The organism is Streptomyces sp. NPDC043908, from assembly GCF_056435525.1.
In genome coordinates this window covers 186,420-228,599 of sequence record NZ_JBWKEI010000014.1, presented here as the reverse complement: position 1 = coordinate 228,599, position 42,180 = coordinate 186,420, and the positions used below count along the sequence as shown (strand labels likewise).

The window sequence follows — 42,180 nt, the reverse complement described above, 5'->3', positions numbered from 1 at the left end:
CCCCCCCCCCCCCCCCCCCCCCCCCCCCCCCCCCCCCCCCCCCCCCCCCCCCCCCCCCCCCCCCCCCCCCCCCCCCCCCCCCCCCCCCCCCCCCGCCCGCCTCATCCATGACCTTTGACGCGGCCCCAATGGCTGGTCTGTGCTGCACCTACGGCCACAGAGCGCCAAGGGTCGGCGAGGCCGCTCTGCGGCGGCGCGTGGTGCGTGGTGCGTGGTGCGTGGCTCAGCTTGTGTGGGGGCGGTGAGTTACCGCTTCGGCGAGGCGGTGGAGGAGGGGGCGGGTGTGTGACAGGTGCCGTCCCGGACCATCTTCAGGTGTTCGGCGACGACCGGCCGTGCCGCCTGGGCCGCCGCACGGATCTGCGTGTCCTTGCCCGTCTTGATTTCCTTGTCGATGAGCGCGAGGGCCTGCTGATGGCTGGTGTTCTGGTCCTTGAGCCATGCGGTGTCGTAGCCGGGCGTGCCGTTCTTCGACTTCAATGCGCTCAGTTGCTTCTGCTGGGCCGCTGTGGGGGCCGTGGGCAGCGACAGTCCCTTGGTCTTGGCGAGGGCCGCTCCCTTGCTATCGAGCGTGGTGTGGTCCCGCACGAGGACCGCGGCGACCTGTTTCACACAGGTGCTGGTCGCGTGTGTACGGGCATCCTTGCCCGCCGCTATCTCGGCGAGGTTGGCCTGGTGGATCGCTTGCAGGAAGGCCGTGTCGGGGGATGCCGCGTCGGTGGATGCCGCCGGGGACGGGCTGACCGCGCCGAACGCGGTCGTCGTACCGACCAGGACCAGCGTCGCGGACGCGGTAATCGCTGAGTACATGTGGGCGAGGCGCATGGAACCTCCACGTATACGTGGACCGAGGGAGGGCCCGACGGGTGCTGAACGCTCGGAGTCTGTCCGGGCCTGGGCACCTCCCCGATCAGGCTAAACCGACCGTCACTCAAGCGCGCGTCAATGTCACTGTGAGTGAGGGGTTGGGGGTGGGTGGTCCTTCTGTACAGCCTGAGCAGGGGTCGCTCCGCGTCAGTCACCTGGCCCCCCAAGAGGCTGCTTCAAGTAGCCGGTGCCGGGCACAAGCAGTTCTATGACGTTCCTGCTGCTTACCCTGTTGCCCCTGGGTCTCGCCCTGGTGCTCCTCGGCACCAGCACATCGCGTCACCGTGGCCGTCATCGACATCGTTACTGGTAGGACGCGATGCAGCGCCTGTGCGAAGCGCTGCTTTCTGGGACCCCGCCGGGCAGTGGGCCGGACCAGTCCTCCGCGCGCTTGGGCGTGTCAGCCGCCGCTCTCGCCAGCGCTCCTCCCCGCTGTCGGACCCACCTGAGAAGATCGTGCCATGCTGCAAGCCTGTCTGAACGGCGCCAGGACTCGTGCCGAGTGCGCTCACCTCCCCGTGACTCCGCAGGACTTGGCGGCGGCAGCCCGCGAGGCGGTCGCCGCCGGGGCTCAGGACCTCCACGTCCATCCCAAGAACCGGGACGCCGAGGACACGTTGGAGCCGGCCGTCGTGGCGGCGGTTCTCACCGCCATACGGTCCGCGGTCCCCGGCATCCCCGTCGGCGTCACCACCGGCGCCTGGGCCGCGCCGTACGCCGAGACGCGCGCTGCTCACGTCCGGGCCTGGACGGTGTTGCCCGATCACGCCTCGGTGAACTGGCATGAGGACGGTGCCGCCGAAGTCGCCGCCGCCCTGCTGGAGCGGGGTGTCGGCATCGAAGCCGGCATCTACTCCGGGACTGCCGCACTACAGAGGTTCCGCACCTGGCCACAGGCCCACCAAGTCCTGCGCGTCCTCGCTGAGATCACTGACACCAGCCCGCAGACCGCGGTTCGCGCCGCAGTCGGTCTCCTGGACGAACTCCGCCCGGTCACGACTTCGCCCATCCTTCTGCACGGTGAGGACGAGGCCGCCTGGCCCGTCCTCCGCCTGGCCGTCTCCCGGCGGCTGGACATACGGATCGGCCTGGAAGACGTGCTCCAACTGCCGGACGGCACGCCGACCCAGACCAACGCCGACCTCGTCCAGGCCGCACAGCAGATCATCCATCAGGCAACCGAAGCGCCCTGATTCCCCACACGAGCCCGTCCTCGTGCCGACGCAGTCCCTCTGAAGTTGGCGTGCCCTCACACGGAAGGCAGGTGGACCACCGCCGAGTACGTCGGCGGTGGTCCACCCTCGCAGAAGGGTCAACGTGCCGGGGAACGCTCGGCCCCGTCCTCCTCTCCGGAGAGGTCCGCGCCACTCGGCCGGCCCGGGCATGTCCGGGCCGGGCACTCGCGGCAGGCCGCCCGGTGGCTCGCGCTGCGGCGCGGGCGGCGCCGGGCCCAGTGGCGCATCATGGGGCGTTCCACACCGATGTACAGCAGCCAGGCGAGCAGCAGGGCCACACCGAACAACGGTGTCAGAACGACTACTTGGTCGACCAGAGCCATACCGCTGAAGTGCGGGATGCCGAGCAGTTTGGTGCCGTAGTCGATGACCGGCTTGTGCACGAGATACAGGGCGAAGGAGATCTCACCGAGCCGCACGAAGTAGGGGTGGCGCAGTGGTGAAGGGCGTCCCTCGACGTCCGCGACCGCGCCCGCGCAGATCAGCATGCCGATCGGGATGACCGTGGCGGCGGCGAAGGAGTACAGGCCGGATCCCATGGACAGCCAGTAGCCGAGCACGAACAGGACCGTGGCGGGCGTCATGCCGAGCTGGAACCACTTTCCCGCGGCGACGATGCGGGCCAGGACCATGCCCAGGGCGAACTCGAAGGCCCGTGCGAGCGGGAAGAAGCCCACGAACCAGGCGTCGTTGTCGAGATAGGGAAGCAGCGGGGACATCGGCTTGCCGTTGGGGACGAAGTGCTGGGCGATCACCGGCAAGGTGAAGATCACCGCGATCAGGGCCGCGGCCGCCCACCACAGGTATCTCGGGGGTACGCGGCGGAGCTGTGTCAGCAGCAGGGGGAAGGCGAGGTAGAAGAACACCTCGCAGGAGAGGGTCCAGCTCACGGGGCTGATGGCCGTCGTGAGGTTGAACCCGGGGATCCACGACTGGGTGAGCGTCGCCGTGGGGAGGATCTGGGCGCTGACGATCGCCTTGCCCGTCAGCAGCATGAGACCCGCGTGGGCCGCCGCGACGAGGAGGTGGTTGGGGAAGATCTTCGCCGCTCGCGCGCGCCAGATGGCCCGCGCGGGACTGTCGGGCCTGGCCGACCAGGTGAGCACGAAGCCGCTGAGGACGAAGAAGAACGAGACGCCGACCTGGCCGAGGTTGCGCCAGAAATCCGGGTTTCCCCGGATGTAGAGGGAGAAGTGGCACAGCACGACAGCCGCGGCGGCCACGAACCGCATCCCGGTGAGCGTGGGGAGTCTGTGCGCCGGGCCTTCATGCGCCGCGGTGGCTGTGCTGTGCGGAGAGAGTTCCTGGGGTGTGGGCATGACGGGCTTCCTCTGTCTCGAAGGTTGGTTGCTGGTTGGTTGGCTGTTTGCCAGTTGCTCGCTTGCTTGCTTGGTTGGTTGGTTGGTTGGTGTGTTGGCTTCGGGGGCCCGGTGGTGCCCCCACCGGTCCTGTGTCATGCGTCATGCGTGCGTACGCGGTACGGGCCCGGGAGTCATAGGGGAATCGGCGGAATCCACGTCCGTCTGCTGGGGCGGGGCGCGGTGGCCCACCGCCTGTTCTGCGCGGTGATGGCTTCCTGGACCGTGGCGGCGAGTCCGGCAGGTGTGGGGGCGGGGCCGTCGTCGCCGAGGTGCCGCCGCAGGGTCCGGCGTAGCTCCGCCGCCGCGTCGTGCGTCTCGCCCACCGGGCGGGTCGGCAGGCGCAGTTCGGTGCCGACGGCCGCGGCCAGCCCGGGGGTGTCGTCACACACCACGTACTGCACGGACGCGAGGCCCAGGCCGTGGGAGCGCAGCCCGCTCAGCAGGCGGGACCAGGTGGCGGAGGGGTCGGCGCCCGCCACTTCGAACCCGAGGACCTCGCGGTGTCCGCGTGCGGCCACCCTGGTCGCGGTGAGGATCTGTACGGCCTGGTAGCCGGGGCCCTCTTGAACGACGGCGGGCAGCGTGTCCAGCCGCAGCACCGCCGTACGGCGTGGGTGGCGGGGGCGTCGGCTGCGTACGGGGGCGAGTGTCGCGGCGGCGACGGCGGCGAGGAAGAGGACGCCGGAGGTCAGGAGCGTCGTGGTGTGCAGGGCGGCCGCGTAGTCCACGGGGTGGCTCGGGTCGCCGGGGCTTCCGGGCCCTGCCGATCTCCCGGTGGCCGACGCCGCCTGACGGCTGATCAGTGCGCCGACGGCGGCGCCGCCGAGGATGCCGCCGACCTGGCGGCTGGTGTTGAGCACGCCGGACGCCGGGCCCGCGTGCCGGCTGTCGACCGCGTCCATGGCGATCTTGGTCAGGGGGGCCAGGGCGGCGCCGATGCCCAGGTCGGCCAGGAGCATCGCCGGGAGCAGCGCCCAGGGGTCCATCCCCGGGCGGGCCTGCGAACCCAGGAGGGCGAGCCCGTACGCGTAGGTCAGCAGGCCGCCGATGACCAGGGGTTTGCCGCCGATGCGGTCGGCGAGGCGGCCGGAGACGTGTGCGGCCGCGGCGGCGGCGAGAGGGGTGGGCGCGGTGAGGAAGGCGGAGTGCAGCGCCGTGAGGTGCAGTTGCTGTTGGAGGAGGAGGGCGATCGGGGTGGCGCTGCCGATGACCGCGAAGTGCACGGCGGCGCCGATGCCGTTGGCCACGGCGAAGTCGCGGCGGGTGAACAGCGTGCGGGGCAGTAGCGGGGAGCGGGGGTTGCAGCGTTGCTGGACGAGGAACAGGACCAGGAACACGACTCCCGCGCACAGGGCCTGGGCGCGCAACGGGCGTCCGCTGCCCAGGAGTGCGTAGGTGAGGGTGGTGAGGCCGATCGTCACCAGTGCCAGACCGAGCGGGTCCGTGCCGCGGCGGCCCTCGGGGGCCGGTGCGGGGAGCAGGGCGGCGGACAGCAGGAGCACCGCGGCGCCGACGGGTACGTTGATCATGAAGATCCACTGCCAGCCGACGCGGGTCACCAGGAGCCCGCCGAGGAGGGGGCCCGCGACGATCGAGAGTCCCATGACGCTGGTGAGCGCGCCGAACGCGGCCCCACGTCGGCCGGCGGGGAACATCGCGGCGATGAAGGCGCCGATCTGCGGTGTCACCAGGGCGGCCCCGAGTCCTTGGAGGGCACGCCAGGCCAGGAGTTGGCCGACGCTCGCGGCGCAGCCGCACAGGGCGGAGGCGACGGTGAACAGGGCGAGTCCGGTGAGGAGGGTCCGCCGGGGGCCGTAGCGTGTGCCGAGGCGTCCGGCCGGGATCATGAAGACCGCGTAACTGATCAGATAGGCGTTGACGACCCAGAGGACCTGGTCCAGGTCGGCGTCCATCGCGCGCATCATCGCCGGGATGGCCACGTGCACGATCGTCGTGTCCAGCACGATCAGGAAGAAGCCGGTGCACAGGACGCTCAGCGCGACCCAGGGCGTCCGGCCGTGGTCCTGGTCCATCACGACTCCTCGGGGAGAGCGTCACAGGGCGGTGAAGCCGCCGTCGACGACGAGTTCGGTACCGGTGATGTAGGAGGCGGTGTCACCGGTCAGGAACCGCACCGCGGCCGCCACCTCGTCCGGGTGCGCCAGACGGCGCAGGGGGGTGTGGTCGGTGACGTCGTCGAGGAACGCGCGGGGGACGGACGCCGTCATGGCGGTGGCGACCATGCCGGGGGAGACGGTGTTGACCCGGATGCCGGAGGGCGCCAGCTCGGCCGCGGCGGCCCGCGTCATGGCCCGCACGGCGCCCTTGGCGGCGTGATACGCGAAGGCGGCGCCCGAGCCGACCATGCCGTAGATGGAGCTCACGTTGACGATGGAGCCGCCGCCGGCCGACCGCAGACAGGGGGCGGCGGCCCGCATCCCCAGCCAGGTGCCGCGCTGGCAGGTGTCCACCACGCGGTCCCATTCCTCGGGGGTGCAGCTCTCCAAGCCGTGGATGCCGAGCGTTCCGGCGTTGTTGACGAGGACGTCGAGGTGGCCGAAGCGGCGGCGGGCGAACCGGGTCACCCGCTGCCAGGAGTCGGCGTCGGTGACGTCGAGGGGGTGGCCGACCGCGTTGCCGGGGGAGGGACCGCTGTTGAGCGCGTTCGCCGCCGCCCGGCAGGCATCCCCGTCGAGGTCCGTGACCACGACGCCCATACCCTCGTCGAGCAGGGCGCGCGTCACGGCCGCTCCGATGCCCCCGAGGGCGCCGGTGACCAGCGCCACCCGCTCGTACGGGCGGGGCGCGCGCATCACCGTTCCCCGCCGCTCGGGAACCAGGCGAGGGCCGCCGCGTAGCCGCGGGCGTGGGTCAGCGAGACGCGGGGCGTCGCCAGTCCCCGCTCGCCCATCCAGTCGGCGAGTCTGCCGCGGATCCGCAGGACCGGAGCCTCGTCCGCGCGGCGCGCGATCTCCATGTCCTGCCAGGGCGGCGTCCCCGGCCAGCCCACGAGCTGAGCGACCGCTTCCTTGGCCGCCTTGCGGGCGGACAGGTGCTCCTCGGCGCGGGCCAGGGAGTGCGCGTAGACGCGTTCGGTGCCGGTGAGCCAGTCGGTCCAGCGGGGATCGTCCCGCTCCGGGCAGTGCCGCGGGGAGCTGATGCGGACGACGGGGCCTGTGGTGGTGGGGCGGTTCATGCCGTCGCCTCCTCGGACGGGGCCGGCTGGTGCCAGGGGGCCAGGACCAGGGAGACATAGGTGCCTCCCCAGTTGGCGGCGGTGACGACACAGGCCCTGCCCGCGGCGTCGGGGGTGGAGTCGAGATAGGGGCGCAGGCCGTCGAGGGGCTCGACGGGGCCGGGGACGCGGGGGCTCCAGCCGGTGCGCACGGTCTCCGTGGCGCAGACGGCCGACATCAGCGCCGAGGTGCTGGGCACATGGCCCGTGTACGGGCTGAGGTTGCTGAGCCGGACCGTGCCGGGCTGCCACACCTGGGCGATCGCGGCGGCTTCGGCGCGGTCGATCGCGGCGGTGCCGCGGGCGTCGCCGAAGACGGTGCCGACGTCCGAGGCGGGTATGCCGCTGTCGGCCAGGGCCCGCCGGAAGCTCTCCGCCCAGGCCTCGCCCGAGGGGTCGTTGCCCGCGACGCGATGGCCGTCGCTGGTGATGGCGTGACCCTTCACCTCGGCGAGGACGGTGGCTCCCCGTGCCAGTGCGTGTTCCAGGGACTCGACGACCAGGGCCGTGCTGCCGGCTCCGAGCACGGCGCCGGTGGGGGTGGCGCTGTAGGGGCGGGGGCTGTCCTGCGCGAGGAGGCCGACCCGGTCGAAGCCGAAGTGCAGCAGCGGGGTCAGCTCGTCGGCGCTGACGGCGAGCATCACGTCGGCTTCGCCCCGGCGGATGAGGTCGGCCGCGTATCCCAGGCCGCTGAGCCCGGAGGCGCAGCCGGTGGCGAGGGTGGAGAGCGGGCCGCGGATCTGGAGGGCGAGGCAGGCGTGTCCGGCGGCGGCGTTCATCACCGAGTTGGGGAAGAGGCGGGGGTTGACGCGGTGCGGTCCCTGGGTGCCGATGGTCTCGCTGAGCTGCTCCACGGTCTCCACCGGCCCGCTGAAGGTGCCGAACACCATGCCGATGCGGTTCGCCTCCGCCTTGGTGACCCGCAGTCCGGCGTCGTCGAGTGCCAGTCGGCTGGCGGCGAGGGTGAGCAGGCCGATCTGGTCCAGTCGGCGGGCGTAGGCCCGGTCCACGTGGCGGCGGCACTCGGCGGTGTCGACCTCGGCGGCGAGACGGGTGCGGGAGCGGCTCAGATCGCTGAGCCGGGCCGGTCCCACCGCGGTGCGGCCGTCCCGCAGGGCGTCGAGCAGGACCTGGCGGCCGCTGCCGAGCGCGGTGACGGGACCCGCGCCGGTGATGACGACGCGGTGGGCGGCGGGAGTACGCGGTGTGGCGGGCCGGCTGCCCAGGACCAGGGAGCAGTTGTTGCCGCCGAACGCGAAGGAGTTGGAGACCACCACGTTCAGTTCCCGCGGCCGCGACCGGTTGGGCACGATGTCGCGCGGCAGGTCGCGGCTCTCGTCGACGTTGACGGTGGGCGGCAGCACACCGTCGCGCAACGCCATCACACAGGTGGCCGCCTCCATGGCCCCGGCGGCGCCGAGCATATGGCCCACCTGCGACTTGGTGCTGCTCATGGGGGCAGCGGTACGGCCCTGGAAGAGGGCGTCCACGGCCTTGGTCTCGGCGCTGTCGTTGGTGGGTGTACCGGTGCCGTGCCCGTTGACGTAGTCGATGTGCTCGGGGCCGAGCGAGGCCTGGGCCAGGCCCGCGCGCATGGCGCGGTTGGCGCCGTCGCCCGCCGGGTCGGGCGCGGTGGCGTGGTAGGCGTCGCTGGTCAGTGCGTAGCCCAGGACGTAGCTGAGGATGTCCGCGCCCCGACGGCGGGCGTGCGACTGCGATTCCAGGACCAGGAAGGCCGCGCCCTCGCCGAGGTTGAGGCCGGTGCTGCGGGAGTAGGGCGCGCACGGCTCGGAGTCGAGGGCGTTGAGGCTGTCGAAGCCGGCGAGGGAGAGGATGTCGAGCACGTCCACCCCGCCCGCGATCATCACGTCGGCCCGGCCTTCGCGGATCGCGTCGGCGGCGAACCCGATGGAGTTGGAACCGGCGGCGCAGGCGTTGGAGATCACCACCTTGGGGCCCTTGAACCGGAACGCGATGCTGAGCGCGTCCGCCGAGGTGTACAGGGGGTAGTTGAAGAGCAGGTCGGCGTGGGTCGCCCCGGGGCCGCCGCGCAGCAGCTCCCAGTGGAACTGCTCGCCGCGGTCGAGGCCGCCCACGGAGGTTCCCACCGCGATGCCCATGCGGTACGGGTCCTGGCTGTCCTCGGGCAGTCCCGCGCCGGCGACCGCCTCCTGGGCGGCGGTCAGGGCCAGCGAGGTGGCCCGGTCGACGCGGCCGCGCAGCCGCGGGTGGGTGGACGGGACGGCGGGGGCTTCGCCGGCGTACTGGCAGCTGAGCGTCGAGACGTCGAGGCGCTGGGTCCTGGCGATGCCGCTCTCGCCCGCGCGGATGCCGCGCCAGACGTGCTGTGCGCCGTTGCCGAGCGCACAGCTCAGGCCTATTCCGGTGATGGCCACGCCTTCGAGGCGGTGGTCGCTGTGGCTCATGACTTCTCCTTGCGTGCCGCAAGTGGGGTGGGGAGGGCTCGGCGTGCTGGTGGCGGGGCGCCGGGGGGAGGGCGGGGCGGGCGGGTGCCCGCCCCGCGTACCGCGTCAGTCGAGCGAGACGTCGAGGCTGGTGGCGGTGAGGAAGGGAGCGGAGATGGTGCGCAGGGCGACGCCCGCGTCGGCGAGGGCGAACTCCTGGCCCGAGGCGGCCACCGCCGCATCCACCTGGGCGGTGCCGATCACCCGGTTGAGGCGGGGCGACCAGACCGCGTGGGTGACGACACCGACCGTGGCGTCGCTCACGGTGAGGGCGGCGCCGTGCGCCGGACGGTCCGTCATCTCCTCGGCCCCGACCCAGCACACCGGCCGGCGCGCCGGGTCCGCGGCGCCCTCGGGCTCCTTGCCGGGCTCGATCATCCACTGCAGGCCGAGGTCGTACGCGGTGGCGGAGCCGTCGGCGGCCTCGTGCTCCACGCTGGCGAAACGGACCTCCATACGGCACACGTCGACGGCGTCCTTGCCGCATTCCACGGCGCCGAGCGCGGTGAACTCGCTCCGCAGCGCTTCCCCGGTACCGGCCGGGGCGAAGAACTTGTAGCCGTACTCGCCGGTCACCCCGGTGCGGGAGATGGTCAGTGAGCGGCCGTCGTGGTCGGCGGTGACGAAGCTGCGGTAGCCCATGGAGGCGATGGGGAAGGGGAGGTACTTCTGCGCGATGCGGAAGGACGACGGACCTTCGAGGGCCAGGACGTCGTACTCCTCGCGCACGTCCTGGACGGTGGTGTCGTCGGCGAGGGCGCCGCGGGTCAGGAGGTGCTCGGTGGCCTCGACCGCCTGCGCCGGCCAGATCTCCACCAGGTAGTGGCCGGCGTGGCAGTGGATGAGCACCTCGGACAGCAGGGTGCCGTCCGCGCGCAGCAGCAGGGCGGTCATGCTCTGGCCTTCGAGCAGGAACTCGACACCGCGGGTGGCCACATGGCCGAGGAAGCCGGTGGCGCCGGGGCCGGAGACCCGTACCAAACCGATGTCGCTGTAGTCGAGCAGTCCGCACGACTCCCGCAGTACGGCGTACTCGTCGTGGGTGGTGGTGTATGCGGTCTTCATGGAAGCTCCTGGGAGGTGAGGTCGGGGGAGAGGGATTCAGGCGTCGCGTTCGGTGACGGCGAGGCGGACGGTGAGCACCGTGTCGCTGCCGACGGACGCCTGGCCGGTGACCGAGATGAGCCCGCCGACGCGGGGGCCGCTCTGGAGGCGGAAGACGACCTGGTCGCCGGGGACGACCGGCTTGAGGAACTTCGCCTGGCGGATCTCGGCGAGGTAGCCGACGCGGTCGGCGACGTCGCCGACGATCTCGCCGGTGGCGCGCAGGGCTCCGGCGGTGCCGTAGACGACGGCGGCGAGCTGCGCCACGCACTCCACGAGGAGGACGCCGGGGTAGATCATGCGCCCGGGGAAGTGCCCGGCCAGGACGGCGTCGGAGGAGGTGATGTTCTTGATGGCCTGGGCGCTCGTTCCCGGTTCCAGGGCCGTGACGCGGTCGAGCAGGAAGAACGGGTGGCGGTGGGGGAGGAGCCGGGCGATGTCGTCGGCGCTCAGGACGGCGTCGGGCGCCGCGGTGGGGTGGCCGCTCATGACCGCTCTGCCTGGATGTGGTCGAGCAGGCGGTTGAGGGAGAGCAGGCTGTGGGTGTCGTCGTCGGTGATGGTGACGCCGAAGGTGTCCTCGACGGCCATCGCGAGTTCGAGGGTGTCGATGGAGTCGAGCTCCAGCCCGCGGCCGAACAGCGGCTGGTCGTCGCCGATGGCGGCCGGGTCGACGTCGAGCGCCAGCCGGTCCACCAGAAGTGTCTTGACCTCCAGGGCCAGTTCGTGCCGGCGTGCGGCGTGGATGGTGGCTTCTTCCAGGGACATGACCATGAGGTGTCTCCGATGGTGGTGTGAGGGGTGCGGGTGATGTGTGGGGGTGGTTGTGTGTGGATCGTCGGCGGGCGGCCGCCGTGCTCAGCTGATGAGTCCGCCGTCGACGACGAGTGAGGTGCCGGTGATGTACGAGGCGGTGTCGCCGAGCAGGAACCGCACGGCGGAGCCCACCTCCTCGGGTCGGCCGATGCGGCCCAGCGGGATCCCGTCGAGGCTCTGGGTGAGCCGGTCGGGCGGCATCTGCCGGGTCATCGCGGTGTCCACGAACCCGGGGACCACGGCGTTGACCCGTACGCCGTAGGAGCCCAGCTCCTTGGCCATCGACTTGACCATGGCGAGGACTCCCGCCTTCGAGGCCGCGTAATTCGCCTGACCGGCGGGCGGGTTGAAGGCGCTGGTGGAGCAGACGGTGACGATGGATCCGCTGCGGCGGCTCGCCATCATCCGCCCGGCCGCCCGGCAGCACAGGAACGCGCCGGTGAGGTTGGTGTCGATGACCTGCCGCCACTTGGACTCGCCCATCATCACCGCGTAGCCGTCCTGGGTGATCCCGGCGTTGTTGACCAGGGCGTCCAGACGGCCGTGCCGGCGGCGGATGTCGCGGTACATGCGGTCCACGTCGTCCGGCCGGGAGACGTCGGCCCGGACGAGTTCCGCGTCGGGCCGCACCTCCTGGACGGTGCGCAGGGCGGTCTGGGCCTGTTCGGGGTTGCCGCGGTGGTTGAGGAGGACGGTGGCGCCGGCCCGGGCCAGGTCGGTCGCGACGGCGAGGCCGATTCCCTTGGTGGCCCCGGTGACGAGCGCGATGCGTCCTTCGAGTTCGGTCACGAGTGGTCCTTCGGTGTCGCGGTGGTCAGGAGGGTGTCGGCGCCGCGTTGCGGCGTGCCGCCGGGTGGGGTGCACAGGGCGTCCTGGACGCTCAGGTGGGCGGCCTCGCGGGCGATCTCGCGTCCCAGCCCGGCGAGCACCCGGCCGGGTCCGGCCTCCACGAAGAGGTCGACTCCCCGGCACCGCAGGGTGGTGACGGTGCGGCGCCACTGCACGGGGCGCAGCATCTGCCAGGGCAGTTCGTCGTGGTACTCCTCGATGTCCTCGACCACGCGGCCGGTGGTGCTGGAGACCAGGGGGGTACGGGGCGGGTGGAGCCGGGCCCGGGCCAGCTCCGCGGCGAAGGGCGGCAGGGCCGGTGCCATCAGGGGGGAGTGGTAGGCCCCGCCCACCGGGAGCTGGCGGGCCCGCAGCGCGCCCAGGGCCTGCGCCCGTTCGACGACACGCCGTACCGCCGGTGTGCTGCCGGAGACGACGGCCTGGCGGGGGGAGTTGACGTTGGCGACCGTCACCAGGTCCGTGGCGTCGCACTCCTCGCGGCACATCCCGCGGACCAGGTCCAGGGGAAGTCCCACGAGCGCGGCCATGGACCCCGGGGACAGGCGGGCCGCGTCGCGCATGGCCCGGCCCCGGCAGGAGACGAGCCGCAGCGCGGTGTCCAGGTCCAGGCACCCGGCGGCGTACAGGGCGGTGAACTCACCGAGGCTGTGCCCGGCGACGTAGGAGGGCTGCCAGCCCTGGGCGCGCAGCCGGGCCAGTGCGGCGGCCGACCAGACGAAGACCAGGACCTGGGCGATCTCGGGGTCGGTGAGGGTGCGGGCATCGGCCGTGGACATCAGCTCCGCGACCGGCAGGCCCGTCACCTCCTCGGCGCGGGCGACGATCCGCCCGTCCCGGTCCCCGAACCGGTCGACCTCCCGGCCCATGCCGGGGAACTGGCTGCCCTGCCCGGGGAAGACGAAGGCCGTGGGGGCGCCGCTCATGGGGTGGCGCCTTCGGGCTGGGCCAGGGTGGCGCTTTCGGGCTCGGCCAGACTGGCGCCTTCCAGCTCGTCCGCTGTGGTGCCCGCGGGCTCTTGCGAGGTGGTGCCCGCGGGCTTCTGCGGTGTGGTGCCCGCAGGCTCCTGCGGTGTGCGGGCGGCGGCCCACGCGGCGGCCATGTCGTCGCCGAGGTCGTGTGCGCCGCCCACCATCTCCACCCCGCGGTCGGCGGCCCAATGGCCCAGTTCGCCGTGGAGGCGCACCGGCCAGGTGGTCTCGCCGGGGGCGACCTCGACCTCGATGTCCTTGAAGGCCGCGTCCATCGGCAGTCCTCCGACGGCCTTGACGACGCCTTCCTTGACGCCGAACGCCTTGCCGAGGAGCCGTTGGTGCGGTGTGTCCGCGTCGGCGTGGTCCTCGGCGGTCCGGCGTTCGGCCAGGGTGAAGACGCGTTGCAGAAGCTCCCCCTTGGTCCGGGCGACCGCCAGGTCCCATCGGCACAGGTCGACCAGGTCGATGCCCGCCGCATGGACGTCCTGGGGCATCGTGGCGCGAAGAATTTCTGACATTTCCATCGACGACTCCTGTCGCTGCGCGATGGTCGGGGGAATGGAAGAACGGGAGGGGCGGGGAGGGGAAAAGTAGGAATTCGCAATCGAATTCAGGTTCCGGTGCTTGCCGGTGGCCCGTCCTGAGATTGAAGTTAGATTCCGTCCCGCATGCGTGTCAACCGATCTGTCGCGGTTGTCCCGCCTTCTTTCCGGACGCGAAAGGGCTCTTTTCCGGACCGGTAAGGAATGACAGAACTCTGTAAGATTTGGCAGCTCAACGTCATGGTGGAGGGCGCTGAGTAATGCTTTTCGAGTCCTGTTGACGAGCCTGTCGGGTTATGCCTAGCCTGCTGATGTCGATGCGGATCATTTCCGCATCTCGGCGCTCGTCGAGGAATTCGGTATTCCTCCGGGCCTGCCTTTTCTGAACCCCTGTGAAAGAAGAGAGGCGTCATGCCGCGCTGGGTTGAAACGGTTTCCGCCATCGAGGGCTGGAACCACATCGATACAACCGCCCGCGTCCGCTGGGGCGAATGCGATGTGCAGGGCCACGCCTACTACGCCAGCTACGTCCCCTGGTTCGACCTGGGACGTGAGGCGTTCGCCCTGGCCGTGGGCGTCGACTTCTGGAACTACACCATCACCACGACGAACTTCCGGGCGCGCTTCCACGAGCCCGCCAAGTACCTGGACGACCTGACCATCCGGACCTGGGCCGTGACCCCGAGGCGCCACCTCGAGTGCCACTACGAGATCTACCGCACGAACGGCGGACGCCTCCTGGCCGAAGCCCACTCGGTGCACTCGCTCGTCGACCCCGCCACCGGCCGGCTGATGCGCGCCACCGACGAACTCCACGACAAGTTCGAGGAGTTCATGGAGCGCCGCCGCGCCGAGGCGGCCGCGGCCCGCGCCTGACCGCCACGACCGGCGGGCAGCCCTGTCGCCCGCCCCATCCCCTCACCGCCGAACGCCCCAGGAGGCAAGGCAATGACTTCCCCCGCCCTTGAGCAGCTGCGTGCCGCACTGCGAGGACAGCTGATCACTCCGGCGGACCCGGAGTACGACACCGTGCGCCGTGTCTTCAACGCGATGATCGACCGCCGCCCGGCGTTGATCGTGCGCTGCCTCGGCACCGCCGACGTCCTCGCGGCCCTGGCGTACGCCCGCGAGGCGGGCCTTCCCGTGGCGGTGCGCGGCGGCGGGCACAGCATCGCCGGCCACGGCACCTGCGACGGCGGGCTCCTCGTCGACCTGTCGCTCATGCGCGCGGTACACGTCGACCCCGCGCGCCGCACCGTGCGCGCCCAGGGCGGAGCGACGCTCGGCGACGTGGACCGCGAGTCCCAGGTCCACGGCCTCGCCGTACCCAGCGGCCAGGTCTCCGAGACCGGCATCGCGGGCCTCACCCTCAGCGGCGGTATGGGCATGCTCCAGAGGAAGTACGGCCTGACCTGCGACAACCTGCTCTCCGTGGATATGGTCACGGTGAACGGGGAGCTCGTGACCGCCAGCGCCGACCAGAACACCGAGCTGTTCTGGGCCGTACGCGGCGGCGGAGGCAACTTCGGCGTCGTGACCTCCTTCGAGTACCGCGCCCATCCCGTGGGGCCGATGATGCTGGCGGGCATCGTCGCCTACCCGGTCGAAGAGGCCGCCGCGGTCCTGGAGTTCCTGCACGACGAGATCGCCGCCACCCCCGACGAACTCAGCACCGACGTCGTCTTCCTGCGGGTGCCGCGGCTGGAGTTCTTCCCCGAGGAGCACCAGGGCCGGCCCGTCGTCGCCTTCTTCCTGCGCTACGCCGGTGACGTGGAGGACGGCTGGGAAGTGGTGCGGCGCTTCCGCGAGTTCGGCGAACCGCTCATCGACGCCATCGCCCCCATGCCACTCGTCCACGTCCAGTCGATGCTGGACCCCGCCAACCCGCGCGACCACCAGCAGTACTGGACCAGCGAGTTCCTGCCGCGGTTCGGTCCCGCCGAGCGGGAGACGGTCGCGCGCATCGGTGCCGACCTCCCCTCGCCCGAGACCGTCCTCCAGGTCATCCCCTTCGACGCGGAGCCGACCCGGATCCCCGCCGACGCCACCGCCTTCGCCCACCGGGAGGAGAGCTGGCTGATCCACATCGTCGGCCAGTGGGCGGATCCGGCCGACAACGACCGGTGCCGGGGCTGGGTGCGCGAGGCGGGCGCCGACCTGCGCGCCTTCGGAACCGGCGCCGCCTACCTCAACCTGCTCAGCGAGGACGACGCCGACATGCGGGTCAGCGCGTTCTGGAACGACACCCGGCTGCGCCGCCTCGCCAAGGTCAAGGCCCAGTACGACCCGGACAACCTGCTCCGCTTCAACCACAACATCCCGCCCGCCCCGGCCGGGGAGGAGCGGTGAAGGGCCGCACGGCCGGCCGCCGTATCCGGGTCGCCGTCGTCGGCGCCGGGTTCGGGGGACTGGGCGTGGCCATGGCCCTCAAGCGGGCCGGACATGACGACTTCGTCGTCCTCGACAAGGCCGACGACATCGGCGGTGTCTGGCGGGACAACACCTATCCCGGTGCGGCCTGCGACATCCCCGCCTCCCTCTACTCGTACTCCTTCGGCCCCCGCTACCCCTGGTCGCGGCGGTACGCCCCGCAGGCCGAGATCCTCGACTACCTCCGCTCGTGCGTGGCCGCCCACGGCCTGGACCCCCATCTGCGGCTGGGGCAGGACGTCACCGACGCGGTCTTCGACGAGGACCGGCTGCTGTGGCGGCTGAGCACGGCGGCCGGAGAGACGATCGAGGCGGAGGTGTTCGTCGCCGCCTGCGGCCAGCTCAACCGACCGGTCGTACCCCGCATCCCCGGTGCGGAGCGCTTCCGCGGCCGCGCCTTCCACTCGGCGCGCTGGGACCACGGCCACTGCCTGCACGGCCGCAGGGTCGCCGTCATCGGCACCGGCGCCAGTGCCCTGCAGATCGTGCCCGCCATCGCCGACCAGGTGGAGCACCTCACCGTCTTCCAGCGCTCGGCGCCCTATGTCGTCCCCAAGTGGGACCGCGCCCTGCCCGCCTCGCACCGCCTGCCCCGCCCGGTGCGGGACGTACGGCACAAGGCCGCGCGGCTGGGCTGGTGGCTCTTCAACGAGTCCCTGGTCAGCGGGCTCACCCGGCGCTCGCCCACCGCGGGGCTGACCCGGCGCGGCAGCCGGGCCCAGCTGACCCAGCAGCTCACCGACCCGGCGCTGCGGGCCCGTCTCACCCCCACCACCGAGGTCGGATGCAAACGCGTCGGTATCTCCAGCACCTACTACCCGGCGTTGCAGCGGCCCGACGTCACCCTGGTGACCGAGCCCATCACGGAGATCACACCAACCGCGATCCGTACCTCCGACGGCGCCCGGCACGAGGTCGACACCATCGTGTACGCGACCGGGTTCGCCGCGACCGACTTCCTGGGACCGCTGCGGGTGAGCGGACGGCGCGGCGCGCTGCTGTCGCACCAGTGGAGCGAGGGCGCCCGCGCCCACCTCGGCATGACGGTGCCGGGATTCCCCAACCTGTTCCTCGTCTACGGCCCACACACCAACATCGGCGCGGGATCGGCCGTCTACATGATCGAGAGCCAGATCCGCTACATCAAGGCAGCCGTCCGCGAACTGGCCCGAGGCACCCGGTCGTTCCTCGAAGTGCGCCCCGAGGTGGCCGAGGCCTTCGACGCCGAGATGACCCGCCGCACCCGGCGCTCCGTCTGGGCGACCTGCACCAGCTGGTACCGGCACTCCTCCGGCCGGGTGACCAACAACTGGCCCGGCCAGACGGTGGAGTACCGCCGCAGGACCGCGCGCCTCAACCTGGCCGACTTCCGCCCGGCCCTGCCACGCCCGCGCAGGCCGTGACCTCGCGCCCGCCTCCCCCCACCGCAAGGAACGCCATGACCCCGCACCAGGAAGAACCGCCCCCCTCGCCCTCGCAGGCGGACTCGGAAGCCCTCCTGAACACGCTGCGCGAGCAGGGCTTCCCGCCACTGGAAAGCGCCGACGTCCCCGAACTGAGGCTGCTGATCGGCCGGTTGCGGCAGGTTCAGGGCGACCCGGAACCGGTGGCCCGCGTCCTCGCCACGTTCGTCCCGGGCCCGGCCGGCATGCTGCCGGTACGGGTGTACCAGCCCGAGCCGCGCCCCGGGCCCCGCCCCCTCCTGGTGTTCTTCCACGGCGGCGGCTGGGCCGCGGGCGACCTCGACCTGGTCGACCGGCCGCTGCGCCGCCTCGCCAACGCGACCGGTGCCGTCGTGGCCAGTGCCGGTTACCGGCTCGCCCCCGAGACCCAGTTCCCCGGGCCCGCGCAGGACGCCTACGCGGCCCTGTGCGCGCTCGCCGCCCGCGCGGCCGAGCTCGGCGCCGACCCCGGCCACCTCGTCGTGGCGGGCGAGAGCGCCGGGGCGAACCTGGCCGCCGCGGCATGCCTGAGGTCCCGCGAGGAAGGCGGACCGCGCCCCGCGCTGCAGATCCTCATCTGCCCGCCGCTCGCACCCGCGCGGCACACCCACTTCGCGTCCTACCGGGACAAGGCCGACGGCTATCTCAACACCCGCGCCGCGATGTAGCGGTTCTGGGACCTGTACGTGCCCGACGCGGACGCGGCCCGCAGCCCGCTGGCCGCCCCGCTCCTCGCCGACGACTTCTACGGGCTGCCCCCCGCGCTCGTCCTCACCGCCGAGCACGACCCCCTGCGCGACGAGGCGGAGGAGTACGCACGGCGGCTGGAACGTGACCAGGTGCCCGCGACGGTGAGCCGGATACCGGGAGCCCTGCACATCGTCTTCCTGCTCCCGCACCGCACCGCCTTCCGGGTCGCGCTGAGTGACATCGAGCGTGCCGTACGCGGCCACCCGCCCACCGCGCCGCGGACCCGGCCGGGCCCGCGGGGGCACGGCACGCCGTCATGACCACCCCCACCCCGCCCTCAGGAAGGGGCACCGACATGCACCACCGTCACCTCTACATCGACGGCGCCTGGACCACCTCCACCTCGCGCACCGACATCGACGTGATCGAGCCGGCCACCGAGAAGGTCATCGGCTCCGCGCCCGGCGGCACCCCCGAAGACGTCGACACCGCGGTGTACGCGGCACGACGGGCCTTCACCGGCTGGGCCAGCACCCCCGCCCGGCACCGCGCCGCGTATCTGCGCACGGTGGCCGACGGCATCGAGCGCCGCGGACCGGAACTCGCCGAGCTGATCACCCGCGAGGTGGGAACACCGATCGGCTTCGCCCGCATGGCCCAGGTCGGCCTCGCGGCCCTGGCCTTCCGCACCGCGGCCGAGGTGGGCGAGTCCTACCCGTACGAACAGCACCAGGCACCCTCGCTCCTGATCCGCGAACCGTTCGGCGTCGTGGGCGCCATCACCCCGTGGAACTACCCGCTGTACCAGGTCGCCGCGAAGGCCGCCTACGCGCTGGCGGCGGGCAACACGGTGGTGCTCAAACCCAGTGAACTGGCGCCCCTGAGTGTCTTCGCCCTCACCGGGATCATCGATGAGGCCGGTCTCCCCGCCGGGGTCTTCAACCTGGTGAGCGGTGTCGGAGCGGTGGTGGGCCAGGCGCTCGCCGCGCACCCGGACGTCGACTTCCTCTCCTTCACCGGATCCACGGAAGTGGGCAAGACGGTCAGCCGGGCCGCCGCCGGTACGGTCAAGCGGGTCGGTCTCGAACTCGGCGGCAAGAGCCCCACGGTGCTGCTCCCGGACGCCGAGGTCAGCGAGGTCGTGCCCCGGGCCGTCGCCGCCGCCTTCCTCAACAACGGACAGACCTGCTGCGCCCTGACCCGCCTGGTGGTGCCCCGCGCCCGCAAGGAGGAGGTCGAACGGGCCGCCGCCCGGGCAGCCGGGGCCATGCGCGTGGGCGACCCGCTGCTGCCCGCCACCCAACTGGGCCCGCTGGTCTCCGCAGGACAGCGCGACCGGGTGCGCCGCCACATCCAACGCGCCCAGGGCCAGGGCGCCACCCTGATCACCGGCGGGGCGGAACCCCTCCAATACCTACCGCACGGGTACTACGTACGCCCCACGGTCCTGTCCGACGTCACCACCGCGATGGACGCGCAGCACGAGGAGATCTTCGGCCCGGTGCTGGTGATCGAGTGCTACGACGACGAGGACGAGGCCGTCACCCTGGCCAACGCCACGCCCTACGGGCTCGCCGCCGCCGTGTGGTCGGCCGACCCGGACCGCGCCCTGGCTGTGGCCCGGCGCATCCAGGCCGGACAGGTCGAGATCAACGGCGGCGGCTTCAACCCCCGTGCCCCGTTCGGCGGTTACAAGCAGTCCGGGAACGGCCGTGAACACGGCGTCTTCGGGCTGGAGGAGTTCCTCGAAGTCAAGTCCGTCCAGCTCTGAACCCCCTCTCCCCACCCTCGCCCCCGTAGAGACAGGAAACCGCTCCCATGCTCCGTACCATGTTCACCTCCAAGATCCACCGTGCCACCGTCACCCAGGCGGACCTCCACTACGTGGGCTCCCTCACCCTGTGCGCCGACCTCATGGACGCCGCGGGCCTGCTGCCGGGCGAGAAGGTCGACATCGTCGACATCAACAACGGCAACCGGCTCTCCACCTACCTCATCGAAGGCCCCCGGGGCTCCGGCGTCGTCGGCATCAACGGGGCCGCGGCCCGGCTCATCAGCCCCGGCGACCTCGTGATCATCATCGCGTACGGGATGGTCGAGGCCTCGGAGGCCGCCAAGGTCGAACCCAAGGTCGTCTTCGTCGACGCGGACAACAAGGTGGTCTCCCTCGGATCCGACCCCGCCGAGGCGACACCCGACGGGACCACCTTCCGCGGCGACCACGTCTTCGTCGACTAGACCACCCCTCCCGCAACCGCCACCGGGGCGGGGCGGCGACCTGACGCCGCCGCCTTCCGCCCCGGTGGCGCTGCACGACCACCCGGAGACAACAGATGTGCGGAATCACTGGATGGGTCTCGTACGACGCCGACCTCACCGGACAGCGAGACACACTGGAGCGGATGACGGCCACCATGACCGGCCGCGGGCCGGACGCGGGTGGCACCTGGATCGACCACCACGCGGCCCTGGGGCACCGCAGGCTGTCCATCATCGACCTGGCCGGCGGCGCCCAGCCGATGACCGCCGCCACCGCCGACGGCACGGTGGCACTGACCTACAGCGGCGAGGTCTACAACTTCCGCGAGCTGCGCGCCGAACTGCGCGCCCGCGGCCACCGGTTCACCACCGCGAGCGACACCGAGGTGGTGCTGCGCGGCTACCTGGAGTGGGGCGACACCCTCGTCGACCGCCTCAACGGGATGTACGCCTTCGGCCTGTGGGACGGCCGCACCGAACGGCTGCTCCTGGTCCGCGACCGGCTAGGAGTCAAACCCCTCTACTACCACCCCACGCCCGACGGTGTGCTCTTCGGCTCCGAACCCAAGGCGATCCTCGCTCACCCCGGCGTCCGGCCCTCCGTGGACCTCGACGGGCTGCGGGAGATCATGCTCGGCGTCAAGACACCCGGCGCCGCCGTCTGGAGGGGCATGCGGGAGCTTCCACCGGCCCACATGGCCGTGCTCGACCGCTTCGGGCTGCGCGAACGCTCCTACTGGCAGCTGCGGGCCACCGAACACACCGATGGACGGACGGCCACCGCGGGCCACCTGGCCGCCCTGCTCGAAGGTTCCGTACGCGAGCAACTGGTCGCGGACGTCCCGCTGTGCACCCTGCTCTCCGGCGGCCTCGACTCCAGCGCCATCACGGGGCTCGCCGCCCGGGAACTCGCCTACGGAGGTGAGGCGCTGCGCTCCTTCTCCGTGGACTTCGTCGGCCACCAGGAGCACTTCGTCCCCGACGGACACAACGTCAGCCCCGACACCGCCTACGCCCGGGCCGTCGCCGACCACGTGGGCGCCCGGCACACCAACCTGGTCCTGGACCCGGCGGCCCTCGCCGACGAGGAGGTGCGGCGCGCCTGCGTGGCCGCGCGGGACCTGCCCGTCGGGCGCGGCGACATGGACCACTCGCTGCTGCTGCTCTTCCGCGCGGTGCGGGCACACTCGACCGTCGCGCTGTCCGGGGAGGGCGCCGACGAGATGTTCGGCGGCTACTGGTGGTTCCACGACCCCGCGATCAGCGCGAGCACGGGCTTCCCGTGGCTGACCGCCGCCACGGGCGCCGTCCGCCAGGAGCGCGGGTTCCTGTCGCCCGACCTGCGAAAGTCGCTGGAGATGCCGGAGTTCGCCGAACAGCGCTACCACGAGGCCGTGAGCGCGACCCCCTTCCTCGACGGCGAGGGCGCGGACCGGCGCCGGAGCCGCGAGCTGCTGTACCTGCACCTCACGCGGAGCCTCGGCGGGATGCTCGACCGCAAGGACCGCTTGAGCATGGCCGCCGGCCTCGAGGTCAGGGTGCCGTTCTGCGACCACCGCATCGTCGAGTACGCGTACAACATCCCCTGGCCCTTGCACGTCTTCGACGGGCGGGAGAAGAGCATCCTGCGCGAGGCCACCCGTCCCGTCGTGCCGGAGGTCGTCCAGCGCCGCACCAAGAGCCCGTATCCCATGACACAGGACGTCCGCTACGTCGAGGCGTTGCAGTGGCAGGCGCGGAAGGTCCTGGGAGAGCGGGACGCGGCGGTCTTCGCCCTGGTGGACCGCCGGGCCGCGACCCGCGCCGCCGACACCCCTCCCGGCGCCTCCGCGAACGCACCCGGGCAGCGCCTCCTGCTGGAGAAGCTCCTCGACCTGCACGTCTGGCTCGACCTGTACCAGCCCGACCTGGTGATCTGACGAGGTTGGCCCCGTAGGGGGCGCACATGAGGAAGGCCCCGGTCACCGGACCGGGGCCTTCCTCACATCCTGGCGGGTCTACTCGTAGAGGGCTTCGTACAGCTCGCGGAAGCGGGCGTGCACGACGGGGCGCGCGACCTTCAGGGAGACCGTCAGCTCTCCGGACGCGATGCTGAGGTCACGGTCGAGTATGTGGAACGCCTTGGCGCGGAAGTACTCCTGCACGGTGGCGTTGGCGTGGTCCAGCGCCCTGTGCAGTTCCTCGGTCAGGTCGGGGTGGGCGGCCAGGGCACGCGGATCGGTGGGCAGGTCCCGTTCGGCGGCCCACTGGGCGGCGCGCTCCGCGTCCAGCGTGAGCAGGGCGACCAGGTGCGGTTTGGCCTCTCCGTACAAAACGGCCTGCGAGATCAGGGGGTGGGCCCGCAGCTCCCGCTCCAGGGGGTGGGGGGTGACGGCCATGCCGTTGGAGAGCTGGATGAGTTCCTTCTTGCGGCCGGTCAGGCGCAGACAGCCGTCCCGGTCCAGTTCGCCCAGGTCGCCGGTGTGCAGCCAGCCGTCGTGGACCGCCCCGAACTCGCCCTCGTCATAGCCCCAGTACCCGTGGAAGACGTTCTCGCCGCGGATGAGGATCTCTCCGTCGTCGCTGATGGCTATCTCGACTCCGGGCAGGGGTTTGCCGACGGTGCCCAGACGGTTGTCGTCAGGGGTGTTGGTGGTCGCCGCGGCCGCCGTCTCGGTCATGCCGTAGCACTCGACCAGGGGCAGTCCGCAGCCGACGAAGAAGGACAGGATGTCCACGGAGACGGGTGCTCCCGACACCGTCGCGCGACGCAGATTGCCGCCGAAGTGCTCGCGCACGTCGGCGAAGAGTGTCCTGTCGGTGTGGTCGAACCACTCCTGGAGTTCGGGCGGTACGGGTTCGCCCGCCGCCCGCATCCGGCGCACCCGCAGACCGGCGCGGGCGGCGTCGACGAGCTCGGCGCGTTCGGCGGGGGAGCGGGGGGCCAGGACCGAGCGGTAGATCATCTCCAGTGCCAGGGGGACGAGGGGGACGACCGCGGGCGCGGCCGCCCGCAGTTCGGCGGGCATGGTGTCGGGTGGGCCGCCGCTGAAACTGGTGAAGGTGTATCCGGCCCACCAGCTGAGCAGTTGCATCAGGAGGGCGATGGTGTGGGGGCCGGTGACGACGAAGACGGTGCCGTTCGAGGTGTCCGCCTGGTCCGGTCGGCGCCGGGGAGGCGCGGGATGGGCCCGGAGGACCGCCACGTAGTTGCCGTGGGAGAGGGCGCACCCCTTCTTCGGGCCGGTGGTTCCCGAGGTGTAGATGATGACCAGCAGGTCGTCGGGGGTCACCGCGGCCCGCCGTCGGGCGAGCGCGGCGGCGGGTACCGCGTGGGAGCCGGCGCGGCGCAGGCCGGCGAGCGTGGTCGGCGGGTGGGTGGTGCCGGGCTCCCCGTCGGTCCGGGGCTCCTCGTCGATCACGATGATGTGGCGCAGACCCGGCAGTTCGGGCAGAGCGACGCGGAGTTTGGCGAGTTGTTCGCCGTCTTCGCAGATCACCGCCTTGGCGTCGCAGTCATTGACGACGTGGACGATCTCCTCCGGGACCGTGGTGGGCAGCAGGGACACCAGGACCAGTCCGCAGGAGGCGGCGGCCAGCAGCGTCAGGGTCCACTCGGGCCGCAACTTGCTCTGGATGGCCACCCGGTCACCGGGGGCGAGGCCGAGGGCCAGCAGCCCGCGGGCGATCTCGTCGCTCGCGTCGTGGGCCTGCGCGAAGGTGAGTTCGCGCGGTGTTCCCTCGGCGGTGCGCCAGCGCAGGGCCGGAGCCTGCGGCCACCGTTCGGCGCCGTGGCGCGCGAGGTCGGCGAGGGTGAGGGGCGTGCTGGGTGTTTCCATCGGACTCACTCGCCTCCCGGCACGCGGCGCTGGGCGGGCTGCGGGTCCGGCTGGGAGTCGAGCATGTAGCCCCTGCCCCACACCGTCTTGATCACCAGGCCGAGCGGTGCGATGCGGCGGCGCAGGCGCAGGACGCGTACGTCCAGGGCGTTGCGGCGGGGCATCTCGCCCTCGGGCCACATCACCCGCGTCAGTTCCTCGCGGCTGACGGTGCCGCGGTAGGAGGCCAGCAGCACCCTGGCCAGATCGGCTTCGCCCTGCCCGAGCGGCACGGACTGCTCGGCGAAGTGCAGGATCCCGTGGTGGTCCAGCACCGGGTCGCGGGGCGCCGCCCGCACTTGGAGCGCGGCCTGCCGGGCCTGGACGTCCTGGGGGTCCGCGGGGGTGCGGATCCAGTCCTCCAGCTGGTCGACACAGTGCGGGGGCGGCGCGGTCGGCGCGACGAGCAGCAGGCGGGGGACGCCTTGCGCGCGGCACTGGTCGAGTTGGTGCGACTGCTCGGGCCAGCGCAGGATGCGGACCGCGCCGGACGGTGTGCGCGGCGCCGTCGCGGGGGAGGAGTGGTGGCGCGTGGGCAGCGGGCGGTGGGGGCGGGGAGGGCCGGGGAGGGTGAGCGGAAAAGTCACGGTTGCCTTCCTTGGAACGGAGACGCGATCGGCTGGACCGTCAAGGGTGGGAGGGGCTGCCCGGAGCGGGCCGTGAGGGGAAGGAGTGTCGCGGCACAGGATTCAGCCAAGCCGCTCGTGGCAGGGGATTCCAGAGGGCGGGGTGTGCCCTCGGTGTGCCTGCGGGGCAACGGCCGCGGCGGGTACGGCGTCGTGGAGGAACGTGTGGCGGATGAGCACGTCCAGATCGGCGGTGGTGAACGCGGCCTCCGGTGAGGGGTGTTGTGAGGGGTGTTCCGCTCGCCCCTGAAGGATGCGGGCCGCGCTGCGCGTGATGTGGACGACGGCGGGCAGCGGGGAGTCGGCTCGCGCGGGGGAGGACGGTTCGGCGCGGTCGAGCAGCCGCAGTGCGTTGGCCGGGGTTCCCTGCGTGGCCTGCTGGGCGGCGAGCAGCACCAGCGCCCAGAGTCCCGGCTCGCGGTCGTGGTCGTGGGCCAGGACACCGGCCCTCAGGGCCGCGACGTAGGCCGTCTGCGCGCGTGCCTGATCCCCGAGTTCGTAGGCGAGCAGGCCGCTGAGACATGCGGCGCGGGCGGTGGCCGCCATCAGGCGCGCGCCCAACTCCGGCTCGTAGCCCGCCGTGTGGAGCAGCTCGGTGACCACGCGCAGCTCGGCGTCCGCCAGCACCCGGCCGGTCGCCGGTGTCTCGGTGCGGCACAGCTGCCTGAGCTGGTCGTGGCGGGCCTCCAGAGCGGTGATGGTGGTGTCGGCCGGCCGTCGGCCCGGGCGTTCCGGCGGTGCGGGAGGTGTACGGGACGTCTCCTGCCAGTGGGTGAGAAGTCGCTCCACGGAGTCCGCGCAGACGGTGAAGCGGCCGTCGTCGGGCGCGGGTGTCTGCGGGGTGCGGGAGAGGGCGCGCAGGGAGCGCAGGGCCTCCTCGGCGGTCCAGGGTGCGCAGAGCGGCACGGGGGAGCCCCCGGCGAGGTGCAGCCAGTGCGGCCAGCCCAGGCGCAGTACGTCCGAGCGGGGCACACCGTGGAGGCGGGCGATCGTGAACTGTGCGGTCAGTTCGGGGGTGACCTTTCCCGACTCCCAGCGGGCGATCTTCTCGCGGCGGGCTGCCATGGTGCCGTAGCCGAGTTCGGCGTGCTTGCGGGCGACGAGCTGGGCGTATCCGGCGTGGGAGAGGCCTTCCCTGCTGCGCAGCGCGGACAGGGGGTGGGCGAGGGGGCTCTGGTGTGTGGGGCACATGGCAGGCGCATCCCAGGGGGAGGGGGGAGGGGGGAGGGGGGAGGGCTGCCGGGGGGGAAGGTGTTCGTCCCGGCCGGTCGGCAACTCGTGTCTACGAGATCAGCAACTCGTGTACACGAGACTGGCAGTGGCCCGGTGGCCATGTCCCTACGGTCACCACCACAGACTCGTACGGGGCCGGCACCGCTGCGGTGCTTCGGTACCGAAGGCCGACCATCCGACGGACGCACGGTGAGCGCGGCCGGACCTGCGCACCGGCCGCCTCGGCCATCTGCGGGGGACGGGCTTTGCCCGTCAGGAAAAGGTGCCCGTCAGAAAAGGTGCCTGGGCCCGATCAGGGGCCCAGGCACCGTGACAGCTCAGCGGCTGCCGGCCCCGACCAACTGCTGGGCGTCCGGCGACTCGGGGGCGCCGCCCGTCAGGAGCAGCGGGCCGAGCCCCTGCCGCTTCACCCCGAGCTTGCGATAGGCGCTGGAGAGGTGGAATTCCACGTTGCGGACGGTCACGCACAGATCCTGGGCGATCTGCCGGTTGGTGGCCCCGCCCGCCGCGGCGAGCGCGATCTGATGCTCCTGCGGAGTGAGGCCGAGGGGAGCGCTGCCCCGCCTGCCCCTGCGCCGTCCTCCGCCCACCTGGGCGAGCAACTGCTCCCCGCGCCGCACCAGGGGCTCGGCGCCGCACGCGGAGGCCAGGGCGATCGCCTCCTCCACCGTGGCGCGGGCCTCGTCGCCCCCGCTCTCGGCCTGGAGCCCCGCGAGGTCGAGGAGCGCCCCGGCGTGGCCCAGGCGGTGCGGGGAGGCGGCCAGACGCGTGATCGCCGTCGTCAGCAGCTCGCGTCCCTCGTCGCCGCCCAGGGCCATCGCCAGCGCGTGCTGGGCGACACCGACGACGCGGTCGGTGCCCCAGGTGAGGGCCAGCGCCAGATCCTGTTCGGCCAGCTCTCGGGCCCGTTCGCGCTGCCCGAGTTCCGTGTGGGCGGCGGCGGCGAGTGAGCGCCACGGCAGGATCGCGGGATTGCGCATCTGCCACGCGCCCGCCCGCCGGCCGCACTCCTCCAGAGCGTCCACGGCGCCCCGCGCGTCCCCTTCGGCCAGGAGCAGCCGGCCGCGCGTGCAGAGCAGCGCCGTGTACTCCAGCATCTCCGGCACGTCGTCCGCGCCGCGCAGGTGGTGGGCCAGGAGTGCGCGCGCCCGGTCCGGCCGCCCGAGGGACACGAGTACGTCGGCGAACCAGATGGCGCAGGTCATGGCGCAGTGGTCGCCGCGTATGTCGAGTCCGTAGTCCCCGAACGACGCCAGTGCCGCGGCGAAACGGCGGGCGGCCTCGTGGAGGTCCCCCTCGTGCACGGCCTTGAGGCCGTGGGCCATCGCCATGATGGCCATGGCCCGGGGCCATCCGCTGCCCTCGGCGATCCGGTCGCCGACCGCGAACACCTCGTCGATGGCGGCCGAGGCGTCGGTACGGGCCAGGGCGAACAGCGTGTAGTAGGAGGGCGGCCGGAAGAAGTTGTGGTCGGCGCTGAGGATCGCCTCGCGGGTGCAGCGCACCACTTTCTCGCGCTCCACCCCGCGCCAGGCCGCCATGGTGGCCACCGTCCCCTGCTGGGCGCGGCGCAGCGCGAGGTCCCCGAGGACGGGCCGCTCCATGCGTTCCATGCGGGCCAGCGCGGTGGGCACGGTGGGCAGCCGCAGGAACTCCGGCATCATCGCCGTCGCCTCCAGCCGCCAGGCCAGGTCGGGGTCCTCGTCGCCGAGGTCGGCGATGGCCGTGTCGGCGATCCGGGACGCCTCCTCGTGGGCCGACACCATGCACAGCGCCGGTACGAGCTTGAGCGCCGCCTGCGCGGCCTGCCGGGCGTCGGTGGCGGTGTCCAGCGCCATGCGCAGGTGGCGGATGCCGTCGTGGGGTGCGTACGACAGCTCGGCGCTGCCCAGGTCGCACAGCATGGCGCTGCGCTCATACGGCGCCGAGGGCTGCTTGAGCGCATGGCGCAGATACGTGGCCGCGATGTCCGGGGCGCCGCGCCCCGCCGCGAGCCTGGCCGCGCCGCGCAGCTCCTCGCACGCCCAGGGCGCGGTGGAGGACCCGGAGCGCAGCAGGTGCGCGGCGACCTGCTCGGACGGGGCGTGGGCGGCGTGCAGCAGGTGCGCGGCCCGCCCGTGCGCGGTCAGCCGCGCGCCGACCGGAATGCTGTCCAGGACGGTGGTGCGGACGAAGGAGTGGGTGAAGCGAAGCGGGTGGGAGTTGGCCACCACGGACATCGCCGCGAGGGTGTCCAGGGCCCGCGCGGCCCGAGCCGGCTCCAGGCCCGCGAGATCGGCGGCGATGTCGAACTCGGCGCCGTCACCGAGGACGGCCACGGCGTGGGCCAGGGCCTCGGTGTCGGGACAGGCCCGAAAGCGGGCGCGCAGGCGGGCCGCCACGGCCGGGGAGCCGAGCCTGCGCACCTCGACCGCGCCGAGCGCGTCCAGGGGAGTGCCCGAGTGCTTCAGTACGCGCAGCAGCTCGGTCAGCAGGAAGGGGTTACCCCGGGTCACCTCGGTACAGGCCGCGACGACCTCCGTGTCCTCCCGCCCGGTCGACCGGTGCACGACCTCGGCCACCGCCTCGCCGCTCAGGGGAGCGAGCCGGACTTCGCGGGCCTGGCCGGTCAGGGCGAGAAGAGGCTCCTCCGCGTAGGGCCGCTCGCCGTCCGTGGTGGAGAGCAGCACGGTGACGGGGTGGCCGGTGAGGCGGTGGGCGGCGTAGGCGAGGAAGCGCATCGACGGGGCGTCGGCGGCGTGGGCGTCGTCCACGGCGAGGAGCAGGGCCGAGCGTTCCGCGAGCTTGGCGATGAGTTTGAACAGTGCGTGATGGGTGGTGTACGTACTGGTGCGGCGGATGTCGGGGGAGGCCTCGTCGAGCACGAGCCGCGCCGGGGGGCCCGCCAGCTCCAGCAGGGCCACGCGGGTGGGCTCGTCGGTCCTGGCGAGGAGGTCGGCGAACAGCCGGCGGACCACCCCGAAGGAGAAGTCCCGCTCCAGCGGAGCGCCGCACGCGCTGCCGACCAGGACCGGGACGCCGAAACGCGTACCCGTGAGGGCCTGGATGAGCGACGTCTTGCCGATGCCCGACTCGCCGGTGAGGTGGACCAGGGAGGGGTGGCCGGCCGCGGACGCGACGACGCCGTCGCGCAGGACGCGCAGTTCCGCCTCGCGTCCCGCGAGCGGGGACGCTCCGTACCGGGGCTCCGGCGCCGTACGACTGCCTGTGTGCGACATACGAGAGATACCTTTCCTCGCCGTCCGGCCGGCGTGCCGCGTGGGGGCGGTGCCGGTCCGGCGGTGGGTCCTCGGCCGGCGGACGTCGCCCGTCTACGTCAGAAGGCGATGGCCGGGAGGTGCCAGGCTGCTCGATACGCTCAGGGGTGAGGCGGGTGGAGGCGCCTGGAGGGGGGTGGACCCACGGTGACGGCCTTACGGCGACGCGTACGGCACGGGGACCACACGAACCACCATGACCCACGGGTACCGGCCGGGGGATCCGCCCGGCGTCGCCTTCGGCCCCCGCCACCCGGCGGGGGTAAGGACCCGCTCCTCACACGGCGGCCCGCCAGGTTGCGGCCTAGAGTCGGATCCGTGGCAGCGGAACGGGAAGACCGGGCGATCCGCGTGGTCGTCGTCGACGACGAGCAGCTGGTCCGTTCAGGCCTGCGGATGATCCTGGCCGCGGCGCCGGACATCGACGTGGTCGCGGACTGCTGCGGCGGCGAGGCCGTGGACACCGTCCTCGCGCAGCGGCCCGACGTGGTGATGCTGGACATCCGGATGCCCGACGTCGACGGGCTGACCGTGTTGAGCCGGCTCACCGCCGTCCTGGGGGAGCGGCTGCCGGCCGTCACCATGCTGACCACGTTCGACACGGACGAGTACCTCGCCACGGCCCTGTGCGCCGGAGCGTCCGGCTTCCTGCTCAAGGACACCGAGCCCGAACAGCTCGTACGGGCCGTCCGCGTCCTGGCCGCCGGCGGCAGCACGCTCGATCCCACGGTGGCCCGCACGGTCATCGGGGGATACGTGCAGGGCACCGGGGACGCCGGACAGGCGAGGCGGGCGGTGGAAGGGCTCACCGACCGTGAACGCGAGGTGCTCGCCCTGCTCGGACGGGGACTCTCGAACGCGGAGATCGCCTCCGGTCTGCACCTGGCGCACGGCACCGTCAAGGACCATGTCAGTGCGCTGCTGGGGAAACTGGGCGGCCTCAACCGGGTGCAGGCGGCCGTCGTCGCGGAGCGGGCGGGACTGGTGGGAGGCCGCGCGGACGAGCCCCGGCGCCCCGTATGACGCTCACTCCCGCACAGTGGCGTCTGCTGTACATCCTGGGGCCGGTGGTGCTGGCCGTCGGCGACACCTTCATCACGGAAGCCAAGCTGAGCACGCTGGAGCAGGCGTTGTCCCTGGGCGCGGGTCTTGCGCTGTTCGCCCGGCTGCGGATGCCGGTCACCACGCTGTTCCTCACCCTGCCGGGCCAGTTCGCGGGCAGCGCCTGGCTGGCAGCCCTGATCGCCCTGTACACCGTCAGCCGCCTCAGGCCGAGCCGCCTGCTCCTGACGACCTGCGCCGTGCTCGTCACCGCCGCCGAGATCCTGCCCAACCCACTGGAGGCCAAGGCGCTGGCGGAGAGGCTGACCAGCATGTTCTGGCTGGAGCAGAAGCTGGGGGCACCCATCGCCGCAGTCGCGCTGGGGCGCGCGGTCGCCCTGCGCTGCGAGCTCACGGCGCGGCTGAAGGAACTTACCGAGGGGCGCAGCAGGGAGGACCGTCTGCTGGCGGAGCAGGTACTGGCCACGGAGCGCACGCAGCTCGCCCGGGAGATGCACGACGTCGTCGCCCACCAGGTGAGCCTCATCAGTCTGCAGGCCGGGGCGCTGCGCATGAGTACGCCGGACTTCGCGTCGCGGGATGCCGCCGACACCATCCGGACGCTTGCCGTCAGGACCCTGGAGGAACTGCGGCACATGGTCGGCGTACTGCGGGCCGCGGGAGCGGGCTCCGCGCAGCGCAGACCCCAGCCGCGCCTCTCGGACCTTCCGCGGCTCCTCGCCGAGAGCGCCGTGGATGTCGACGCGGACATCGGCTACGAGGAGTGCGCGTCGTGCCCGGAAGGCGTGGAGCGAGCCGCCTTCCGGATCGTGCAGGAGGCGTTGACCAACGTCCGCAAGCACGCCCCGGGGGCCAAGGCCCGGGTCCGGGTGCGGTGCGCGAGTCATGAGCTGAGGGTGGAGGTCCGCAACACCGCCGCCGTGGCCGGCACCGCCCCGCTGGACCTGCCCAGCGGCGGGCACGGCCTCATCGGCCTGAGCGAGCGGGTGCATCTGCTGGGGGGCTTCTTCAGCGCGGGGCCGGACAACACCGGTGGGTACGTGGTCAGCGCCACGATCCCGATCCCCATCCCCTCGGGATAGCTCCAGCACGGTCGGCCCAAGCCGGTCCTTGCCGCGTGCACAGCCGTCAGGTCAGGTTCAGCCCGCCGTCGAGCACGATGACCTCGCCGGTGAGATACGTACTGGCGATCACCGAAGCCACCAGGTCGGCCACGTCGGCGGGCTGGGCCGGACGGCGCATGGGCGCGCGCTCCCGCCACAGCTCGTGTGCCTGCGCCCAGTCCTTCGTCATCGGCGTGTCCACCAGCCCGGGTGCGACCGCGTTGACCCGCACCTCGGGCCCGAGCGCGGACGCGAGCAGCCGGGTCACGTGGTTGAGCGCCGCCTTGCTCGCCGCGTACGGCACGGACGAGCCCTTGGGGCGCACCCCGGCGTGGCTGGTGATGTTCACGATGCTGCCGCCCGCCGGGGATCGGCGCAGCGCCGGAAGCGCCGCCGTGCACAGCACCCAGGGCGCGATGAGGTTGACCTCCAGGAGCTGCCGCCAGTCGGCGGGTGTCGCCGCGGCGAGGTCGTCGTGCGGGATCGGCCAGCTGATGCCCGCGTTGTTCACCAGCACGTCCAGCCGCCCGCACCGCTCAAGCACCGTCTCGACCAGCCCCCGGGCTTCCTCCTCCACGGCCAGGTCCGCCCGCACGTAGTCCCCGCCGAGTTCCGCGGCCAGTGCCTCGCCGGCCTCCGCACTGCGCCGCGAGTGCACGACGACCCGCATCCCGTCCGCCGCCAGCCTCCGCGCGACGGCCTCCCCGATCCCCGAGGTGGACCCGGTGACCAGGGCGACAGGGCGATCCGCTTGTTGCATGCTCATACCCACGGATCCTGTCACGGGTGCCGTTGTGCCTGGTCCACCGCGGGTCACCGGCTCTCGTCCGCCTGCTGACCCTGTGCGAGGGCGGCCGTCCTCATCGGGTGGTGGAGGTGGCTTCGAGGAGGGTGTCGGCCGCCGCGGTGCGGGCGTAGAGGACGGAGCGGCCGGCCCGGTGGGCGCTGACCAGGCCCGCGTTACGGAGTGCGCTCAGGTTTTGGGAGACGCCGGCCGGGGACAGGCCGGTGCGGTGGGCCAGTTGGGTGGTGGAGGCCGGGGTGTCCAGTTCGGTCAGCAGCCGGGTCCGTGAGCGGCCGAGTACGCCCGCGAGGGCGTCGGTGTCGGTGTCGGTGGTGGGGCCGGGGGCCCAGAGCGTGCCGGTGCCGCGTGCCGGATAGGCGAGTTGGGGTGGTTCGGGCGGTGAGACCCGGGTGGGCAGCCGCTGTCCGGCGAAGGCGGAGGGTATGAGCAGGAGACCCGGGCCCGCCGCGCTGCGGGACAGGGGCCGGCTGCGGCGGGTCAGGTGCAGCGCGTTGCCGTCCCATGTCACCGCGGTGTGCAGGTCGTTGAGGACGTGGCCCGCGCCGTGCTCGGCGATCTGGCGGGCCCGGTGGAAGACGTCGGTGTCCAGGACCGCCCGGACGCGTGCCCAGTAGGGGGCGATGGCGAGCTCCCAGTAGGTGTGGATCTCCTGGGCGAGCCGGGGCAGCCGGGTGCCCGGGTCGTGGTGCAGCGACCGCAGCCGGGGGCCGAGGGGGCCCTGGTGGTAGTGCAGGTGGTCGAGGTCGCGGCGGATCCGATCGGCGGGGGTGTCCTGCATGGCGGCCAGCTCCGTAACAAGGCCCGGGGCGGCTCCGGCGGGGGCGGGGTTGAGGAAGTGCGGAAAGAAGCCGGTCGGCGGGATCAGGTCCGCGAGCCAGCCCCTGTCCAGCCCGGCGGCCGCCAGCCGCGGCCGGACCTGCTCGATCCACGGGCGGTGCACGGGGGATGCGCAAGCGTGCTGGGACAGCAGTCGGAAGCTGGTCACCACCTGCCACATCGGCGAGACCGAGAACCGTACCTGCGCCAAGTCACCCGTCGAGAACGCCAGTTCCGCCACGATTACCACACCCTCTGGTGGATTCACCTATAGGTGAATCAATGGCGGTCACTCTATCCGGGGAAGATCCTTCCGGAATGACTTCGGACACGATCACCGCGGCGGCATCGGGCCACTGGACACTCGGCGACCTCACGGTCCACCGCATCGGCTTCGGCACGATGCGGCTCCCCCAGTACGGCGAGGCGCTGATACCCGATGCCATCCCCCGCGACCGCGAACAGGCAGTCCGGGTGCTGCGGCGTGCGGTCGAACTCGGCGTGAACCACATCGACACCGCCGCGTTCTACTTCTCACCGCGCCTCTCGGCCAACGAACTGATCAACCACGCGTTGTCCCCCTACCCCGACGACCTCGTCATCGTCACCAAGGTCGGCCCGGGCCGGGACGCCTCGGGCAACTGGCTGCCCCACGCCACTCCCCAGCAGCTGCGCGGCCAGGTCGAGGAGAACCTGCGCCAGCTCGGCCGCGACCACCTGGACGTGGTGAACCTGCGCATCGTGGGCACCGACTCGATCGCCGAGCGGTTCGGCGCCCTAACCGACCTGCGCGACGCCGGGCTCATCCGCCATCTGGGCCTGTCCAACATCCGCCCCCACCACCTGGCCGAGGCGCAGGCCGTCTCCCCGGTGGCCTGCGTCCAGAACATGCACGGCATCGGGGCGTCACCCGAGCAGGATCAGCTCCTGCGTACATGCGGCGAACAGGGCGTCGCCTTCGTACCGTTCTATTCGATCGCCGGAGCCGGACGCACGGCCGGAGCGACCACCGGGGACAGCAGTACCCTGCACGCCATCGCCCGCGCCCACGGAGTGAGCGCGGCGCAGATCCGGCTCGCGTGGACACTGCACCAGGGCCCCCACGTCCTGGCCATCCCCGGCACCGGCGACCTCGACCACCTCACGCAGAACGTCGCCGCCGGGACCCTGCGTCTGTCCGAGAGCGAGCTCACCGCTCTGGACGCCTTGGCGCGGCCGTCGCACCCCGCCGGACTCTCCCCGGCCTGACCGGGCGACCCCGCCCCGCCTCACCGGTTGAGGAACTCGGCGCACCGGTAGGGTCCCAACGTGGCGCCCTCGTCCGGTCGCACCGTGACCTGCACGTCGTCGGCCCTGACGCTCGGGTCGAGTACGGACTGGGCGTGGGGCAGTGTGCACACCAGCTGGCCTGTTCCCTGGTCGCGCCCGGACATCGCCCAGGGACCGTCGAGGACTACCGTGACGCGGGCGGCCGTTCCGGTCACCGAGTAACCGCCGAGGCGGACGAGTGAGGTGAGCCCGTCGCGCTGTTCGGCGGGCGGTGGACCCGCGGCCAGCAGTTTCACCACCGTATCGAGGTCCTTGACCTCCCGGTCGCGCCCGTCCGCTCCGATCGCCGTCCCGAGGGTGACGGTGACCGGCGGGGCGCCGTGCCGCAGCGCGTTGCCCACCAGGTTCGCGACGATCACGTCGATACGGCGCCGGTCGACGACCGCCCGAATGCCCTCGGGCAGGCGCGCCTCCACCGCCCGGGTCCAGCCGCGCAGGGTGAGGGAGGCGCGGACGGTGTCGGCGAGGTCGGTCTCGGCGGCGTTGCGCCGTACCGCCTTGGCGGCGAAGCGGGAGATCTCCATCAGGTCCTCGACCAGCCGGGACAGCCGGGCCGTCTCCGCGCCGACGGTACGCGCCGCGCGCGCCGCGTCCGGCGGCAACTGGTCGGCGTCCTCCTCCAGCACGGTGCGTGACCAACCATGGCGACACACGTCACCAGTCCGTTGTCGATAAATCCTCATGCCCCTGTCCCATTGGATGCCAGAAAGAACTAAGTCGCCCGGATATTGCGGCCTTCGGGTGCCGTGATTCCCCGCTCTTCGGCGCGAAAGGAGTGTTCGCAGGAACGTCCCTTCCGTGTCGGAACAGGCGGCATGTCGACAAGTGGTTATGGAATCTCCGCACGGTGAACCACGAACTGACCTGGCGTTGTGAGCGGAATGTTCCGCAGGTGGCCTCCGGGGCGACGGAGATCCTGCATTTATATTACTCCGACATGTATGCGTAATGGGCGACTTGGTCCAGATAGCGCCACGTGAAAGAACGACTTCTTTATTTGCCCGTGCGGAATATCGATGTCGGGCGTTTGATCACGCGTGTACGTCCAGATCCCCTGTGTGACAGACGCAAAGGTAGAAACATGCTGAGAGTTCTCGGACTCGGCCGTGCGCCAGAACGCTCGCGGTCCGCTGCCGCCGTAAGCCTCCCTCCCTCCCGCGTCCCCCCGCTTTCCCTCTCACGCTTCCGTTTCCGTCTGGCGCTCGGTTCCGCGCTGGCCGTCATGGCGTGCACCACGGCAGCGGCCTCGCCCGGGCCGTCTCCGCTCACCGCACCGGCGGCGCACCGCACGTCCGCCGCCGATTATCCGATGCGCATCGTCGCGTTCATGGCCAACAGCGGTTCCGGCAGCGTCTCGGCTTTCGACGTCCGGCTGGAAAGGGCCGTCGGCACCACAGAGGTGGGCACGGGACCGACCGGCGTGGGCGCGGCTCCCGACGGTTCTTACGTGTATGTGGCGAACGGGGTCTCCGACACGGTCTCCTTCATCGAGACCACCGGCCGCAAAGTCGTGGCGAACGTACCCGTAGGCGCCTATCCGTTCTCCGCGTCGCCGAGCCGCGACGGGCGCCGCGTGTTCGTGGCCAACTGGGGCAGCGACAATGTATCGGTCATCGATACCGCCAGCCGTAAGGTGGTCGTGACGGTTCCGGTGGGTGAACTCCCGCACAGCATCGCCACCATCCCGCAGGGACCGGCGTACGTCACCAACAGCGGCACCAATGACGTCACCATGCTGTCCGCGGAATACCAGCCGCTGGGCCGGATTCCCGTAGGCGACTTCCCGAGCGGAATCGCCGCTACGGCGAAGGGGGAAAGGGTCTACGTCGCCAATACGGGTTCCGGCAGCATCTCCGTCATCGACACCGGAGCGGGCAGAGTGGTGGACACCTGGGCGGTCGGCAAAGCCCCGGTCGGCGTCGGCGTCAGCCCCGACGGACGGCGGCTCTACGCCACGGACTCCGGCGCCGACGTCCTGCTGATCATCGACACGACGTCAGGACGCGTCCTGGCCCGGGTGCCCGTGGGCAAGACACCGCAGGGCCTGGCGGTCAGCCCGGGTGGCAGCCGCGTCTGGGTCACCAACGAGGAGTCCGACACCGTCACGGTGATCGACCCCACGCAGCCCAAGGTGCGGGCGACGCTGGAAACCGGCCACCACCCGGAAGGGATCGCCATCACCCCCAGGTGACAGGCGCGGCGCCGGGTCAGCGTTGCGGGCGGCGTCCGCTGATCACCTGGTCCAGCCGGTCGACATCCATGGGCGGCCCGCTGAAGGTGAGGCGGGGATTGGTGAGGCCGGCCAGGGCGATGTCGAGGTGGCGTTCCCAGGCGTCGGGAGCAAGGGCCCCGGTGATCTCGATGACGCCCCGCATGCCCCAGATGATCGCGCCGATGTCGGCCACGTCGGTGTCCGGATGAACGTGGCCGGTCTCCTTGGCGCCGGCCAGCAGGTCGGCGATGATCGCGTAAATCCGGTGACGCTGTTCGGGCAGGGACATTTCTCCGAAGGCGTGGGGCAGAACGCTGCGGCTGGTGGCCAGATGCAGGCCGACCGTCCGCAGGAAGTACTGCAACTGCTGCTCGGCGGGCAGTGCGCGGGCCTCCTGCGCGTGTCTGAGGAGGCCGTCGAAGAAGGACGTGGCCAGGGCCAGCAGCAGCGCGTCCTTGGTGGGGTAGCGGCGATAGAGCTCCGTCGGCGCCACCCCCACCTCCCGGGCGATCTGCGCCATCGAGGCCTGCGGATGCAGCTCTCGCAGGGCGTGGGCCACCTGCTGCAACAGCTGTTGGTCGTCGTCCGCGCCGCCCGGGGCGAGGATGTCTTCTGGGCCGGGCACACTTCCTCCTCGGACAGGCTGGGGGCCGCCGCCGTACGAGGGGCCCCGCTTGCTGGTGCGCCACCAGAATCCCCCGCAAGGCGGTCGGCGCCCGGGATTGGGCTGACGTAGGGCGTGGAGCGGGACGGGCTGCGTGGGCGTCCCTCCGTCACAGGGCCGGTGGTGTGGTTGGCCCTGTGACGGAGGGACGCACGCCGGATGCGAGCGGTGGGCGGGCGTCGGTGCCGCTGTCCGCCATCCAGGCGGACGACGGGCCGCCGCTGCGCTCACGCCGGCCCTGCGTGGAGGCAGCGGCCGCACAGAGTTGTCACCCAGTGGGAAGACGACCGCGAGATGCGGCAGCCTTCCCTATGCTGTCCGGGCCGCTTCTGTTCGGGCCGCGGCGCGGAAGACGTACGCCGTCATCGGGGCGTTCACCGGCCCGGAGCCCAGACGGGCCGTCATCTCCGCGATGACGGTGTCCCGGACGGCCTGCTCGTCGCCGCGCTCCTCCACGCCCGCGCGTACCGGCGTTCCGGCGAGGAAACCGGTGGCGACATCGGCGACCGACGCCGCCCGGCCCTGAAGCGTCAGCTCATGCTCCTCCTCGACGGCGAATCCGGCGGCCGCCAGGTCGGAGGCCGCGACAGCGGGGTCGGCGTAGCCGTGCGGGACGGTGGGGAGGAAGTGCGGCGGGTCGTCCGGAAAGGCGCGCTCGAGGCCGGCCTGCAACGCGGCTCCGAAGGCGTGCGTACCGAGCGGACCCCAGGTGTTGAACAGGAACCGCCCGCCCGGAGCCAGGACCCGGCGGACCTCGCGGAAGGCCGCGATCCGGTCGGGAAAGAACATCACGCCGAACTGGCAGACCACCAGGTCGAAGCTCCCGTCCGGGAACGGCAGCCGCTGCGCGTCGGCCTGCCGCCACATGGCATCGGGTACCCGTGCCGACCCGTAGGCGACCATGGCCTCGTTCAAGTCGGTGGCTGTCACTTCGGCTGCGGGTGCCTCCGCGATCAACACCGACGTCAACGCGCCGGTGCCGGAGGCGAGTTCCAGGATCCGTCGGGGGCGGAGCGCCGCCGCTCGGGCCGCCAGATCCTCGGCGAAGGGCTGGAAGACCACCGGGACCAGATACTGCTCGTAGGCCGCCGGCATGGACTCCGACCACCGCCGGTCGGCATCGTTTCCCGTCACGTCCACCACGTTAACGCGACCCCGGGAGACTCCCCACCCAGGGAAACCCCCCACCCAGCCGTGTCGCCCCGCATTTTTGCCTGGGTCAGCGCCCCGGGGCCGGGAGCGGGAACCGCACGTCGGTCAGTTGTTCCGACAGCTCCCACAGACGGCGGCCGGTCTGCGGGTCGGCCGCCGCCGTGGCCAACCGCACGCGCGTCGGGCCGCCGCGCAGCTCGGCGAAGCCGTCCGGCCCGATGAACTCACCGCTCTCCACATCCGCGGCGGTAGCCGCGTACAGCTGGCAAAGCGCACCCTGTTCCGCGCGCTGGGCGAGCGGGGCGAGGATGTGGCCGAACAGCATCTTCACCATGCCCACCGGCGCGCTTGTCTGCAGATTGGTGGAGGTGTAGCCGGGGTGGGCGAGCACACTGCGCACCGGACTGCCGGCCGCGGTGAGCCTCCGGTGGAGTTCCCATCCGAAGACGGCGTTGGCGAACTTCGACTGGTTGTAGAACCGCATGGGGGAGTACGTGCGCTCACCGGACAGGTCGTCGAAGTAGAGGCGTCCCTGCCGGTGGTTGGTCGAACTGACCGTGACCACGCGGGGGTCATGGCCGTCGGTCAGCAGGTCGAGCAGCAGACCGGTGAGTGCGAAGTGGCCGAGGTGGTTGCCGGCGAACTGCACCTCGTGCCCCTGGGCGCTCAGCGAGCGGGGCGGTGCCATCACGCCGGCGTTGTTGACGAGTACGTCCAGCCTCGGGTGATCGGCGCGCAACCGACCGGCGAACGCACGGACCGAATCCAGATCGGCCAGGTCGAGGCGGAGCACCTCGAGGTCGGCGCCGGGCTGCTCACTGGTGATCGCTGCGGCGGCCCGGTGGCCCTTGGCCTCGTCGCGTACCGCGAGGATCACGCGGGCGCCCTTGCGGGCGAGTGCACGGGTGGTCGCCAGGCCGAGGCCGCTGTTGGCCCCGGTGACGACGAACACCCTCCTCGCCTGCTCCGGGATCCGATCGGCGGTCCAGCGCTCCTTCTTCATCATGCGTCACACGCTGCCGTCTATGACACTCGGTGTCAAGACGTTACCGAGTGCCATGAATGGCATGGCGTACGATCGGTCGGTGGACTCCCGCCCTGAAGTCACCATGGCCCAGCGCAAACGCCAGCTGGTCTCCAACGAGCTGAGCGAAGCAGCCCTCCAGCTTCTGGCGCTGAAGGGGTTCGACGCGGTCACCATCGACGAGATCGCGGCCGCCGCAGGTGTGTCCAAGCGGACGTTCTTCCGGTACTTCGCGTCCAAGGAGGACGTGGTCGTCCAGTTCCTGGCCGACCTGGGTACCGGTATGCGCACAACGCTGGCGTCGCGTCCCACCGGGGAGCGGCCTTCGGTGGCCCTGCGGCACGCCGTCTGGGTCTCCATGGCCGCCTGCGCCGACCACTCCGACCGGGCGCTGCGTGTGGTCCAGTTGATCCTGCGCACCCCCGCCCTGCGCGCACGTTTTCTGGAGCGCCAGGACCAGTGGCGCGACGATCTGGCAGGAGAGCTGGCGCGGCGGCTGGGACTCGACCCCGACACCGCGCTGTACCCCCGGCTGGCGGCCGGGATGGCGCTCACCGCCTTCGACACCGTGTTGCAACGGTGGAGCGGCAGCGACGGTGCCGAGGACCCCGCCGAACTGACCAACCGCGCTTTCGCCACCATCGCCCCGGCGCTGGACGCTGTCGGGTGAGCTGATTTCGCAGCAGTTCAAGGGGTTTCTGCGATACGCCACGCGGGATCGTCGCCCACCCGGTCAACCACTACGCATCCGGCGGTTGACGTCGGCCCGGGCGCGGGGCTGGACTGGTTGGGGGACGTTGCGGCGACTCGCCAGGGAGAGCAGCGATGACAACCACAGAGACGTTCAACCTTCTGCAGCCGTACAAGATCGCCGAAGAGACGTTTGTCATCCCGTGGGCCCTTGAGGCCCCGCCCGTCGGCCACTTCCCGATGAACTCGATGGTGATCCGAGGAGCCGAGCCGATCCTCGTGGACACCGGGGCGCCCGCGGTGCGCGCCCAGTGGCTGGAGGCGGCCTGGTCTGTCGTGGATCCGCTGGACGTACGGTGGATCTTCCTCACCCACGACGACCGCGACCACGCCGGCAACCTCTTGGCGGTCCTCGCCCAGTGCCCGAACGCGACCCTGCTGACGACGTGGTTCTCCATCGGCCGCATGGCGGAGGAGTGGGAGACGCCCATCAACCGGTGCCGCTTCATGACCGACGGTGACACGATCGACGCGGGCGATCGCACCCTGGTCGCCAAACGGCCGCCCCTGTACGACAACCCCACAACCCGGGCTCTCTTCGACCGGAAGACCAACGTCCTGTGGTCCGTCGACACCTTCGCCACGAACGTGCCGACTCCCATGCCCGACATGGCGGCGCTGTCGCCGGACGAATTCCGCGACGGCCAGTTCTTCGGCGGCAGTCTGGTCTCCCCCTGGGTCGCGCTGCTGGATCCCGAGAAGTTCGGGAGGGTCGTCACCGACTTCCAACACCTGGACGCCGAGGTCATCGCCGGCTGCCACTGCCCTGTCCTCCGCGGTCCCCAGATCCCCGAGGCCTACGAACTTCTCCGACAGCTCCCCGAGATACCGCCGTGGACAGAGTTCACCCAGGCCGACCTGGACCAGTGGATGGAGGTCGCCGAGAGCTCGGTTCCACCCGAGCAGCCGCGGCCCTCGGGGACGTGAGGGGGAGGGCCCGCCGCGCGACGGGCCTTTGTATGCCGACGCTGCGGGCCGACTCGCCGTTCTTCGCCAACTGAGCTCCGATCACTGCCCTGTTGTCGCGACTGGCGAGATCAAGTAAGGTCACCCGACGTGAACACCGGACCGGCGATACGCCACACACGGATGGGCCACCCGGTGGAGGGCTGATCCCCCACCGGGTGCGCGGCAGGCACCCCCTCGGTTCGGCACGCGGACCTCCCGACGCTCGTGCGTCGCGCGTCCGTTCTCCGTGCCGAACAACAACGAGGTCACCTGCATGTCAGTCGCGTTCAACCACACCATCATCGCCGCCAAGGACCGCCACGAGTCGGCCCGCTTCTTCCGCGAGCTCCTCGAACTCCCCGAGGCACCGTCCTGGGGCCCGTTCACCAACATCCAGCTCTCCGACGGCGTACTGCTTCAGTTCGCCGAGCCGCCGGTGGACATCCAGATGCAGCACTACGCGTTCCTGATCGACGACGAGCTCTTCGACCGGGCGTACCGGCGACTCTGCGACCAGGGCACCGAGCACTGGGCCGATCCCCAGATGCGACGCCCGAACGAGATCAACGATGAGCACGGCGGCCGGGGTGTGTACTTCAAGGACCCCGCTGGTCATGCGATTGAGCTGATCACCCGTCCGTACCTCTGACCAGGCAGTGCGTGGTCGGGCGCCCCGACCCGGCGCCCGACCACGCGACGGGTTGGTGCAATCCACATTCGCATGCATGTAGGCGCGATGTGAGGGCATCAGGTGGCCAGGAGGTTGATAACAATGGTTCCCCTGCTTCTGGTTCTTCTGCTGGCTCTGATTCTCTTCGGCGCGGGCTTCGCCCTCAAGGCGCTGTGGTGGATCGCGGTGATCGTGCTGGTCGTGTGGCTGCTGGGCTTCGTTGTCCGGTCCGCGGACAGTGGCGGCCGTAGGGGTCGCTGGTACCGCTGGTAGGCGGTACCCCTCGGGGTGAGGATCACCTCTGGTGACGTGGGTGTGGGGGGGGGGGGGGGGGGGGGGGGGGGGGGGGGGGGGGGGGGGGGGGAGGAGTCACACTCCCGCAGAGAGAGGGAGGGGGGGGTACGGTG

Annotated in this window: 36 protein-coding genes and 2 pseudogenes; 16 read left to right on the top strand and 22 right to left on the bottom strand. The window is 71.7% G+C overall.

Features of this window, described 5'->3' with window-relative positions; translation table 11 throughout:
* Positions 1 to 246 precede the first annotated feature (246 nt).
* Positions 247 to 825: a DUF4142 domain-containing protein gene (locus tag AC069K_RS28345; RefSeq protein ID WP_478621096.1), complete on the bottom strand. Its 579-nt coding sequence runs from the start codon at positions 823 to 825 to the stop codon at positions 247 to 249.
* Between the two features lie 503 nt (positions 826 to 1,328).
* On the opposite strand from AC069K_RS28345, the gene AC069K_RS28340 reads away from it, so the two are divergent.
* Positions 1,329 to 2,060, top strand: coding sequence for a 3-keto-5-aminohexanoate cleavage protein (locus AC069K_RS28340; RefSeq protein ID WP_478621094.1), 732 nt, complete (start codon positions 1,329 to 1,331; stop codon positions 2,058 to 2,060).
* 119 nt (positions 2,061 to 2,179) lie between these two features.
* Here the strand turns inward: AC069K_RS28340 and AC069K_RS28335 are convergent, their stop codons facing one another.
* From AC069K_RS28335 to AC069K_RS28285, 11 genes are all read right to left on the bottom strand, one after another.
* The gene (locus AC069K_RS28335) at positions 2,180 to 3,421 is read right to left on the bottom strand and encodes an acyltransferase family protein (protein WP_478621092.1); all 1,242 of its coding nucleotides are present in this window, start codon (positions 3,419 to 3,421) and stop codon (positions 2,180 to 2,182) included.
* Positions 3,422 to 3,594: 173 nt separating this feature from the next.
* Positions 3,595 to 5,496, bottom strand: coding sequence for an MFS transporter (locus AC069K_RS28330; protein WP_478621090.1), 1,902 nt, complete (start codon positions 5,494 to 5,496; stop codon positions 3,595 to 3,597).
* 21 nt (positions 5,497 to 5,517) lie between these two features.
* On the bottom strand, positions 5,518 to 6,276 hold the full coding sequence (locus AC069K_RS28325; RefSeq protein ID WP_478621088.1) for an SDR family NAD(P)-dependent oxidoreductase: 759 nt from the start codon (positions 6,274 to 6,276) through the stop codon (positions 5,518 to 5,520).
* Entirely contained in the window at positions 6,276 to 6,659 is a 384-nt protein-coding gene (locus AC069K_RS28320; protein ID WP_365111831.1) for a holo-ACP synthase, read from the bottom strand. The genes AC069K_RS28325 and AC069K_RS28320 overlap by 1 nt, the downstream gene beginning before the upstream one ends.
* The gene (locus AC069K_RS28315; protein ID WP_478621086.1) at positions 6,656 to 9,124 is read right to left on the bottom strand and encodes a beta-ketoacyl-[acyl-carrier-protein] synthase family protein; all 2,469 of its coding nucleotides are present in this window, start codon (positions 9,122 to 9,124) and stop codon (positions 6,656 to 6,658) included. Before AC069K_RS28315 ends, AC069K_RS28320 begins: the two co-directional genes overlap by 4 nt.
* A gap of 105 nt (positions 9,125 to 9,229) precedes the next feature.
* On the bottom strand, positions 9,230 to 10,228 hold the full coding sequence (locus AC069K_RS28310) for a glycine cleavage T C-terminal barrel domain-containing protein (RefSeq protein WP_478621084.1): 999 nt from the start codon (positions 10,226 to 10,228) through the stop codon (positions 9,230 to 9,232).
* 36 nt (positions 10,229 to 10,264) lie between these two features.
* The gene (fabZ, locus tag AC069K_RS28305; protein WP_365111839.1) at positions 10,265 to 10,756 is read right to left on the bottom strand and encodes a 3-hydroxyacyl-ACP dehydratase FabZ; all 492 of its coding nucleotides are present in this window, start codon (positions 10,754 to 10,756) and stop codon (positions 10,265 to 10,267) included.
* Complete coding sequence (locus AC069K_RS28300; protein ID WP_478621081.1) at positions 10,753 to 11,034, bottom strand: phosphopantetheine-binding protein; 282 nt, start codon at positions 11,032 to 11,034, stop codon at positions 10,753 to 10,755. Before AC069K_RS28300 ends, fabZ begins: the two co-directional genes overlap by 4 nt.
* 90 nt (positions 11,035 to 11,124) lie before the next feature.
* Positions 11,125 to 11,871 carry an SDR family NAD(P)-dependent oxidoreductase gene (locus AC069K_RS28295; protein WP_365111845.1) on the bottom strand — a complete coding sequence of 249 codons (747 nt, stop codon included), beginning with the start codon at positions 11,869 to 11,871 and terminating at the stop codon, positions 11,125 to 11,127.
* Entirely contained in the window at positions 11,868 to 12,854 is a 987-nt protein-coding gene (locus tag AC069K_RS28290; protein ID WP_478621079.1) for an ACP S-malonyltransferase, read from the bottom strand. Before AC069K_RS28290 ends, AC069K_RS28295 begins: the two co-directional genes overlap by 4 nt.
* Positions 12,851 to 13,420 (bottom strand): 4'-phosphopantetheinyl transferase superfamily protein, encoded by a 570-nt coding sequence (locus AC069K_RS28285; protein ID WP_478621077.1) that lies wholly within the window; start codon positions 13,418 to 13,420, stop codon positions 12,851 to 12,853. The genes AC069K_RS28290 and AC069K_RS28285 overlap by 4 nt, the downstream gene beginning before the upstream one ends.
* Positions 13,421 to 13,855: 435 nt before the next feature.
* Between AC069K_RS28285 and AC069K_RS28280 the strand changes: the two genes are divergently transcribed.
* The 7 genes and pseudogenes from AC069K_RS28280 to asnB all read left to right on the top strand — a co-directional run bounded on the left by AC069K_RS28280 (position 13,856) and on the right by asnB (position 22,184).
* Entirely contained in the window at positions 13,856 to 14,320 is a 465-nt protein-coding gene (locus AC069K_RS28280; RefSeq protein WP_365111854.1) for an acyl-CoA thioesterase, read from the top strand.
* 72 nt (positions 14,321 to 14,392) lie between these two features.
* Positions 14,393 to 15,793 (top strand): FAD-binding oxidoreductase, encoded by a 1,401-nt coding sequence (locus AC069K_RS28275; protein ID WP_478621074.1) that lies wholly within the window; start codon positions 14,393 to 14,395, stop codon positions 15,791 to 15,793.
* Complete coding sequence (locus AC069K_RS28270; RefSeq protein ID WP_478621072.1) at positions 15,790 to 17,277, top strand: flavin-containing monooxygenase; 1,488 nt, start codon at positions 15,790 to 15,792, stop codon at positions 17,275 to 17,277. The genes AC069K_RS28275 and AC069K_RS28270 overlap by 4 nt, the downstream gene beginning before the upstream one ends.
* Before the next feature lie 35 nt (positions 17,278 to 17,312).
* A pseudogene (locus AC069K_RS28265) lies at positions 17,313 to 18,326 on the top strand (alpha/beta hydrolase).
* A 35-nt stretch (positions 18,327 to 18,361) separates the two neighbouring features.
* Positions 18,362 to 19,777, top strand: coding sequence for an aldehyde dehydrogenase family protein (locus AC069K_RS28260; RefSeq protein ID WP_478621070.1), 1,416 nt, complete (start codon positions 18,362 to 18,364; stop codon positions 19,775 to 19,777).
* Between the two features lie 47 nt (positions 19,778 to 19,824).
* Positions 19,825 to 20,244, top strand: a complete 420-nt coding sequence (gene panD, locus AC069K_RS28255; protein WP_358831860.1) for an aspartate 1-decarboxylase — start codon at positions 19,825 to 19,827, stop codon at positions 20,242 to 20,244.
* 95 nt (positions 20,245 to 20,339) lie between these two features.
* Positions 20,340 to 22,184, top strand: a complete 1,845-nt coding sequence (asnB, locus tag AC069K_RS28250) for an asparagine synthase (glutamine-hydrolyzing) (protein ID WP_478621068.1) — start codon at positions 20,340 to 20,342, stop codon at positions 22,182 to 22,184.
* Between the two features lie 78 nt (positions 22,185 to 22,262).
* Here asnB and AC069K_RS28245 read toward each other — a convergent pair whose 3' ends face one another.
* From AC069K_RS28245 to AC069K_RS28230, 4 genes are all read right to left on the bottom strand, one after another.
* Positions 22,263 to 24,083, bottom strand: a complete 1,821-nt coding sequence (locus AC069K_RS28245; protein WP_478621066.1) for an AMP-dependent synthetase/ligase — start codon at positions 24,081 to 24,083, stop codon at positions 22,263 to 22,265.
* Positions 24,084 to 24,088: 5 nt separating this feature from the next.
* Positions 24,089 to 24,709 carry a winged helix-turn-helix domain-containing protein gene (locus tag AC069K_RS28240; RefSeq protein WP_478621065.1) on the bottom strand — a complete coding sequence of 207 codons (621 nt, stop codon included), beginning with the start codon at positions 24,707 to 24,709 and terminating at the stop codon, positions 24,089 to 24,091.
* A 102-nt stretch (positions 24,710 to 24,811) separates the two neighbouring features.
* A complete protein-coding gene (locus tag AC069K_RS28235) occupies positions 24,812 to 25,939 on the bottom strand; it encodes a hypothetical protein (protein ID WP_478621063.1) in 1,128 nt (375 codons plus the stop codon).
* Between the two features lie 359 nt (positions 25,940 to 26,298).
* On the bottom strand, positions 26,299 to 29,199 hold the full coding sequence (locus AC069K_RS28230; RefSeq protein WP_478621061.1) for an AAA family ATPase: 2,901 nt from the start codon (positions 29,197 to 29,199) through the stop codon (positions 26,299 to 26,301).
* A gap of 435 nt (positions 29,200 to 29,634) precedes the next feature.
* On the opposite strand from AC069K_RS28230, the gene AC069K_RS28225 reads away from it, so the two are divergent.
* Positions 29,635 to 30,261 carry a response regulator gene (locus tag AC069K_RS28225; protein ID WP_478621112.1) on the top strand — a complete coding sequence of 209 codons (627 nt, stop codon included), beginning with the start codon at positions 29,635 to 29,637 and terminating at the stop codon, positions 30,259 to 30,261.
* Entirely contained in the window at positions 30,258 to 31,382 is a 1,125-nt protein-coding gene (locus AC069K_RS28220; RefSeq protein ID WP_478621059.1) for a sensor histidine kinase, read from the top strand. The genes AC069K_RS28225 and AC069K_RS28220 overlap by 4 nt, the downstream gene beginning before the upstream one ends.
* Positions 31,383 to 31,428: 46 nt before the next feature.
* On the opposite strand, the gene AC069K_RS28215 is transcribed toward AC069K_RS28220, so the two are convergent.
* Positions 31,429 to 32,169 (bottom strand): SDR family NAD(P)-dependent oxidoreductase, encoded by a 741-nt coding sequence (locus tag AC069K_RS28215; protein ID WP_478621058.1) that lies wholly within the window; start codon positions 32,167 to 32,169, stop codon positions 31,429 to 31,431.
* A 94-nt stretch (positions 32,170 to 32,263) separates the two neighbouring features.
* Positions 32,264 to 33,268: an ArsR/SmtB family transcription factor gene (locus AC069K_RS28210; RefSeq protein WP_365111913.1), complete on the bottom strand. Its 1,005-nt coding sequence runs from the start codon at positions 33,266 to 33,268 to the stop codon at positions 32,264 to 32,266.
* Positions 33,269 to 33,342: 74 nt separating this feature from the next.
* Between AC069K_RS28210 and AC069K_RS28205 the strand changes: the two genes are divergently transcribed.
* Positions 33,343 to 34,272 carry an aldo/keto reductase gene (locus AC069K_RS28205; protein WP_478621056.1) on the top strand — a complete coding sequence of 310 codons (930 nt, stop codon included), beginning with the start codon at positions 33,343 to 33,345 and terminating at the stop codon, positions 34,270 to 34,272.
* 341 nt (positions 34,273 to 34,613) lie between these two features.
* On the opposite strand, the pseudogene AC069K_RS28200 reads toward AC069K_RS28205, so the two are convergent.
* Positions 34,614 to 34,982, bottom strand: a pseudogene (locus AC069K_RS28200) (two-component sensor histidine kinase); the annotation flags it as partial.
* A gap of 680 nt (positions 34,983 to 35,662) precedes the next feature.
* Here AC069K_RS28200 and AC069K_RS28195 point away from each other — a divergent pair.
* Positions 35,663 to 36,544: a YVTN family beta-propeller repeat protein gene (locus AC069K_RS28195; protein ID WP_478621054.1), complete on the top strand. Its 882-nt coding sequence runs from the start codon at positions 35,663 to 35,665 to the stop codon at positions 36,542 to 36,544.
* Between the two features lie 16 nt (positions 36,545 to 36,560).
* Here AC069K_RS28195 and AC069K_RS28190 read toward each other — a convergent pair whose 3' ends face one another.
* From AC069K_RS28190 to AC069K_RS28180, 3 genes are all read right to left on the bottom strand, one after another.
* Positions 36,561 to 37,190 carry a TetR/AcrR family transcriptional regulator gene (locus AC069K_RS28190; RefSeq protein WP_478621052.1) on the bottom strand — a complete coding sequence of 210 codons (630 nt, stop codon included), beginning with the start codon at positions 37,188 to 37,190 and terminating at the stop codon, positions 36,561 to 36,563.
* Between the two features lie 348 nt (positions 37,191 to 37,538).
* On the bottom strand, positions 37,539 to 38,324 hold the full coding sequence (locus tag AC069K_RS28185) for a class I SAM-dependent methyltransferase (protein WP_478621110.1): 786 nt from the start codon (positions 38,322 to 38,324) through the stop codon (positions 37,539 to 37,541).
* Between the two features lie 124 nt (positions 38,325 to 38,448).
* Complete coding sequence (locus tag AC069K_RS28180; RefSeq protein ID WP_478621050.1) at positions 38,449 to 39,387, bottom strand: oxidoreductase; 939 nt, start codon at positions 39,385 to 39,387, stop codon at positions 38,449 to 38,451.
* Between the two features lie 61 nt (positions 39,388 to 39,448).
* Here AC069K_RS28180 and AC069K_RS28175 point away from each other — a divergent pair, with 61 nt between their 5' ends.
* The 4 genes from AC069K_RS28175 to AC069K_RS28160 all read left to right on the top strand — a co-directional run bounded on the left by AC069K_RS28175 (position 39,449) and on the right by AC069K_RS28160 (position 42,046).
* Positions 39,449 to 40,075 carry a TetR family transcriptional regulator gene (locus tag AC069K_RS28175; protein ID WP_478621048.1) on the top strand — a complete coding sequence of 209 codons (627 nt, stop codon included), beginning with the start codon at positions 39,449 to 39,451 and terminating at the stop codon, positions 40,073 to 40,075.
* 155 nt (positions 40,076 to 40,230) lie between these two features.
* Complete coding sequence (locus AC069K_RS28170; protein WP_478621046.1) at positions 40,231 to 41,082, top strand: MBL fold metallo-hydrolase; 852 nt, start codon at positions 40,231 to 40,233, stop codon at positions 41,080 to 41,082.
* A gap of 295 nt (positions 41,083 to 41,377) precedes the next feature.
* Complete coding sequence (locus AC069K_RS28165; RefSeq protein ID WP_478621044.1) at positions 41,378 to 41,752, top strand: VOC family protein; 375 nt, start codon at positions 41,378 to 41,380, stop codon at positions 41,750 to 41,752.
* A 123-nt stretch (positions 41,753 to 41,875) separates the two neighbouring features.
* A complete protein-coding gene (locus AC069K_RS28160; RefSeq protein WP_086727732.1) occupies positions 41,876 to 42,046 on the top strand; it encodes a DUF5670 family protein in 171 nt (56 codons plus the stop codon).
* Positions 42,047 to 42,180 lie beyond the last annotated feature (134 nt).

Coding starts and splice junctions, on each gene's coding strand:
- AC069K_RS28220 (WP_478621059.1), top strand. CDS start 30,258: ATGACGCTCACTCCCGCACAGTGGCGTCTGCTGTACATCCTGGGGCCG.
- AC069K_RS28235 (WP_478621063.1), bottom strand. CDS start 25,939: ATGTGCCCCACACACCAGAGCCCCCTCGCCCACCCCCTGTCCGCGCTG.
- AC069K_RS28310 (WP_478621084.1), bottom strand. CDS start 10,228: ATGAAGACCGCATACACCACCACCCACGACGAGTACGCCGTACTGCGG.
- AC069K_RS28205 (WP_478621056.1), top strand. CDS start 33,343: ATGACTTCGGACACGATCACCGCGGCGGCATCGGGCCACTGGACACTC.
- AC069K_RS28195 (WP_478621054.1), top strand. CDS start 35,663: ATGCGCATCGTCGCGTTCATGGCCAACAGCGGTTCCGGCAGCGTCTCG.
- fabZ (WP_365111839.1), bottom strand. CDS start 10,756: ATGAGCGGCCACCCCACCGCGGCGCCCGACGCCGTCCTGAGCGCCGAC.
- panD (WP_358831860.1), top strand. CDS start 19,825: ATGCTCCGTACCATGTTCACCTCCAAGATCCACCGTGCCACCGTCACC.
- AC069K_RS28290 (WP_478621079.1), bottom strand. CDS start 12,854: ATGAGCGGCGCCCCCACGGCCTTCGTCTTCCCCGGGCAGGGCAGCCAG.
- AC069K_RS28280 (WP_365111854.1), top strand. CDS start 13,856: ATGCCGCGCTGGGTTGAAACGGTTTCCGCCATCGAGGGCTGGAACCAC.
- AC069K_RS28230 (WP_478621061.1), bottom strand. CDS start 29,199: ATGTCGCACACAGGCAGTCGTACGGCGCCGGAGCCCCGGTACGGAGCG.
- AC069K_RS28325 (WP_478621088.1), bottom strand. CDS start 6,276: ATGCGCGCGCCCCGCCCGTACGAGCGGGTGGCGCTGGTCACCGGCGCC.
- AC069K_RS28300 (WP_478621081.1), bottom strand. CDS start 11,034: ATGTCCCTGGAAGAAGCCACCATCCACGCCGCACGCCGGCACGAACTG.
- AC069K_RS28315 (WP_478621086.1), bottom strand. CDS start 9,124: ATGAGCCACAGCGACCACCGCCTCGAAGGCGTGGCCATCACCGGAATA.
- AC069K_RS28330 (WP_478621090.1), bottom strand. CDS start 5,496: ATGGACCAGGACCACGGCCGGACGCCCTGGGTCGCGCTGAGCGTCCTG.
- asnB (WP_478621068.1), top strand. CDS start 20,340: ATGTGCGGAATCACTGGATGGGTCTCGTACGACGCCGACCTCACCGGA.
- AC069K_RS28275 (WP_478621074.1), top strand. CDS start 14,393: ATGACTTCCCCCGCCCTTGAGCAGCTGCGTGCCGCACTGCGAGGACAG.
- AC069K_RS28340 (WP_478621094.1), top strand. CDS start 1,329: ATGCTGCAAGCCTGTCTGAACGGCGCCAGGACTCGTGCCGAGTGCGCT.
- AC069K_RS28225 (WP_478621112.1), top strand. CDS start 29,635: ATGATCCTGGCCGCGGCGCCGGACATCGACGTGGTCGCGGACTGCTGC.
- AC069K_RS28175 (WP_478621048.1), top strand. CDS start 39,449: ATGGCGTACGATCGGTCGGTGGACTCCCGCCCTGAAGTCACCATGGCC.
- AC069K_RS28185 (WP_478621110.1), bottom strand. CDS start 38,324: ATGCCGGCGGCCTACGAGCAGTATCTGGTCCCGGTGGTCTTCCAGCCC.
- AC069K_RS28285 (WP_478621077.1), bottom strand. CDS start 13,420: ATGTCAGAAATTCTTCGCGCCACGATGCCCCAGGACGTCCATGCGGCG.
- AC069K_RS28260 (WP_478621070.1), top strand. CDS start 18,362: ATGCACCACCGTCACCTCTACATCGACGGCGCCTGGACCACCTCCACC.
- AC069K_RS28160 (WP_086727732.1), top strand. CDS start 41,876: ATGGTTCCCCTGCTTCTGGTTCTTCTGCTGGCTCTGATTCTCTTCGGC.
- AC069K_RS28165 (WP_478621044.1), top strand. CDS start 41,378: ATGTCAGTCGCGTTCAACCACACCATCATCGCCGCCAAGGACCGCCAC.
- AC069K_RS28180 (WP_478621050.1), bottom strand. CDS start 39,387: ATGATGAAGAAGGAGCGCTGGACCGCCGATCGGATCCCGGAGCAGGCG.
- AC069K_RS28335 (WP_478621092.1), bottom strand. CDS start 3,421: ATGCCCACACCCCAGGAACTCTCTCCGCACAGCACAGCCACCGCGGCG.
- AC069K_RS28320 (WP_365111831.1), bottom strand. CDS start 6,659: ATGAACCGCCCCACCACCACAGGCCCCGTCGTCCGCATCAGCTCCCCG.
- AC069K_RS28245 (WP_478621066.1), bottom strand. CDS start 24,083: ATGGAAACACCCAGCACGCCCCTCACCCTCGCCGACCTCGCGCGCCAC.
- AC069K_RS28345 (WP_478621096.1), bottom strand. CDS start 825: ATGCGCCTCGCCCACATGTACTCAGCGATTACCGCGTCCGCGACGCTG.
- AC069K_RS28170 (WP_478621046.1), top strand. CDS start 40,231: ATGACAACCACAGAGACGTTCAACCTTCTGCAGCCGTACAAGATCGCC.
- AC069K_RS28215 (WP_478621058.1), bottom strand. CDS start 32,169: ATGAGCATGCAACAAGCGGATCGCCCTGTCGCCCTGGTCACCGGGTCC.